Origin of the sequence: Bacillus sp. CGMCC 1.16541 (assembly GCF_003184905.1) — a bacterium.
Lineage (GTDB): Bacteria > Bacillota > Bacilli > Bacillales > Bacillaceae_H > Priestia.
In genome coordinates, this window is record NZ_QFRU01000005.1 from 1 (window position 1) to 57,671 (window position 57,671).

Below are 57,671 nucleotides of genomic sequence, written 5' to 3' on the forward strand. Positions count from 1 at the left end.
CATAATGGGGAATTTCATTTCGTTGAAATTGGGGAAATTTGAATCGTTGTTGACAGTAACCAATAAACATCTTAGATTCTACACCTTTTTAAGAAGACGGTTATACGCAGCATTCAATCTCTGAGGTGTATAATGAAAAAAAAGAATGAAAAACAAATCCAAAAAAATAGACTTACACAATTATTTAACATGAGAATTAAGTTAAATACCATCTTCTTTAACAGTGGACCTGCAAACTCTGAATACATTGAGTTATCAGAAACGTTAGAGTCAATGTTAGAAACATATACTGCCCTAAAAAATAAAAAGTCTCTTTGAATAACTCATTTATTCGAAGAGACTTTTTATTTTATATCACTGTCGACAGGGAGCAATATTTGATCCTTATAATAGTCAAAATAAACTTGCCCATGTGTACCATAGATGAAAAAACCCTTAACACCAATAGTGTCAAGGGTTCTAAGCATTAATACATACTCATGTATTGATCGCGTTCCCATGGGTGAACTTGTGTGCGGAACATATCCCACTCAATTTCTTTCGCTTCAACAAAGTGTTCAGCTAAGTGTTCACCTAATGCAGATACGATAACTTCGTCTGATTTGAAGTTTTCAAGCGCTTGAGCTAAAGTTGCTGGTAAGTCAACAATACCTTCTTTGATGCGCTCTTCTTTTGTCATAACATAGATGTTACGATCTACTGGTTTTGGAGCTTCAAGTTTGTTCTTAATTCCATCTAAGCCAGCTTTTAGTAATACAGCCATTGCTAAGTAAGGGTTAGCAGCTGGATCTACACTACGTACTTCAACACGTGTACCGATACCACGAGAAGCTGGAATACGAATTAATGGACTACGGTTGCGAGCAGACCATGCTACGTAACAAGGAGCTTCGTAACCAGGTACTAAACGCTTATACGAGTTTACAGTTGGGTTTGTTACAGCTGTAAAGTTAGGTGCATGCTTGATGATACCAGCAATAAACTGATGAGCTGTTTCACTTAATTCTAAGTGACCTGTTGTATCATAGAATGCATTTTCCCCATCTTTGAATAGAGAAACGTTACAGTGCATACCAGAACCGTTTACACCGAACAATGGTTTTGGCATAAATGTTGCATGAAGACCATGTTTACGTGCAATCGTTTTTACCACTAGTTTAAATGTTTGGATGTCATCACAAGCTTTTAATGCACCTGCATATTTAAAGTCAATTTCGTGTTGACCAGGAGCTACCTCATGGTGAGATGCTTCGATTTCAAAGCCCATTTCCTCTAGCTCTAATACAATGTCACGACGGCAGTTTTCGCCAAGATCTGTTGGTGCTAAGTCGAAATAGCCACCTTTATCGTTTAGCTCTAATGTCGGCTCACCTTTTTCATCTAATTTGAATAAGAAGAACTCCGGCTCAGGTCCAAGGTTGAAGTCAGAGAATCCTAATTCTTCCATTTCTTTCAAGATACGTTTTAGGTTGTTACGTGGATCTCCATCAAATGGCGTACCATCTGGATTGTAGATATCACAAATGAAACGTGCTACTTTCCCTTTTTCAGATGTCCATGGGAATACTACAAATGTATCTAAATCTGGATATAAGTACATATCAGATTCTTCGATACGTACAAATCCTTCAATTGAAGAACCGTCAAACATCATTTTGTTATCTAACGCTTTTTCTAATTGACTTACTGGGATTTCAACGTTTTTGATTGTTCCTAAAATATCAGTGAATTGTAAACGAATGTACTTCACGTTATCTTCTTGAACTTTTTTGAAAATATCTTCTTTTGTGTACTTTGCCATTATATAATCCTCCCCTAAAATTCGTAAAAAGTTTTATATGAGTATGTTTCATAAAACATACAAATATTTTAATTTTTAAGTATTAATGAAAGAACCGAGACATATCTCCTTGATTTAATGCAGCACGACTGAAACGACCGGCTTGCATTAGTTCTGTACGAAGTAACTTTCGAAGCTGTTCATCTGTTAATTCAGGCTTTTTCGCTTCCGCCACTTGTTCGTTTGGAGAATGTGTACCTTCTGCCTCTTTTACATGAAATAATTGTTTCACACCTGCTAAGTTTACTCCCTGTTCAATAAGTTCTCTTATTTCGAGTAATTTATCTACATCATTAAAAGAAAATAATCTTCTTTTACCTTCGGATCTAGCTGGTGTTACTAATCCATGTTCTTCGTAATAACGAATTTGGCGAGCCGACAACTCTGTTAATTGCATCACAATTCCAATTGGGAATAGTGGCGTATTTCTTCTAATGTTGTCACTCATCTCAGTTCCTCCTTTAATTGATTAATTACATTGTATGTCATGTTAGTTTATCTGTCAACCATATGTTAGAAAAACTAACATTAAAATTTTCAAGTGATAAATAGTAAAAATAAGGAGAGGAACTCCCCTCCTTATTTTACTGAGTGCAATAACCCTTTTTCCATTAACTGATCAAGAGCCATACAAATTGCTACTTTGACATGCGCATACGTTAAGCCACCTTGTACGTACGCAATATAAGGTGGACGTATCGGGCCATCTGCTGTTAACTCTAAACTCGCACCTTGAATGAACGTACCTGCAGCCATGATTACATCATCTTCATATCCTGGCATATATGCTGGGTATGGGGTAACATGAGCATTAACAGGAGAAGCATATTGAATAGCTTGGCAAAATGCTACCATCATTTCTCGGTTTTCTAATTGAACAGATTGAATAAGATCCGTACGCTTACTATCCCACTTTGGATTTGTATTTAATCCTAATTCTTCAAACATCGCAGATGAAAAAACAGCACCCTTTAAAGCTTGCCCGACTACATGAGGAGCTAAAAAGAAGCCTTGATACATTTCGTGAAGACTATATAATGTAGCGCCGGCTTCTGCTCCGATACCAGGTGTTGTCATACGATACGAACATGCTTCTACTAAATCTTTACGCCCAGCAATGTAGCCACCAATTTTAGCTAAACCACCACCAGGATTCTTAATTAGCGATCCCGCCATTAAGTCTGCACCAATGTGTGTAGGCTCAACGGTTTCAACAAATTCCCCATAACAGTTATCTACAAAAACGATGACACCCGGCTTTATGCTTTTAACAAATGCAATCATATCTTTAATTTCGTTTACTGTAAAAGAAGGGCGTGTTCCATATCCTTTTGATCGTTGAATTCCAATCATTTTCGTATGTTCATGAATAGACTGTCTAACTGCATCATAATCTAGTTGACCTGCTTTTAAATCAACTGCTTTATAGCTAATATTAAACTCTTTTAATGAACCTATTCCATCACCTCTGATACCTACAATTTCTTCTAACGTATCATATGGCTTTCCAGTGATGTAAAGAAGTTCATCTCCAGGACGTAAGACACCAAATAATGAAATTCCAATTGCATGCGTTCCAGAAATAATTTGTGGTCTAACAAGGCATGCTTCTGCTCCAAAGATATCAGCATATACTTTCTCTAACGTGTCACGCCCTATATCATCGTATCCGTATCCAGTAGATGGGATAAAGTGAACATCACTTACTTTATTTTCTCTAAAACTTTGTAACACGCGAAATTGATTGATTTCAATGATACGGTCGATTTCCTCATGAATTGGTTTAATTTGTTCTTCAACTTTACAAGCTAGATCACGAATTACTTCTCCATTTTTTAATTGCTCAAACATTACGCAAACTCCTCAACTTTCTTTGTCTTTACCTAGTTGTTGATAAAAAGGATGTTCTTTTTGAATATATCCTTTGCACTCATACAGTTCTAAATCTTCTCGAAACTCAATCGATTCAACAATAGACTCTCTTTTTAATGATGCTAACAATTTTCCTTTTGTTGGTGAGAGCAAAGTATGAAAGAATTCCATTTCTCTTTTAAAATCATTTTGCAGAATCGTTCCTAACTGCTGTAAATCAGATTCATTAAATGCACTAATACGTACAGATTTTAGGGTGCTTGGTACAAACTTTTCATGCTGGATATCTTTTTTGTTGTAAACAGTCAATATAGGAATGTTTGTCACATCTAACTCATCTAATAATTGATACACTGTTTTTTCATGATTATCATAATCAGCATTCCCTGAATCTACAACATGTAGAATAAAGTCCGCTTCCGTCACTTCTTCAAGAGTTGATCGGAATGCAGCTACTAGTGTGGTCGGTAAGTCTTGAATAAAACCGACTGTATCGGTTAAAAGTACAGTGAATCCAGATGGCAACACATATTGCCTAGTTGTTGGATCAAGGGTCGCAAAGAGTTGATTCTCTTCATAAATACTCGCTTCTGTTAAGCGATTGAAGAGCGTTGACTTACCAGCATTTGTATAGCCAACAATGGCCACTTGAACCACTTTATTACGCTTACGTCGCTCACGGTAACGCTCACGATGTCCGACTACGGTTTTCAATTGCTTTTTAATTTCATCAATGCGTCCACGAATATGTCGGCGATCACTCTCAAGCTTAGTCTCGCCGGGCCCTCTTGTTCCAATCCCTCCACCTAGTCGGGATAATGACGTCCCTTGACCAACAAGACGAGGCAACAAATAATTTAGCTGCGCTAACTCAACTTGTAGTTTCCCTTCTCGCGTTTGAGCGCGTTGCGCAAAAATATCTAAAATTAATTGTGTGCGGTCAATGATTCGTGCAGATAATTCACTCGATAAATTCCGAATTTGACTTGGAGATAATTCATCATTAAAGATAATGATGTCAGGCTCTAATTCTTCCTCTAAGTGAAGAAGTTCTTCCACTTTTCCTTTTCCTATATATGTAGCTGGATGAATACGGTCACGTTTTTGTGTCATTTTCATGACAACTACTCCGTTTGCCGTTTCTGTTAAAGACGCTAATTCATCTAATGAATAGTCAAATCGTTCGTCATCATCGTGTAACTGACAACCAACTAAGATGACTTTTTCTTTTTCATTTTTAATCTCTATGGTCAATTGAGCGTTCCTTCTTTCACTTATCAGTTGTCGTTTTTTATGTAGTAAATGTAACCTTTATGAAAAGTTATATTTATCATATCAAAAAAAGTATTTTTTCTCTATAACACCCTTTTGAATCATTGCATAAGCTTAATATAAAAAAACATGCATTTAACTTATAGAAAAGCATTGAAATTCCGCTCCATCCTGTATAAAATTTGAAATGCTTACAACTTAGAAGAGGGGACTACGTGTATGACATGGGATGTATTAAGTATAATTGGTACAGTGGCATTTGCGGTCAGTGGGGCGATTATTGCCATGGAAGAAGAGTATGATATTTTAGGGGTATACATACTTGGTATTGTCACAGCTTTCGGTGGTGGAGCCATTCGAAATTTATTAATTGGCGTACCGGTTTCAGCTTTATGGGAACAACAACTATTTTTTAATATCGCATTATTATCAATTACAGCTGTCTTTTTATTTCCAAATAACCTACTAAAGCATTGGCGTAAATGGGGGAACTTTTTTGACGCGATTGGATTAGCCGCATTTGCTATTCAAGGAGCGTTGTATGCGTCTCATATGAACCATACAATGAGCGCTATCATTGTTGCTGCTGTATTAACAGGAAGCGGTGGCGGAATCATTCGCGACCTTCTAGCTGGAAGAAAACCAACTGTTCTTCGAGAAGAAATTTATGCTGTATGGGCCATTATTGCAGGTGTCGCAATTGGATTAGGCATTACAAATACACCTTTTGAGCTATACACATTATTCGTTCTCTTAGTCGGACTACGTGTATGTTCATACATGTATAGATGGCGATTACCTATTCGATCTCTCGGGTTATCAAAATAAAAGCATGATTCTAGTTTCCTTTAACATACCTTATATAGTGGATTAACTTTAGATGAAGGAAGTGAGGAAGCTGGCTACAGTACAAAGAGTTGTCATTCCTGCTAACACACCTACACTCATTGTTACAGGAAATGGAAATCGTGTTTTTTTACAAGCTGGTGTGATATATATCGGAGCCTCAAATGTAGATACAACAAACGGAGTTTTTATTTCTGGTACTCGCGAACTCCTTGACCTAGGTCATATCGCAACAGGTGAAACTCTGTACGGCTATTCAGAGACTGACAATGTTGCACTTATTCTAACTTACTCAACCGTGTTTACGTAAAGGCTTTTCATCATCACTTTTATTGTATTTGTGATGATAGTTCGTAGAAAACACTTAAAATAAAGCTGCTAAAACGAACAAACCCCTTATCGATTCATCGACTTTTCTCGACGGATGGATAGGGGCTTCTTTGTTTAGCTGTTTTCACTTTTACACGCTATCTCTCTTATTTAAACTGAATATCTGCTGCTTTTAATGTTAGTAAATCATCTTTTGCGTAATTATCCTCTTCTAATAAACGCATCGCTTGTTTTCGAATAGAGAGCTCAATGACATTACGAACATACCTTCCGTTACTGAAATCTTTCGTATTTCCTCCATATTTAATATCCATGAAATGATCTTTTAGTCGATTGTATGCGTCTGTGCTTAATGTATATTGTCGTTCATCAAGCATACTCATTCCGATGTCCATCAATTCTTTTACTTCATAATCAGGAAAGTGCAAAACAAACGGAAATCGTGAGCGTAACCCTGGATTTAGTGATAAAAAGTTATCCATTTCCTTTGGATAACCTGCCAAAATTAAAATAAAATTCTCTCGTTGTGCTTCCATATGATTCACCAGGGTGTCAATCGCTTCTTTACCAAAATCCTTCTCTCCGCCTCTTGCTAATGAATAAGCTTCGTCAATAAACAAAATCCCACCGATTGCTTTTTTTATTAAATCTCGTGTTTTCTGGGCAGTGTGACCGATGTATTCACCTACTAAGTCTGCTCGTTCTGCTTCAATTAAATGTCCTTTCGTTAGAACATTCATATTTAAGAATAACTTTCCTAATAGTCTGGCTACAGTTGTTTTTCCTGTACCTGGATTTCCTTTAAACATCATATGGAGTGCTTGCTTTCCAGCTTTTAATCCAGCTTCTTCGCGCTTTTTATTAATGTATAACCACGCATAAATTTCTTTTACAATTTTCTTCAACTCACCCATACCTATTAAGTTTTCCATTTCTTTTTCGATGTCTTTTAAAGGCTCATGATTCACAATGATTTTCTTTTGTTTTGTAGGTTGCGGAATTGAAGTCGAGTACATATTCCCTTTTTTTGTTTCATTATTTAATATAATGTTAATCTGTCCATTGTTTTTTAATGTGATAGGCTGATCCAAGAGCGTTCACCTCTCATTTCATACTAGTATACGTCATAGGTGAATATGTGTGACAATCGCCCATTTTCATACAATTTTGCATATATCGACTTTTCATCTGTCTTCTTGTTGTCACATTTTGCGGTTACCCGAGAAATAAGGCTCCTCACTATTTAACCCATTACTATAGATGTATGTTTCAAATTAGGAAACAATGTTACAAAACAAATGAAAAATCCCGCACAACTGTACGGGATTTACGTTCTATTCTAATTCCACCGTAATATTTTTACTTGGAACAAAAGTGGAAATCGCATGCTTATAAATTAATTGCTGCTTACCTTCAGATTCTAGTAGTACTGTGAAGTTATCAAACCCTTTAATTAGCCCTCTTAATTGAAAACCATTTAATAAAAATACAGTTACAAAAACATTTTCTTTACGAAGTTGATTTAGGAATTGGTCTTGAATATTAATTGTCTGTTTCATTATTCGGCCTCCTCTTTTTCTCTACTCTTAGTTATTCGATTTTTCATTTGAGCTTTCCTGCAATATATGTAAAAATTTCAGCGAACATTTCGTGAAATTTGTCACCTGTGACGTCAAACCAATGAACAGGCATTTTATTACGGAACCATGTTAATTGACGCTTCGCGTAGCGCCTTGAATTTTGTTTAAGCTGTTCTACAGCTTCGTCAAGAGATACTTCTTCTTCAAGGTATGCATACAGTTCTTTATATCCAATCGCTTGAATGGATTGTGTATCACGAACTCCTTTGTGATATAACCCTTGAACTTCTTGTAACAACCCTTCATTCATCATCATATCCACACGCTGATTAATCCGTTGATACAAAGTCTCTCGATCCATTGTTAAACCAATCAATATGACATCATAGATTAATTCATGTGATTGTTCTTTTATATAATCACTGAACTTTTTGCCTGTTTCTTCATATACTTCTAACGCACGAATGACACGACGCTCGTTATTTTTGTGAATACTCTTAGCACTTTCAGGATCTACCTTTTGAAGTTTTTCATATAAAAAGTCAATGCCTTTGATATTTGCTAACTGCTCAAGCTCCCATTTTATAGCAGAATCCTTTTTGTCCTCAGCAAATTGATAATCATAAATCACCGACTGAATGTATAGGCCTGTTCCACCTACAATCATCGGCACTTTTCCTTTAGCATGAATTTGTGTGATTTTTTCTCTCACAAGTGTTTGAAACTCAGCGACTGAAAAAGATTCGGTTGGATCTTTAATATCGATTAAATGATGAGGAATACCCTCCATCTCTGTTTCTGTTATTTTCGCTGTGCCAATGTCCATTCCTTTATAAATTTGCATTGAATCACCAGAAATAATCTCTGCATTAAACGTTTTAGCTATTTCAATACTTAGCTTCGTTTTTCCAACGGCAGTAGGACCGATGAGCACAATGACTTTCTGCTTCTCTCCCAACATAACAACACTACTTTCATTTATGTACATTATTCACATCATCTTATCTTGTCCAATTTTGTATAAATTATTCATAAAACAATGCAAGTTTATTATAATAGATGATCGCTCTTATATCTAGTCATACATCCTGTCATATTTTCTAGATTGATTGATATAGTTTATAGACTGGAATGTTTTTCATTTGCAATTTAAAAGCTTTGTTGTATGATAGTAAAAATAAAGTGTATCGTGAAAGGGGGAGGTCGAAAAATGAAAAGATTAACTTTATTTCCAATGTATATGTTTATCTTTTTATTTACTTTTCAATTAACGATTTTTCATGCCCCTGTTCATGTTGTACTGGATGATCAACAAAGCTTTGTAGCAACTGATATCGCACATGAGTTGTTACTCTTAGATGGCGATGGGAACGATAAAAAAACAGCCATTACACTAGTTACACTCATGATTCTTTTACATGTAGCTATTAAGTTGGTACTAGTTCAACGCTCTCATGCTGTTTTTTTCAGGAAAATGATTATTCTTACACCTATCTTTTATCAATCTAATTATGTTGTTCGTTCTCGGTTATACTCATACATTTAAAAACCGAGGAGGAAATAATGATGATGTGGATGAGATTAGTAATGATGGGGATGTTCTCAGTAACAGCCTTCAGCTTATTTTTATATCAAGGAATTGAAATTTCTCATGCTTTTATAGATTTATTTAAAAAACAATAAGACTTACGAGAAACAGCGTTCAAAGAGCATGTTCTTTGAACGCTGTTTCTCTTTTTATGTCCTTAACCACTTTGATTTTTCATTGATTATTTAGAACATGGTTTAAACAGATATATTTTTATAAAAAATAAAAAACCGCCTTCATATTTATTCTAAAATAGAACAAAGTCCCCCCTTTCTATTGTTCTGACAGAACTTCATAGATTAGGGGGGACTTTTTACATCACTCGCTTAAACATCTTTTCCATCTCATACGTAGAATGATGAATGATAATGGGTCGTCCATGGGGACACGTGAAAGGATCTGTTGTATGACGCAGCGTTTCAAGTAACGTAAAAATTTCATCGTTACGCAAATGCTGATTTGCCTTAATAGATGCTTTACAACTCATCATGATTGCTGCTTCTTCTCTCAACTTTCCAATATTCACTTTCTTCATCGTCAACGCTTGTTCAATCATTTCTTCAATGATTTGCTTTTCTTCTCCTTTTGGAAACCATTGAGGGTGTGCACGCACAAGATACGTATTCTGTCCAAACGTTTCAAGAAAAACTCCGACATTTTCTAATTCACATTTATATTCTTCTAGTATCATCGCTTCATTCGCTGAATACTCAAGTGTAATGGGCATTAGCAACTCTTGAACTTCCGTGTCCACTTCACCTAACTTTTCACGGTAATACTCGTACTTAATGCGCTCTTGTGCAGCGTGTTGATCAATAATATACAAGCCTTTTTCATTTTGAGCGAGTATATATGTGCCATGCATTTGACCGATTGGATACAAAGGTGGAACTCTAGGTGTTTTTTCTTTATCTTTTATATCTGTTACCAATGGTGGTATAGTTTCTTCGTTATCGGTCACCTCAAGCTCTTCTCTATGTGCTTGAATAGAAGAAAGCACTGGTTCCCTCTCGAATACGAGGTCTTCTTTTGATTCAGCTTGAGCCTTTTCTTTATATTCATATTGTACAGGAGCATAATCGTTTTTCCTTGAATAGCCTTCTGCCGACACACCTACACCTTCTGTTGACTGTACTCCATGTGTAAATGTGAACGTTTGTTGTTCTTCTTCCGGCTTTATAAAACGAGGCTTCTGTGACACAACTACATCTGGAATAAGTTGTTGCTTTTTAAATGCCCCCTTTACCCCTTGTTCCACTAACTCATATAATTCTGCTTCTTTACTTAATCGAACCTCTAGTTTTGCAGGATGTACATTCACATCAATTAACAAAGGATCCATTCTTATATTTAAAAACACAATTGGATAGCGCCCAATAGGTAAAAGAGTATGATAACCTTGTTGAATTGCTTTTGTTAGTCCGTAATTTTTCACAAAACGACCATTGATAATGGTAGACATATAGTTTCGCGATGCTCTTGTTATCTCAGGTAAAGCAACGAATCCCTCTACTTCATAATCTAACGACTGAACAGAGATAGGAATCATTTTCTTTGCTACTCCGATTCCGTAGATAGCTGCTAATACTTGCCTCACATCTCCATTTCCATTCGTATACAGAAGTTGTCTACCTTGATGAGTTAATTTAAACGAGACAGTTGGGTGCGCCATAGCGAGACGATTGACAACGTCCGTTACATTTCCAAGCTCTGTGTTAACAGTTTTCATATACTTTAAACGAGCTGGTGTGTTAAAGAAGAGTCCTTGAACAACAATATCTGTCCCTTTGCGACTAGATGTTAATTCATGCTTAACAATCTGTCCACCACGTAAAACTAAGTGTGTACCCGCATCTTTTCCTGTACTGGTTTTTAACTCTAATTCAGAAACAGATGCAATACTCGGTAGTGCTTCTCCTCTAAACCCAAGTGTACGTATTCGAAACAAATCATTCTCTGTTTTAATTTTGCTTGTGGCGTGACGTCTAAATGCTGTTAAGCAATCTTCTTGTTCAATACCGTCACCATTATCTAGGATTCTTATTTTAGACAATCCAGCTTCTTCAAGGTCAATTTCAATAACTGTACTATTAGCATCAATCGCATTTTCAACCAGTTCTTTCACAACAGATGCAGGTCTTTCTACTACTTCGCCTGCTGCAATTTTATTTGAAAGCTCATCAGACAGTTGAACAATCTTGCCCATCTCTTCACCACCTACCTACTTTTTCTTTAACGACTTCTGCAATTGATACAAAGCATTCATCGCATCAAGTGGTGTCATCTCTAACACATCTAAGTCCCTCAATTGATTGAGTACCGCTTTTTCACTTTTTACTAAAGATGTCATTTGTTTTGCTTCTTTCTTTTGTTCTGCTTCAAAGAAAGAGAGCTGTGACGCTGTCGTTACGGTTTCAACTTCTTTTTGTTCCTCTTTCCCGACATTGTGATCCACTTTCATCGCTTCATCTTTGATGATATCTTTTTCTTTCGGTTGCTCAAATTCATTTAAAATAATGCGAGCACGTTCAATTAATGATTCAGGAAGTTCAGCTAATTCTGCGACATGAATTCCATAACTCTTATCAGCTGCTCCTTGTTTAATTTTGTGCAGGAAAACAACCTTTCCATTCTTTTCAATTGCACTAACATGAACATTCTTTAACATGGATAATTCTTTTTCAAGTACCGTTAACTCATGATAATGTGTTGAAAATAGAGTTTTGCACCCAATATGCTCATGAATGTATTCAATAATAGCTTGGGCCAGTGCCATTCCATCATATGTCGATGTACCACGACCAATTTCATCTAGCAAAATTAAACTCGATTGTGTTGCATTAGCAACAGCATTTTTCGTTTCTAACATTTCAACCATAAATGTACTTTGTCCAGAAATTAAATCGTCCGCTGCTCCAATACGAGTGAATACTTGATCAAATATCGGAAGTATTGCTCGATCTGCAGGAACAAAACAACCAATTTGTCCTAAAATAGCTGTTAAAGCAACTTGACGCATGTACGTACTTTTACCAGACATATTTGGACCCGTAATTAATAACATTTGACTATCATCGGACATCACACAATCATTCGGTACATATTCTTGAGCGTTCATCACTTTTTCTACAACAGGATGACGACCATTTTCAATGTTAATATCACGATTGGTTGAAAAAGTTGGTTTTGTATAGTGACGCTCTTCACTAATTTTAGCGAAACATTGCAACACATCTAATTCACTCACAACTTTTGCAAGAGCTTGTAGTCGTGGAATGTATGTTTTGACTTCATCACGAATTTGTAAAAACAAATCGTATTCTAATTGGACAATTTTCTCTTCGGCTTCTAAAATTAACGTTTCTTTTTCTTTTAACTCTGGCGTAATATAACGTTCCGCGTTCGTTAAGGTTTGCTTTCGCTCATACATCCCTTCAGGAAGTAAGTGTAGATTGGCTTTTGTCACCTCAATGTAATAACCAAAGACACGATTATAGCCAATTTTTAATGATTTAATTCCTGTTTTTTCTCGTTCTCTTTGCTCTAGCGCTGCAATCCATGACTTTCCGTTACGACTCGCATCACGGTATTGATCAAGCTGGTCATGATAACCATCTTTAATAATGTCACCTTCTTTTATCGATAACGGAGGATGATCTTTTAATCCTCTTTCTAATAGTTGCTCTAAACGTTCACAAGGGTCCATTCCTTCAACTAATTCCGTTGCATATGAATGATTTAAACGTAAAATAACTTGTTGAATCTCAGGTATTTTTTGCAACGATTTTTTTAATTGAATTAAATCACGTGCATTCACATTCCCAAACGCCACTCGTCCTGCTAATCTCTCTAAGTCATAAACGTCTGTTAAAAGCTCTCGAAGTTCTTCTCGTTCAAAAAATTGATTCATAAACGTCTCAACCATATTTAAACGGTTTTCAATTTCCTGTTGTTGAAGCAAAGGACGATCAATCCATGTTTTTAATAACCTACCACCCATTGCTGTCACTGTTTTATCCAACAACCATAGAAGAGAGCCCTTTTTGCCTTTCGTTCGAATTGTTTCTGTTAATTCAAGGTTTCTTTTTGAGAACAAATCGATTTTCATGTATTGATTAATTTGATAAAACTGAACAGATTGCAAATGCTCTAATGACCTTTTTTGTGTACGAATTAAATAATTGACTAATCTCGCAAATGTGGCCACTAGCTTTTGTTGTTGCAATTCTTCAACTAAATGTTCAAAGTTGGAGTCTAATGTCGCATTGTTTTCATATGAAACGGTAATGACTTTTCGCTCTTTTAACTGTTGTAAACGTTCCGCTGAAAATTCCGCATCCACCACAATCTCTTTTGCTTCTCGTATATAAAGTTCAGCTACGACATCTTCCCAAGACGTTGTAAGCAACGTGACGCTATTTTCACCTGTAGATAAATCTGAAAATGCAATTCCATACGTGCCATCTTCAAATACTGTAACTGAACTAATAAAGTTGTTCTCTTTTTCATGAAGACCTTTTTCATTCATTAATGTACCAGGTGAGATAACTTGTACGACTTCACGCTTTACTACACCTTTTGCTTGTCTAGGGTCCTCAACTTGTTCGCAAATTGCAACTTTGTATCCTTTTTCCACTAAACGCTCAATATATGTTGGAGCTGAATGGTACGGAACGCCACACATTGGAATACGTTCTGCTCCCCCACCATCACGACTCGTTAATGTAATCTCTAACTCTTGAGATGCTCGTGTTGCATCTTCAAAAAACATTTCGTAAAAATCCCCGAGACGAAAAAATAAAAAGGCATCTTCATACTCTGCCTTAATCGTTAAATACTGCTGTATCATTGGTGTATATGTAGCCATACTACTCCTCCATACTCTTTGTCTACTGTTTATTTATTATAGCATAGGTTGTTTTTAAACTTCATGCACAGAAAATGACAACATAAAAAAACTAGGAAGACATGCTTCCTAGTTTCTTACTCGTCATCACCTAAAATGAAATCTGGATTTAAATCTTCAAACTCATCGTCGTCTACATCTAAATCAAATTCATCTTCTTCGTTGCAGCCATCTGGATTAACCATTACACACACTTTTGTTTCTCCCACAATCTCGGCTAATAACTCTCTCTCTACTTGAATAATCGTTTTATTACCGTTCGGAGAAATCGTTGCTTCTAAACAATTCGGTTGTTGAAGTACGCGGACAATTACTTCAAAATCTTCCCCAATAGCATCTTCGTCTTTATAACGAAGTTTGATTACATCTTTGTATGACACCGTTTCTGTACAAACTTCTGTTTTTGTATTATCTTTATGAGAATACCAAACGTTAATGTCATATGTGCCATCAACTTCGACTGTATTACCTCGCTTTTGCGCATCATATTGATGATTAATAACCCAGCACCCTAAAATGCTTGTCGGACTATTAGGTGGAGCAATTGTGTGAGATGACTGTGTGAATTTACGCCCTTTTCCTACTATTGCTTTTGTAATAATCTCTCTAAACTGTTGTGACATATGAGCATACCCTCCTCAAACTATCTTCATTTAATCCTATGCAGGTTGTATCGCTTGTTTGCACATTATTTGAAAAACTTTATGAAAAAAACTCATAAAAACGCTATGTTTCATTGTATGCACATACGCCCATAAACGTGACAACTTTAGAAGAAAAATAAAAACTCCTAGAAGCCGTTAAGCATTCTAGGAGTTTTTATTAATGACAACTTGATCCAGCAGGACTATTTTTTACATAAGATCCTGTTTCACCGCGAAGAAGATCTCCTTCAGTCGCCGTAATGATTTGATCTGTTACATGTGTTGAAATCGTTGTGGAAACTAATTGAAGTAAACCATTCACATCAGCTTGAGATTCTTTGAACTGTTGAATAATTGGAAGCTCATCTAGTTCTTCTGTTAGCGCGTCAATTTTCGCTTCTACTTGTTTTAAAGCTTCTACTTTTCCATAGTGCTGAAAGTTTACAGCTTGCTTTTGTAGACTTTTAATACTCGCAATTTTCTCACGTACTTTTTGATTTTCATTCAATTGTGCTTCCGCACGTTTGAAAAAATCAACCTCTTCTGTTTCAGAAATCATCTTTGCTAATTGTCTTGCTTGTTCAATAATTTGCTCTTTTGTAAAGTTCCCCATTTTATCTCACCTCTGCCGCTTCTTCTACCATTTCCCCGTTTAATGTCCAAGTTTTTGCTTCTAATACTTTTACTTTCACAAGTTGTCCAATTACAGATTTTGGCGCTTTAAAGTTTACTAGTTTACTTTTACGCGTGTAACCTGCCAGCACGTCCGGATTATTCTTACTTTCCCCTTCAACTAACACTTCAACGATTTTTCCTTCGTATTCTTTTAATTTCTGTGCTGAAATTTCATTTACAAGCGCATTCAAACGTTGAAGACGATCTTTCTTCACTTCCATAGGTACATTATCTGTCATCTTCGCTGCGGGTGTCCCTTCACGAGGAGAATAAATAAATGTGTATGCACTATCGAATCCTACTTCACGATATAAAGACATCGTTTCTTCAAACTGCTCCTCTGTTTCATTTGGAAACCCAACAATAATATCTGTTGTTAACGAAACATTTGGAATGGCTTCTTTAATCTTTCCAACAAGCTCCATGTAGCGTTCACGGTCATATTTACGTGCCATAATTTTTAATACATCAGAACTTCCAGACTGCACTGGTAAATGAATATGATCAACAAGATTTCCACCTTTTGCAAGCACTTCAATTAAACGATCATCGAAATCACGTGGATGACTTGTCGTAAAACGAATACGAGCTACATCAATTTTACGGATTTCATCCATTAAATCACCTAAACCATACTCAATATCTTCAAAATCTTTCCCGTATGCGTTTACGTTTTGACCTAATAGTGTAATCTCTTTATATCCTTGTGCTGCTAAGTGACGTACTTCTTGAATGATATCCTCTGGACGACGGCTACGTTCTTTGCCACGCGTATAAGGAACGATACAGTACGTACAGAATTTATCACAGCCATACATAATGTTAACCCATGCTTTGATGTTACCTTTACGCACTTTTGGAAGGTTTTCAATAACATCTCCTTCTTTTGACCACACCTCAATAACCATCTCTTTTGACAGATACGCTTCGCTTAAAATGTGTGGAAGACGATGAATATTATGCGTTCCAAAAATCATGTCAACATGTTGATGCTTCTGCAAGATTTTATTAACAACTGATTCTTCTTGAGACATACAGCCACAAACACCAATCAATAGGTCTGGACGTTCACGCTTTAATGCTTTTAAATGTCCAAGTTCACCGAACACTTTATTTTCTGCGTTTTCACGAATTGCACACGTATTTAACAGGATTACATGCGCATCGTCCACCGTGTCTGTAATCTCATATCCAAGGCTTAAGAAAATTCCAGCCATTACTTCTGTGTCGTGTTCATTCATTTGACAGCCATACGTACGAATATAAAACTTACGGCCATTGCCCATACCTCTGAACTTTTCATCAATTTCAAAGTCTTTATGATATTTAACGTCTTCTTTCCCACGTTTTTTTGCATCCTTCAATGAAGGTGGCATATAAACAGTTTGGAAATATTTACTGTAATCCTTTTCGGATTTTTTGTCCGAAGGAGTTACTTGTGTGCTTTCTAGACGTTGATTTTCGTTCATTATGAATCTCCTTTCACATACTACAAAATAAAAACAATCACATTATGTAAGTATATAACTTTACCTCACTGAACACAATATATGAATCCTTTAGAGAGTGAAACATCTGTGACAACATACCTACTGTTTCCCTCTCTATTTCTTCATGATTTATTCTTTTAAAAGAACCATGACCGACCTTGTATCATGGCTCATGTTCTACATGTATTTAGTTTAGAATAGCAAGCTCCTTCCCTGCTTTTTCAAAAACTTGTAATGCTTGTTCTAATTCTTCTTTCGAGTGTTGTGCAGTTACAATCGTTCGAACACGAGCTTTTCCTTTTTCAACAGTCGGAAATGCGATACCTTGTGCAAACACACCATATTCTAACAACTTATCAGAGAATTGATGTGCAAGCGATTCATCTCCAACCATGACCGGCGTAATAGGTGTTTCACTTGTTCCTGTTTGAAAGCCAAGTTTGCGTAGCCCATCTTTAAAAAACGTCGTGTTAGCCCACAGCTTTTCAATGAGCTCTGGTTCTTCTAGCAATACGTCCACTGCTTCAATACAAGCTGCCGTTACAGCAGGGGGATGAGATGTACTAAATAAAAATGGTCGCCCTTTATGAATTAAATAATCAATTAATGTTTGCGTACTTGCAATATATCCGCCTAACACGCCAATGGCTTTACTTAATGTGCCAACTTGAATATGTACACGACCGTCTAAACCGAAGTGATTGACTGTCCCCCTTCCATTTTCTCCTAACACACCAGAAGCATGCGCATCATCAACCATCACAAGAGCATCATATTTTTCAGCAAGTTCTACAATTGTAGGCAACGGCGCGATGTTCCCATCCATTGAAAAAACACCATCTGTGACAATGACACGCTTACGATATTGTTTAGTTTCCTGCAATGCTTTTTCTAAATCGTTCATGTCGACATGTTTATAAACTTTACGAGCTGCTTTCGTTAAACGAATTCCATCAATAATAGAAGCATGATTTAACGCATCTGAAATAACAACATCTTTCTCTGTTAAAATAGACGAAAGCACACCTTGATTGGTTGTAAATCCTGATTGAAACACGAGTGCTGCCTCTGTATGCTTAAATTTTGCTAGTTTCTTCTCTAATTGATCGTGCATTGAAAAAGTTCCCGCAATTGTTCTCACTGATCCTGTACCCGCTCCGTACGTTTCGACAGCTTTTAAAGCTGCTTGTTTTAATCTTGGGTGTGTTGTTAATCCTAAATAATTGTTAGAGGATAGTTGAATGACTTCTTGGCCATTAATGATAACTTTCGATCCTTGTTCAGACTCAATTGAAACTAGTTGTCGAAATGTACCTTCCTTTTTCATCTGATCTAACTCTTCTTGTAAATACTCAAACCCTTTCATATAAACACGCTCCTTTTTTATTATTATGGATGCAGAACTACTTTCCCGCATTTCCCTTGCATCATAAGTTCAAATCCCGCTTCAAACTCTTCGAATGGTAACCGATGCGTAATAAGCGGTGCAACATCTATTTGATGAGAATGTAGTAAATTGGATACTTGTTGCCATGTTTGAAACATCTTTCTGCCAGTAATTCCTTGTACTGTAATTCCTTTAAACACAATGTCATTTGTTACATCTAACTGTACAGGCTTAACGGGTAAGCTAAGAATTGAAACTCTACCTCCATTTGTCACCATTTTAAATCCTTGATTCATTGCCACAGGATGACCTGACATCTCACATACAACATCTACACCGTGACCGTTTGTTATGTTAAGGGCTTCTTCTACAGGATTACCATTTCCTGCATGAATAACGTGTGTAGCTCCCATTTTCTTCGCGATACTTAAACGATAATCATTTAAATCAATAGCAAGAACGGCCGATGCTCCTACAGCTTTCGCTACACCTACAGCCATTAAACCAATTGGGCCACACCCCATTACTGCTACTGTCTTTCCAGCGATGTCCCCTGATAAAACAGTATGAACTGCATTTCCCATCGGCTCTTGAATAGAAGCAACGTGATAAGGCATTTTAGATGGGTTTTTCCATATATTCTTAGCTGGCATCGCTACATATTCCGCAAAACACCCTTGTGTATCTACACCAATAATTTGCGTTTTTTGACAAATGTGATATTGCCCCGTCAAACATTGGGGACAACTCCCACAAACAAGATGAGTTTCCGCTGATACAGAATCGCCAACTTGAATATTCATCACTTTTTCCCCTATTTCTACTATTTCACCCGCAAATTCATGCCCGAATACATACGGAGTCTTTATACGAGATGAAGCCCAATCATCCCATGTATAAATGTGAACGTCCGTTCCGCATATTGATGTAGCCTTCACTTTTATTAACACTTCATCTTCTTTAATAGTTGGTATTGGCACTTCTTCAAGTCTCGCACCAAATCCACGATGATGTTTAATGATCGCCTTCATCATTCCACTCACAACGAACACTCTCCCCTTTTATGAAAACGCTTTATATATTAATATACTAGCATTATTAAAAATTTCCGTAAATAGTTCAGTCCACGTTAAAAAGACAATCGTGTGCAATGAAAATAAAATCTAAACGTTTATTTACTTTTCATTTTATGTTCATAAAATGAGAATATTTTTAAAGAAAGAAACAAAAAACTCTGACCAAAGAATTGCCTAAATTCTTCAGTCAGAGTTATCTATTTTATTTAAGCTGTTGTCGTAATCTTTCTCATGATTTTAACTAAGTACGAATAGACAGTGCAGACAAATCTCTAAGCCACACTTTGCATCCTCTTAGGTGCAAAAATCGATTACATAAATTCAGCTACTAGTTTATTAAATTTCTCTTCATCCATATTTAAGTCAGCATGAGCTAGTGAGTCCTCTTTATAACCGTGAACGAGCTCTTGGTATGACTTTTGATCTTTATTATGATAAATCAATCCTGACACAAGGCCATTATGTTCCATTAATGTTTGCATCGCTTGTACGCGGTTATGAGGATCATATCCTTCAATTGTGCTTAATTTTGTTAAGTTTTCTTTAAACCAGTCGTACGTGTTTACTTTGTTATACGTAACACACGGACTAAATACGTTAATCAGTGAGAAACCTTTATGATTTATTCCTTGCTCAATTAAACTCGTTAGTTCCTTTAAGTCTGTCGAAAAGCTTTGTGCTACGAATGTTGCACCTGCTGTTAAAGCTAATTCCATAACTGATAAAGCCGATTCAACAGAACCTTGAGGCGTACTTTTTGTTTTAAAACCAACATCACTTCTTGGAGATGTTTGTCCTTTTGTCAGACCATAAATTTGGTTATCCATCACAATGTATGTGATATCAATGTTTCGACGAATCGAATGAACAGTGTGACCCATTCCGATAGCAAATCCGTCACCATCCCCACCTGAAGCAATGACTGTTAAATCACGATTAGCCATTTTTACTCCTTGCGCAATTGGGAGAGCACGTCCATGAATTCCATGGAATCCATATGAGTTAATATAACCTGAAATCCGACCTGAACAACCAATCCCTGAGACAACAGCTAAGTCATGTGGTTCTAATCCAATATTTGCTGCAGCACGCTGGATAGCTGCTTGCACAGAGAAATCACCACACCCTGGGCACCAGTTTGGTTTTACATTGTTACGAAAGTCTTTAAACGTCGCCATTTAAAACAACTCCTTGCTTCTTGAATAAACTTCTTGTGGCAGGAATGGGTTTCCATCATATTTAAGAATATTTGTTACTTTTTCAGCATTTCCTACGTTCATTTTCATAATGTTTGCAAGTTGTCCTGTTGCATTGTTTTCAACGACTACTACTTTTTTCGCTGCTTTCACAAGTGGTAACAGCTCTTTTGTTGGGAATGGATGAAGAAGTCGAACATGTGCATGATTTACTTTCAATCCATCACTTTCAAGTCGAGCCATCGCTTCATCAATGACACCTCGCGTTGAGTTAAAGCCTACAAATAGAATATCCGCTTCCTCATGTTTTACATTTTTATAAACTGGTGTAGGGAACTGGATATCTTCCGTTTTACGAAGGCGTTTATCCATTTGATCACGACGATTTTGCGCACTCTCTGACGGTTTACCTGTTTCGTCATGTTCCACACCCGTTACGTGATGAATACCATTTTTCATGCCAGGAATGACACGTGGTGATACACCATCTTCTGTAACTTCGTAACGCTTATAATACGCTTTGTTTTCTAGCTCTGGTAATTCTTCATTTAATTGAAGCTTGCCACGACGAATGTCAATTTTATGATAATCTAAAGGCTCAATAGTTTGCTTTCCGAGTGAAAGTTGTAAGTCTGTAATTAAAATAACTGGACATTGGTATTCTTCAGCCAAGTTAAATGCCTCAATCGTATCATAGAACGCTTCTTCTACTGTACTTGGTGCCATGACAATCTTAGGAATTTCACCGTGTGTACCATAAATCATCGCCATTAAATCTGATTGTTCTTGTTTAGTTGGTAACCCTGTACTTGGACCACCACGTTGTGTATCCACGATGACAACCGGCTGTTCTGTAATACCTGCTAATCCAATGGCTTCCATCATTAATGATAATCCTGGCCCTGCAGAAGCTGTTAATGAACGAACACCTGCATAGTTTGCACCAATAGCCATTGTACAAGCTGCAATTTCATCTTCTGTTTGGATAACTGTGCCTCCAAATTCCGGAAGCTTTTTAATTAAGTACTCCATGATTTCCGAAGCAGGAGTAATTGGATAAGCTGGCATAAAGCGTGCTCCTCCAGCAAGCGCTCCTAGAGCAATTGCATCGTTACCAATCATGAACATACGCTTCTTCCCGTCAGCAGGCTCAAGGTGCATCGTTTCTAATCCATCACCTAACTGTTCAGAAATATATTCAGCGCCGCGCTTTATCGCTTCCATATTCTTGTCAACGACTTGTTGTCCTTTTCGTCCGAAAATTTCTTGTACGACTTCTTGGAAAGCACTAATATCCATATGTAATACTGCACTAGATGCACCTACAGCGACCATGTTTTTCATTAAAGATGTGCCTAATTCCGTTGCAATCTCTGTAAATGGCACTGAATAAAGTGTCACTGTTTCACTTTCAGGAATAGTCGGATTAAATTTTGCATCAGCAATGACAATTCCACCATCTCGTAGTTCATGAAAATTAACATCAATTGTTTCTTGATCAAATGCCACTAAAATATCTAAGTCATCCGAAACAGAGCGAACTTCCGTTGTACTTACACGAATTTTGTTATTTGTATGCCCACCTTTAATCCTTGATGAGAAATGGCGATATCCATATAAATAATACCCTAAGCGATTTAAAGCTATGGAGAAAATCTCACCTGTACTTTCAATACCTTCTCCTTGCTGTCCACCAACTTTCCACGAAAGTTGTTTTGTCATGTATTACACCCCTTTAATTTACAATACATCGTATTGAAATAATATTTATAACTATAAATTGTAGCACTTTTTTTATGAAATAACTAGAATTAGAGGCTTATATCCAATAAAAAATATAGGAATTGTTATAAAAACGCTAACAGTCACACCATCATCGGTGCTGATGATAGTTCAAACTGCTGCTTAAACTTAATAACACTGTTTAGTTAGCCACTTAATTCGCCTTTCATTCTAGTCTCATCACCTTAAAATTGCAACCCTTTCTCTTTGCTTTATGGTAACCTTTTTGCAAAATTATCATAAAGAAAACCTTGTACTTGGGTAGCCGAATAATGTTTATCTAACTCATTAATTAATTGTTCATAGTTTCGATATGAGTGTAGTCCATATACCGTCTTATCAATTCCATCAAAATCCGACCCAAATCCCATATGACATTCTCCACCTAAAGCGCATATATATTCAATATGGTTCAATACATCTTTTAAACTAGCTTCACCCGTCACATTTAAAAACTCTGGTACAAACGTAATACCCATTACACCATTTTTTTTAATGATTGCTCGAATTTGATCATCATTTAAGTTTCGAGGGTTAGAACAGAGACGATACACATTAGAATGTGATGCAATCACGTAGTTTGCATGATCCATTACGTCCCAAAAACCTTTTACGGATAGATGAGAAACATCAGTCCAAACTTTTTCCTTATTATTTTCATTCACGACTTCTTTTCCGAATGAAGATAACCCTGCACCTCTTTCTTCTAATATGCCATCCGCAACGTCATTGCTATAGTTCCACGTTAAACCGATGGATTTTACACCTAACCGAAGCAACGTTTGTAGTCTTATAAGACTATGCCCAATTGCGTCACAACCTTCAAGAGTTAAGATTGCTCCTATTTCATCTTCTTTTAATTGATCAAGGTCTTTTTTAGACCGAACAAGTTTCATTTTAGGCTTTATTAAAACCTTCGTATAAAATAAGTGAATCATCTCTAACGCAACGTCAAACCGGTGTTCACAAGGTACACCTTCTGGAATGTAAATGGCAAATAGCTGTACTTTCGCACCTGTTTGCTTCATTTCTTTATACGTTACGTGCAAAGCTGGATCTTGATTAAATGAAAGGTATTTATTTAGCCACAACTTCATTAACACATCACAGTGTGCATCAAAAATAGCCAACAGTCGCTGCCCCTTTCTTCTCGATGAAATATAAAAATGACCTGCTGCCTTGTGACAACAGGTCAATTAATTTTATCTTGGTTCCACAATCAGTTTAATAGCTGTGCGCTCTTCGCCATCTATTTGAATGTCAGTAAAGGCTGGAATACAAATTAAATCAACACCACTTGGAGCAACGAATCCCCTGGCGATTGCTACTGCTTTCACTGCTTGATTTAGTGCACCTGCTCCAATTGCTTGGATTTCCGCAGCGCCTCTTTCTCGCAATACTCCGGCAAGGGCACCAGCAACTGAATTTGGATTAGATTTTGCTGAAACTTTTAATATTTCCATATCTAGCTCCTCCTTATTCTTTACAATGTATGTTGAGAGATCATTAGACCAATGACTTAAATAATTTCAATGTTACTATATTCACGATAATTAAAACGTATTCCTGCTTGTTTTACCTAATTTTTCAAAAAATTTAAATTAATTAGTTTTTTTAGTACTATCATGTCTTTGGTAATAGATTTGCAGAATATATAAAAAAGCCGTACACCTTTTATAAGGTATACGACTTTCTTCGTACTTTTTAATCAAATAGTGGATGATCATCATTTATTAATAAACGCTCAATCTTTGAAGCATGCCCCGTTTTAGGATTGACATCTACAATAACCGCACTCAACTGTGTACGGCCATCTTTTGGAATATCAAATCGAACAGGTAATGATGTCAAAAATCGTTTAATCACTACTTCACGATCCACACCTAAAATTCCATCATAAGGACCTGTCATCCCAACATCTGATATGTAAGCTGTTCCTTTTGGTAATATGCGGTTATCTGCTGTTTGAACGTGCGTATGCGTGCCCACAACCGCAGATACACGCCCATCCAGATACCAGCCCATTGCTTGCTTTTCACTCGTTGCTTCTGCGTGAAAATCAACGAAAATGATAGATGTTCTTTTTTTAGCTTCTTTAATTAATTCATCTGCTTTTTTAAACGGACAGTCAATCGGAGGAAGAAATGTACGACCTTGTAAATTAATGACCGCAATTTCTTGCCCATTGTATGAGAAAAATGTTAACCCTTTTCCTGGCGTTCCTTCAGGAAAATTCGCTGGTCGAACCATATTCTTCGCATCCTCAATAAAATCAAAAATATCTTTTTTATCCCATGCATGATTTCCTAATGTAACAACATTTGCTCCAGACTCTAAGAAGTTACGATATATTTTTTCATTAATTCCTTTTCCAGATGCTGCGTTTTCTCCGTTCACAACTGTAAGTGCGGGAGAATATTTCTTTTTTAATCGCGGTAAATATGATTGAATCATTTCTCTCCCTGGAGAGCCCACCACATCTCCTACAAACAAAATTCTCATTTACGTAAAACTCCTTCTATGTAAAAGTACTTGATGAAGCATTAGATCATTTATAAACCTGCTTCATTTAGCTTTCCCGATTAGCTCTCTAACTTCTCAATAAAATGAAACCAATCTCTACATTTTATCATAAAAAAATAAAGTGGTGTAACACCACTTTATTTTGCGTACTCGACTGCTCGTGTTTCACGAATAACCGTTACTTTAATATGCCCTGGGTAATCCAGTTCTTCTTCAATACGCTTTCGAATATCACGCGCTAATCGATGTGCTTCTAAATCATCAATGGTATCTGGTTTTACCATGATACGTACTTCGCGTCCAGCTTGAATCGCAAATGATTTCTCTACACCTTCATAAGACTCAGAAATCTCTTCAAGCTTTTCTAGACGACGAATATAATTTTCTAACGTTTCACTGCGCGCCCCTGGTCTTGCAGCTGACAATGCATCAGCAGCTGCCACAAGAACAGCAATAATTGATGTTGGTTCTGTATCACCATGATGAGAAGCAATTGCGTTGATAACAACTGGGTGTTCTTTATACTTTGTTGCTAATTCGACCCCAATTTCAACGTGACTTCCTTCCACTTCATGGTCAATCGCTTTCCCAATATCATGTAATAAGCCCGCACGCTTCGCTAATGTTTCATCTTCACCTAACTCAGCCGCCATTAAACCTGCTAAATGAGCCACTTCCATTGAGTGCTTCAATACATTTTGTCCGTAACTTGTTCTAAACTTTAAGCGTCCTAGAATCTTCATAAGATCTGGATGCAAGCCATGAACACCTACTTCAAATGTTGTTTGCTCACCCACTTCTCGAATATACTCATCTACTTCACGACGAGACTTTTCAACCATTTCTTCAATACGAGCCGGATGAATACGTCCGTCTTGCACAAGTTTATCAAGCGCAATTCTCGCTGTTTCACGGCGGATAGGATCGAAACCTGATAGGATTACTGCTTCTGGAGTATCATCAATAATTAAATCAATACCTGTTAATGTTTCTAATGTACGAATGTTTCGACCTTCACGACCGATAATGCGACCTTTCATTTCGTCATTTGGCAAATTAACAACAGAAACTGTTGTTTCTGCTACATGATCTGCTGCACAACGTTGAATGGCAAGTGAAAGGATTTCTTTCGCTTTTTTATCTGCCTCTTCTTTTGCACGATATTCAGCTTCTTTAATCATTACTGCGACATCATGAGAAAGATCATTTTCCATTTTGTCAAGAATAATCGCTTTCGCATCTTCACGTGTTAAACCTGAAATGCGTTCTAATTCTGTTTGCTGACTTCGCACCATTTCTTCCACTTTGCTTTCCATCTCTTCAATATGCTGTTGTCTAGAAGTAAGCGAATCTTCTTTCTTCTCCAATAACGTTTCACGTTTATCCAACGATTCGTCTTTTCGATCAAGATTCTCTTCTTTTTGCATTAATCGGTTTTCTTGTTTTTGTAACTCCACTCGACGATCACGAATTTCTTGTTCAGCCTCTGTACGAAGTTTATGAATTTCATCCTTCGCTTCTAATAAGGCTTCTTTTTTCAATGCATCCGCTTCACGATTCGCTTCATCAACAATCTGATCCGCAACTGTTTTAGCTCCTGCTATTTTAGCTTCTGCTATCGATTTACGAACAAAAAAGCCAACAACTGCACCGACGATTAGGCCAAGCAAAGCGGAGATGATTGAGATCGTGTTCATCAGGTCACCTCCCCTTGCTATAATTTTGTAAGTAATCAGTTTTCATGTCGGCATGTACATTGTTTCAAATTCCTCAATATACATACAAAGGCTTTTAAAGGCGTTAAAAATGTTTGAAAAAGGGAAAATATACATTCTAATTGTAAAGGTGGTAAATTTTATTGTCAAGCCTGTCTGCACGTCAAAGCATGAAAAATGTTAGTTTCATCCACTTCTCTAAATGAAAAAGGCATTGTTCATCATTCTAGTCTCTTCAAATTCCTTTTAAAAAGGGTTCCCACATCTAGTAGGAACCCTATCAAAAACTTATAAAAGTTCGTCTTGTTCTTCAGAAGCTGCCGCTAAGTCATCTAATCCATAATGTTGACGAATTTGCTCAGCAATCTCCTGGCGCAATTCAATGTTTTCTTTTAAGAATTGCTTCGCATTTTCGCGACCTTGACCTAAGCGCTCTTCATTATAAGAATACCAAGCACCGCTTTTTTGAACGATGTCTAGTTCAGAAGCGATATCAAGAATTTCACCTTCTTTAGAAATTCCTTCTCCATACATAATATCTACTTCAGCAGCACGAAACGGAGGAGCTACTTTGTTTTTCACTACTTTAATCTTTGTTTTATTTCCGACAATTTCGTTTCCTTGCTTTAATTGTTCAGCACGACGTACTTCTAAACGCACAGATGAATAGAACTTTAACGCTCGTCCACCTGGTGTCGTTTCAGGATTTCCAAACATCACTCCGACTTTTTCACGAATTTGGTTAATAAAAATAGCAATTGTTTTCGATTTATTAATTGCACCCGATAATTTACGAAGAGCTTGTGACATAAGACGCGCTTGTAAACCAACGTGAGAGTCACCCATCTCCCCTTCAATCTCTGCTTTAGGAACTAGTGCTGCTACAGAGTCAATAACAAGAATATCAACTGCTCCACTACGTACTAAGGCTTCTGCAATCTCTAATGCTTGCTCTCCTGTATCCGGTTGAGAAAGAAGTAACTCATCAATATTTACACCTAGTTTTTGAGCATAAACAGGATCTAACGCATGCTCCGCATCAATAAATGCAGCTTGGCCACCTTGCGCTTGTACTTCTGCAATAGCATGAAGTGCTACTGTAGTTTTACCTGAGCTCTCTGGTCCATAAGTTTCAATAATACGTCCACGTGGATAACCACCTACTCCTAAAGCGATATCAAGAGCTAAAGATCCACTAGGTACTGTTGAGATTTTTCGTTCTGTTTGTTCTCCTAGCTTCATAATGGAGCCTTTACCAAATTGCTTTTCGATTTGTTTTAAAGCCATATCAAGGGCTGCTTGACGATCGTTCACTTCATTTCCTCCTCTATAATAACAAAAAATTTATATAAAATTTAAAGATAAAAATGACATTTCATTAGCAACTTTCTATCTAATACTATACTAGTTTTTTGATCGTTTGCCAAGTAAAAAACGAATAAATGTTCGATTTTTTATATTTTCTATCCTATCTTGGAGAGAAGTATAATATGTACTGTATACATAGAAAAGCTCGTAAATCATACGCTACTTCTTGAATGATCTACGAGCTTTTCTTAGTCTCTTTCTTTTAATTGTTTTAATAAATAATGACAACCATAGTAAACAGAGCGCTGGCGAATTGCTTGACGACTACCAGAAAGTTGCAGATGATGAACTACCGTTTCTTTCCCTTCAATCGCAATACCAACAAACACCGTTCCTACTTCTTTACCTTCTTGCACTTTTGGACCTGCTACACCTGTAAAGCTAATTCCAATATCAGAACAACATTTAATCCTTATTTGTTCTGCCATTTCTTTCGCACATTGTACACTAATAGCTCCATGGTTATTTAACGTTTCGTTTAAAACACCTAGTGTATGTTGTTTCACATCATTATGATAACAAACGATGCTACCTTTTAACACCGCTCCAGCGCCAGATATGGATGTAAGTCTTTCACTAAACAGCCCACCTGTTAAACTCTCAGCTGATGCAATGGTTTTTTCTTCATTTATTAAATGTTTCATTAATTCCTCTGGAAGAGAGGTTTGGTTATAACCATAGAAGTACGGGCCTACCTTTTGTAGAATTTCAGTTTCTACATCATCGATTAGTTTCTTTGCCTGCTTAGAATCAGCATGCTTAGCGGTTAAGCGTAACGTTACTTCTCCATCGCCTGCTAAAGGAGCAATAGTAGGGTTAGACTGCTTCTCTAATAGGTCTTCAATTTCTGTTTCTAATTGTGACTCTCCAATTCCAAAGAAGCGCAGGACCCGAGATTCAATTCTCTCTTTTATCTCGAGTTTACTTAACAAATAATCTTTGGCATAATTTTCAAACATTGGATAAAGCTCTTTTGGAGGACCAGGAAATAACAGGTATTCGATACCGCTAACTTTAATGGCCATTCCTGGTGCCATCCCGTAATTATTATGTAAAATAGTTGACCCAGACATGACTAATGCTTGTTTCTTATTATTAGGAGTCATCACTCGATTTACTTTTTTAAAATATGATTCAATACTTTGAAGTGCTTCTTCGTCTGTAACAAGTGGTTTATCTAATACAGCAGAAATAGTTTCTTTTGTTAAGTCATCTTTTGTTGGTCCAAGTCCACCAGTAAAGATAATTAAATCTGCCCGTTTTTGAGCTGTATGAATTGTCTCTTTTAAGCGAGTAGCATTATCACCCACCACTGTATGATAATATACATTAATACCAATCTCAGCAAGTTGCTTGGATAAATATTGAGCATTTGTATTAGCAATTTGGCCCAAAAGTAATTCGGAGCCTACTCCTATAATTTCTGCGTTCATCTTATCATCCCCATGTTATTTCGAATTCAGAAAAGCTTGCTTGTTTTTGGCAAAATAATCCCATCCTGAAATGACTGTAAAGATAACAGCAATCCATAATGCAATATCTGCAAACGGAATTGAAATAAGTGCAAATGGAAGGTTATAAAGTAATAATGCTGAAATTGCGATAATTTGTGTCCAAGTTTTAATTTTCCCAAGCATATTCGCTGCCACTACTTCTCCTTCACCTGCAAGAACTAATCGCAACCCTGTTACAGCAAATTCACGACTAATGATAATAATAGCTGCCCAAGCTGATGCTGAGCCTAACTCCACTAATGCGATTAATGCTGCTGACACTAATAGTTTGTCTGCTAACGGATCTAGAAACTTACCTAAGTTTGTTACTAAATTATATTTACGTGCATAGTAACCATCTACCCAGTCCGTTGTTGAGGCAATAATGAATACTGCTGCTCCGATTAAGTGGGCAATAGGAACTGTTATATCACCAATCACTACTTCTCCCCATGGTAATTCAACTAACATTAAAATTAAAAAGACCGGAATTAAAAAAATCCTTGAAATGGTAATTTTATTTGGTAAATTCATTATGTATTCCTCCAATGATTAAAACAAATTGAAAGTGGAGCTGCCTTGTAAGTACATAAAGCTAGAAAAAGATGATGTTGTGGGCCGTGTCAAAAGGGATATATATCCCTTTTGACACGGCCCGCTCTTTCTATTTAGTATACACTTTATTCACATCTCTCATTATTATTGAGCACTTTCACCTTTATTATATTGAATGGTAACAACTTGACGTACTCGCTCACTTGGGTTAAATGGCAATTGAACGTCTTGTCCATTAATTTTCATCTGAACAGCTGGGGAAAAACCGATGTTTATACGCACTTCAGACTCTTGTGTTAAATCGAATTCTTTTGTTTCACCATTTTTTAAACTCGCGTTATAGAAAACGCCACCTTTACCATTCTTAATATCTAGCCATGTATCAGCATCTTTCGCTGATATCTGGAGCTTAAATTCTTCTACTCCAGATAGTTCATATGTTGCGTTTCGTCCGCTTTTTTGAACTTCTGTGTATGTTTGTTCTTCAGTCGATGGCTCTTCTTCTACAGGCTTCTCTTGTGGAGTAGCTGGTTCTTCTGTTTCAGCTGATTCTTTTTCTTTTTCTTCCTCTGCTAACGGTGAGTCAGTCGCTTCTTCAATTTCACTCTCTTCAGTTTGAGAAGCCTTACTATCAGCTGCATCGTCTGTTGCCTTGCTTTGAGCAAATATCCAAACAGTACTCGCAATGGCAATGACAACCACTACAATTAAAATAATTGGGAGAGCATCAAGTGCTTTTGATGCCTTCTCCGGAATTTCCTTGCGAGTGCGAACTCTAGATAATTGTTGTGGCAAATCGTCTGTTTGAGTAGTGGGAATCTCAGATTTATATTGTTCAAATATTTCATCTGGACTTAGCCCTACTGCTTCACAATATTGTTTAATAAAGGCACGTACGTAAAACTTACCGGGCATTAAATCATAGTTGCCTTCTTCAATGCCAACTAGATATCGTTTTTGAATTTTTGTTAACTTTTGTAAATCATCAAGAGTTAAATTCTTCTCTTCTCTGGCCGTTTTCAATCTATTTCCTAATTCTGTCAACCATAACACCTACCAATTTTACTAAAAATCAAACATTGAAAAGCCATTATCCGGGAACATCTGTGAACCTTCTACTTTGTCATATGTAATCTCTTCATCAGGCTCGTTACGTAATTCGATAATATACTCAAAATCATCTAAAGTATATTCTGTATTTTGAACAAAAACATCTGGATGTTCAACGATTTTAGTCGCTGGTACTCGCATAATTTCACGTACTAATTGCCAATGCTTTTCATTTGCTCTTCGTGTAGAAACGATACCGTCTATAATAAAGATATTATCCGTGTTATACTCTTCTTCGATTAATTGACTGCGAATGGTTTGCTTTAGTAATGTTGAAGAGACAAATAACCATCTCTTATTTGCACAAACACTTGCAGCAACAATTGATTCGGTTTTACCTACTCGAGGCATCCCACGAATTCCAATAAGTTTATGTCCATCTTGTTTAAACAACTCTGCCATGAAGTCCACAAGAAGACCTAGTTCATCACGAACAAACCGGAATGTTTTTCGATCATCAGCATCACGCTGTATATATCGACCATGTCGAACAGCTAAACGATCGCGTAACTTAGGTGGCCTAAATTTTGTAACAGCTATGTTATCCATTGTATTTAAAATGGATTCTAGCCTTTCAATTTGTTCATGAGAATCGCAGCGAACTAGTAACCCTCGCCTTTGATCATCCACACCATTTATAGTCACGATGTTAATTGAAAGCATTCCAAGTAATGAAGAAATATCACCTAATAAGCCTGGACGATTTTTTTGTATCTGATATTCTAAATACCACTCAATCTTCGCCACAAAACCCTCTCCCCATCTAATGGCATAAATATATATATTAAATATAAATGATTTGCTTTAATTTATAAACCCTAAAACAAGGCGACATCCTAAATGTTTTCATAAAAACGTTTTCATTACAATGTTTCAAACGATTTGTTTTAATTTTATCTATAAAGCGATGAGAGTATGTTGTAAGTAAGCGAGTAACCGAAAGGGGGAATTGAAGTTAAAGCTGGGCTCTAGAAAAGAATCAAAAACAAAAAGAGAGGTAAACCCCTCTTTTACTTTGCATTCCCATTATTTTGTACAAGCTTTACCATCATGTTCGCAATCGCATGTTGCTCTTCTGGCGAAGCTACACTCCAAAGATCTGCTAACACTTTCTCTTGCTCGTTTTTCGCTTCAACTTGATTTGCTAAATAGCCACCAATTTGATAAGCAAGACCTTGAATGACTTCATTGTTCATTCCTTCGTTTTGCGCGTGGTGTAAACGATCACCTAAAAAATTTTTCCAAGAATCCCAATTGTCTAATACTGACATGAAAGACCCTCCTTAAGGTTTATTCATATCATAGTTTGTACGTTAGATTGTATTTTATACGATATTTTTACGTGTACCACCCACCATTTACAGAGAGTACCTGCCCTGTAATATACGAAGACTTCTGTGATACTAGAAATGACACAGCTTGTGCCACCTCACTGGTCTTGCCTAATCTTCCTGCTGGAATCTCTTCTTTTAATAACGCAAGATCTTCATCTGTATAGTCACTTAACATATTGGTTTGAATAGCACCTGGTGCAACAGCATTCACACGAATGTTACTAAGTGCTACTTCCTTCGCAAGAGCTTTTACAAACGTATTTTGAGCTCCCTTAACCATTGAATAGAGCACCTCATAAGACGCCCCCATCAAACCCCAAATAGAAGAAATCATGACAACATTGCCTTCTTTTTTACGCACCATGTCAGGTAATAACGCTTTTGTTATTTTATAAGGAGCTGTTACATGAAGGCAAATCATCGCATCAATCTCTTTATTAGTATGATCCGTTACTAAACCTGTTAAGGCGTTTCCACTATTATGTATACAAACATCAATCGGTACACTTACTTGACTTAAAAAGCTGTCAATTCCTTCTTGAGTTGATAAGTCTGCTTGAACAAGTAAAATGGTACGAGTCATTTTTGTTAGTTCTTCCTTAAGTATACGCGCCGCTGTTTCATTTTGATGATAATGTAATAGTAACGAGTAGCCATCTTCAGCCAGCTGTTTAGCAATGGCTGTACCGATCCCTCCGCTTGCTCCTGTAATCAATGCGAATTTTTCCACATTCCTCTCTCCTTTTACCAATGCCCGCCCTAACAAAGAGGGTGAGACCTAATTCAATAAAACAGAAAAGTAAATTTACATACAACATCCCTTACCTGCCTATCCATTTTACGACTGGATTTTATCGGTAAGGGATGTTACAAGCTGAGACAATAGGGGTATTTCTCCCCTGTTGTCTCAGCCTTTTTACTTATCCTATCCTATCATTATCCTTCATTGTTTGGAACTACTTGACACACCGTAAAGTTTTCTTCGTTTACTAGTTCACTTACGACCTTTTTTATATCTTCTAGCTTTAATGCTTCAAGCGTTTCTACGACATTAAACATGTCCATATCGTTAAACGCGTACCTTGTGAATTGATTTGCAATAAACTCAGGGGAGTTCAAAGACCGTAAAAACGCCCCAATTTTCTTTTTACGAACACGATCTAATTCTTCTTCAGACATAGACACTGCTTTCATTTCCATTAACATCTTTTGTAATCGCTCTGCTAACTGATCGGGGTTTTCCGTATCTCCTCCAACGATGGCAAACCCAAACCCTTGCTCTTCTGTGTAATCATAAGAAAATGTCTCATCAATTAACCCTTCACTGTAAAGTTCCTCATAATAAGCAGAACTTTTACCGAATAGGTAATCAAGCATTACATTAATGGATAACTCATGCTTTAACATCTCTTCACCTGAACGCATTGGATGCTTTGCTTTTACTCCAACTAAACACTTCGATGATTGTACTGTCATCGGAAGAACTTGCTTTTTCTCTGCTACATGGTCAGGTTCTTCCTCAAAATGTCTTTTAATTTCAGATGCTTGTTCGTACTTTTTCTTTGCTTGATTATCACGAATCTGCTTCATCACTTTATCAGCATCAACTGGACCGACAACAAACAATAACATATTACTTGGATGATAAAACGTCTCATAACAAGTATATAGCAAATCTTTTGTAACTTTTGAAATGGAGTCAATCGTACCTGCAATGTCAATTTTAACTGGATGGTGATGATACATATTTTGAATAGTTCCAAAATAAAGACGCCAATCTGGATTATCATCATACATCGTAATTTCCTGACCAATGATTCCTTTTTCTTTTTCTACAGTCTTTTCGGAAAAATAGGGCTCTTGAACAAAGTCCACGAGTGTTTCTAGGTTCTGCTCAAAATTCGATGTGCAACTAAATAAGTAAGCGGTTCTTGTAAAAGACGTAAAAGCATTCGCAGACGCCCCTTGCTTACTAAACTGCTGAAACACATCGCCATCTTCTTTTTCAAATAACTTATGCTCTAAAAAATGTGCAATTCCATCAGGAACTTGAATCATTTCTTTTTCATTTAATGGTACAAATTGATTGTCAATTGAACCATACTTCGTTGTAAATGTAGCAAAAGACTTATTAAATTCTTTTTTTGGTAAGATATATACTTCTAACCCATTATCCATCTTTTCATGATACAGTTCTTCTTGTAACTGAGCGAATTCGATTTTTTCCATATTATTCACCGTCCATTCCTGTTAAAAAATAAATCGTATCCATCTGAATGTTTTCGGCTACTTTTACAATGTCTTGTGTAGAAACAGCATCAATTCCTTTTAAGTATTCATCAATCGTAATAGACGCGCCTGTAAGCTCATTGTGATAAAGCACCTCTACTAATCCTCTTGGTGTATCAATTGTTTCGAGCAATTGATTATGGATCACTGCTTTTGTTTGAGCAATTTCTTCGTCAGTAAACTCTCCGTCCCTCATCGCTTCCATCTGCTCTTTAATAATTGTAACAGCTTGGTCATAGTTTTTCGCATCGATACCTGACATCACCATTAATAATCCTTTATGACTTTCAACTCTTGACCCAACATAATAAGCTAAACTTGCTTTCTCACGTACATTCATAAATAATTTTGAATGTGAAAATGCACCAAATATTCCATTAAAGACTTGTAAAGCAAAGTAATGACGGTCTCCATACACAACATTTGTACGATAACCAATGTTTAACTTTCCTTGCTTTATATTTTGCTTCTCAACGACTTCGTTAACTTTTTCAGCAGTTTGTTTGGCTTCTGTACGATTTGTTCTTCTTACTGATCTGTCAGGTAGTGAAATAGATTCTTTCACTCCTTTTAAGACGTCTTCTGTTTGGATATCTCCAATCACATATAGATGAATAGAATCTTCTTTTAATACTTGTTGATAATATTCATATAAATTTTGCGCTGTAATGGATTCAATGTCATCAATTCGACCATTTACATGTAAAGAATAGGGTTCTTCTTTACACATTTCTTCCACAAGACGTAAGTTCGCATAACGCATTTTATCATCGAAAACAGCTTGAATACGTTGACGTAACGCTCTTTTTTCTTTTGATACAATATCATTTAAAAATGCCTCTCCCTCAACTGCTGGATGAAGCAAAATATCTCCTATTAAAGACAGAGCATGTTGTAGCAACGGCGTGTGATCTTTCAAATACTTTTCATTCGCAATATCAATTCGAATGGTAATATCATGATTGTCACCTTTTTTAGTTAAATCCACTTGTAGCGTTGCTCCGTATAAATCATCTAAGTGACTTCTTAGCTTTGTCGTCGTTGGCAATTTTTCCGTTGCGCTTTGTAATACGTATGGAAGCAATGCTCTTTTCGTAACGGTTTCTTCCTTTAAGGGTGAATTAAGCTTAAGAATAACAGTGTTTGTCTTATATTTTGATGTTTGAATGGTATGAACAGTCAGCCCTTGCAACTCATGCTTTTGTTCAGCTAATAACTTCATTCATAAACCTCCTTTTTAATGGTAAGCATCGATAACTAGCGTGTTGATTTTCTTCATTTATATTAGATACTTAATGAACAAAGAACTCCTCTAAAAGGATGTAGAGGACTTTTTGCTCAGTTTCCTCAAGTAATGCACATACATAAATGATGTTTCTATTTTTCATCTATCTGTTTATTTTTAGTCTTATCTTCACTATATCCAATTTGAGGGAATTTTTTCAAGTTACATCTTCTTTCGTTTTATCATTCATTTTTTAAAAATAAAAAAACTACTTCAGTCCCCTACAAAGTTTGTAGTGTGAAGTAGTTTTTTAAAATTAGCGTTTTCCTTTTTCGTATGGTGTTCCAAGTGCTTTTGGCGCTTCTGCACGTCCAACAAACCCAGTTAACGCTAAAATTGTTAATACGTATGGAGCAATCGTTAGAATCACTGTCGGAATATCTTGAATGACAGGAATTTGTGCTCCTGTAATACTCAATGATTGTGCTAATCCAAAGAATAACGCTGCTCCCATTGCTCCAATTGGATGCCATTTTCCAAAAATCATTGCCGCTAAAGCTAAAAATCCTTGTCCAGATATTGTTCCACCAGCGAAGTTCGTAGCGATTGACGTTGCGTAAACAGCTCCACCAATACCAGCAAACACCCCTGAAAGCATAACACCAATATAACGCATCTTTGTTACATTAATCCCCATCGTATCCGCTGCCATTGGATGTTCTCCAACAGAGCGAAGACGTAAGCCGAATGGTGTTTTATAAATGACATACCATACGATGAATGCTAACAGTATCGCAATATAGGATGTAGCAGGTACGCGTGAAAATAAAAGGTCGCCAATGAAAGGAATATCAGATAAAACAGGAACATCTATTTTATCAATACGAAATTGAATAAAATCCGTTTGACCTTTTCCGAAAATTTTCTTAATTAAAAAGATAGATAATCCAGCTGCTAAAAAGTTTAACGCAACTCCACTCACAACTTGATCTGCTTTTAACGTAATGCTTGCTACTGCATGAATGAGGGAGAACAACGCACACACAATGGCTGCTACACCAATTCCAATCCAAGGAGAAGCAGCACCAAGTGAGTCTTGCAACATTAAGGTTGTAAAAATACCTGTAAATGCACCAAACAACATTAATCCTTCTAATCCAATGTTTACTACACCAGATCGTTCACTAAACACTCCACCTAAAGCTGTAAAGATAAGAGGTGCGGCAGTATAGAGCGCTGCTGGAATAATGAGTACCAAAATGTCAAAAAAGCTCATTTATTTCCCCTCCTTGCTTAATCTCATCATAAACCAACGGATGATATAGCTTGATGCAACAAATAAAATAATTAAGGCTATGACGATTTCAATAAGTTCGGAAGGTACATCTGCCATAAAGTTCATTTGTGGGGCCGCTGTCTTCAAACCACCAAATAAAAAGGCAGCCAGTACAATTCCAATGGCACTATTTGCACCTAATAAGGCTACAGCGATTCCATCAAAACCTGTTCCTGTAAACGCTGAAAGTGTATTCATATACCCGAATGTACCTAGACCTTCCATCGCACCTGCAACACCAGCGAATGCACCTGAAATGGCCATAGATAAAATAATATTTCGTTCAACACTCATTCCTGCATAGTGAGAAGCATGTTGATTAAACCCTACTGCTTTTAATTCAAAGCCTTTTGTTGTTTTATTTAAAAGAAACCACATAACAATTGCTGCAATGAGGGCAATGATAATCCCATAATGAAGGCGAGAATTGTTTGTTAATGCCGCTAACATTGGTGAAGTTAATGACGCTGACTCATTGATATTATGTGATTTTTCATTTCCAGCATATAAAAACTCACGAATGATTGCGCTCGTTATATAAAGAGCAATATAGTTCATCATGATTGTGACAATCACTTCGTGAACTTTAAAACGCGCTTTTAGTAATCCTGGAATAAAGCCCCAAATCGCTCCAGCAAAACCTGCAACTAATACAGCGAGAGGAATATGAATCACTGTTGGTAACTCAAAAGCGTATCCTACCCAAACAGCCGATAACCAACCGACTAATAATTGGCCTTCTACTCCGATATTAAAAAGACCTGTTTTAAAAGCGAATGCTACAGCAATACCTGCTAAAATAAGCGGTGTCATTGCTCGAATGGTTTCTCCAATTGCTTTAGGACTACCTAACATGCCATTAAATAAAGCTTCGTACCCATAAACAGGATCGTAGCCTCCTAATAACATAATGATGGCACCAACTAATAAGCCTAACACAGCTGCAAACACAGGAATAATAATATTAATAGCACGTTCACTTTTTAGCCATTTACTCATGGAGTTTCACCGACTTTCTTTCGCTGTCCACCAGCCATTAATAGGCCTAACTCTTGTTCATTTGTTTGTTTTGGATCCACGATATCTACAATCTTACCTTCATAAATAACAGCAATTCGATCACTTAGGTTCATAACCTCGTCCAATTCTAAAGATACAAGTAACACTGCTTTTCCTTTGTCTCGTTCTTCTACTAGTTTACGATGAATAAACTCAATTGCCCCAACGTCTAAACCACGTGTTGGTTGAGCTGCAATTAACAAATTTGGACTACGATCTACTTCCCTCGCAATAATCGCTTTTTGCTGATTTCCCCCCGATAACGCACGTGCTGGAGTATACTCACTTGGTGTTCGCACATCGTATTCTTTTATGAGCGACTTTGCTTTTTCATAAATACTCTTATAGTTCAAAATACCCTTTTTTGATAAAGGTTGTTGATAATACGTTTGAAGCGCAATGTTTTCTCCAATTGTATAATCAAGAACAAGCCCATGTTTATGACGATCTTGAGGAATATGCCCAACACCTGATTCTGTAATTCTACGAGTCTTCATACCTATTAATTCTTTTTCTTTTAATCGAATAGATCCAGACTTTACTTTACGTAACCCAGTAATTGCTTCAATTAGTTCGCTTTGACCATTCCCATCTACACCTGCAATTCCTACAATTTCACCTGCACGAATAGACAGATTTAACTCGTTAACAGCTACTACTCCTCGACTATCTTCTACCACTAGATGTTCAATCTTTAACACATCATCAGTTGGCTTTGCTTCTTGTTTGTCTGTTTTAAAGTGTACTTCACGCCCCACCATTAACGATGCTAATTCATCTGGATTCGTCTCTGATACTTCTACTGTACCGATCCCAACACCTTTTCTAATAATTGTACAACGGTCACAAACAGCCATAATCTCTTTTAATTTGTGTGTAATTAAAATGATCGATTTTCCCTCATGAATCAATCGCTTCATAATCTCAATTAACTCTGTAATTTCTTGTGGTGTTAAAGCAGCGGTTGGTTCATCAAAGATGAGAATTTCAGCTCCTCGATAAAGAGTCTTCAAAATCTCAACGCGCTGTTGCATTCCAACCGAAATATCTTCAATTTTTGCATAAGGATCTACAGACAAACCATATTTTATCGATAAGTCTTCAATCGTTTTTGCTGCTTCTTGAATGTTAATTTTTCCTGTCTTGGTCGGTTCATTACCTAAGATAATGTTTTCTGTCACTGTAAAGTTTTGAACAAGCATGAAATGTTGATGAACCATTCCGATACCAAGATTGTTAGCGACATTTGGATCTGTAATCTTCACTACTTTTCCATTAACTTTAATTTCACCTTTTTCAGGCTGATAAAGACCAAACAACACGTTCATTAATGTTGATTTACCTGCTCCATTTTCCCCTAATAGTGCATGTATTTCTCCCTTTTTCACTTGGAGTGTAATATTATCATTTGCCACAATACCAGGAAATTCTTTACGAATTCCAAGCATTTCAATTACATAACTCACTACGCTCACTCCCTATTTGCATGCCATCATGTATATAGTGACTATTCACCTATATTTTCTGTTGCTTTGTTAGTAAAAAGGCTAGCCTACGACTAGCCTTTTCTTATCCATGTTAAGTCTTATTTTAATGTCGTTACAAACTGTTCAAATGCTTCATCAGTAGCTGGTACTTCGATTTCACCTTTTAGAATTTTTTGCTCAAATTCTTCAACTGTTTTTAATGCTTCTTCACTTACGTTTTCTGTTGTAGGTGCAATGCTAATTCCGTCTTCTTCAAGACCAAATACTACTTCTTCACCACCTGGGAAGTCACCTTCCATTGCGCGCTTCGACACTTCATAAACTGCTACATCTACACGTTTAACCATCGAAGTAAGTGTTACATTTTCTGGTAAACCTTCTTCGTGTTGGTCACGGTCTACACCGATAACCCATACATCTTCACCTTTTTTCTTACGGTTTTTCGCTTCAGTAAACACCCCTACACCTGTACCACCTGCTGCGTGATAAATAATATCTGCACCTTGACTATACATTGCAGATGCAATTGTTGTTCCTTTTGCAGAGTCATTAAAATCTTCTGCATATTGAACAACTACTTCTGCATCTGGATTCACCGATTTAACACCAGCTTTGAAACCATTTTCAAACTTTTTAATTAATGGAGATTCTACTCCACCAATAAATCCAATTTTATTAGACTTTGTATGTTTCGCAGCAATAACTCCGACTAAGAAAGAACCTTGTTCTTCTTTAAATAGAATACTAGCTACGTTATCTAATCCTTCTGCTTTTAAAGAATCATCCACTAATCCAAAGTTTACATCTGGATTTTGTCCTGCGACAATTTTCACGTCTTCTTTTAATAAGAATCCGATTCCGTATGTCACATTGAATCCTGCTTCAGCAAATGTTGATAAGTTACTTTGATACTCAGAAGCTTGATTTGATTGCGCGTATTTAAAACCTTTACCCTCTTCTAAGCCGTTCTCTTGACCAAACTTTGTTACACCTTCCCAAGCAGATTGGTTAAATGATTTGTCATCTATCCCACCTGTATCTGTAACCATTCCCACTTTAAAATCAACTTTTTTACCTTCGCTACTTCCACCTTCTGATGTAGTTGATTCACTAGAACCACACGCACTTAATAACGTTCCTGCTGCTAATACAAGTGATAATGCTAACCCTGCTTTACGTTTTTTCATTAGTAAGACCCCCTAGAATTGGTTAAAGTAAGTAAATCGACGATTAAAAAATTATTAAACTATGTTGGCACACACCTCCTTAAAAGTGCTTACAAAACCAATTAATAATATTCAAATAATTATTTGTAAAAAAATAAACCTACTTAGCAATATTCAGATATTTCTCTACAAAAAAATTATACTCTCTTTCTAAGAACGTGAAAGCTAAATTGATCTGCTTTAAAATAGTTTAGTGAATACAAAATTGGTTCATCATCTAAATCATAATGCATTTGTTTTAAGACTAGAAGAGCGGTTTCAGGCTCACATTGTAAAATGGGAGATATTTTCTCATGATAACCAACAGGTTCAATATGAGTCACGGCGTATGAAATATGTTTTCCTGCTTGTGATTCTAGGATTTCAAAGAGTGACTCTTGTTTGTACTCAAAATTTTTCGGTAAATACTTTTGAGGTACTTTGTCGATACAATAAACGACTGGGTCACTATTTGCGGTACGAACACGCTCCACAAGTAAAACGTCCTCATTTACTTCGCATTGAAAGCGTCGTGCATCTTCTTCTGTCGAGCCTTGGACCTGTGATGAAAGAAAGATTGTCCCAGGTTTCATCCCACCCTGCTTAATCATGTCCGTTATACTGCTTAATTGCTCAATACCTGACATAAATGTTGGCTTACTATTAACAAATGTCCCCACACCATGACGACGTATTACAATGTTCTCTTCTTCTAGAATTCGTAGTGCTTCACGCAATGTTGCTCGACTTACACCTAGTTGTTTTGATAAGTCAAATTCCGATGGAAGCTTCTCTTTTTCTTTGTATATTCCTTGATTAATATTCTGTTTAATTTCGTCAATTACTTGCAGATACAAGTGTCGACTATCTGTCTTGATAGACATACAGCTTCCCCCACAATCCTTCTTGGTCATCAGACCTCTGATGTTTGACTACATTTTCCGAAAATAATATATCACTTTTCGACAAATAAATAAATAGGTTATATTAATTTTATTTACAAAAGTTTAATATTTTATTAAAAATACTATTTTTTGAATTTTATCGTCCTATTCTTTCATTTTTTATAGTATGATGAAGTATTAAGAGACCATTATAAACAAACATTTAAAGAGTTTATCGCTCTATCATTCGTGTTTTATATTTATCATTCACTTTGAAAGAGTATTCATTTTTAATTAAAGCGACACAACCGAATATCTATAAAGTCTTAAAAAAAGGATAACACATTCAAATGTGCTATCCTTTTTCTTATTGGTCTAAGATCCTACATCTTCGCTTTGTTGTGAGACAAGTACAGCACGTGGTTTACTTCCTTCATAAGGACCAACCACTCCACGCTCTTCCATCGCATCAATTAAACGAGCTGCTCGATTATAACCAACACGGAATCTTCGTTGTAACATAGAGACAGAAGCAGTTTGCATCTCTGCAACTAGTTGTACCGCTTCATCGTATAATTCATCTTCAAAATTATCTTCTTTCTCTGGAGCATCTTGAGGAATCATTTCTTCCTGATATTGTGCTTTTTGCTGAGAAATTACAAAGTCTACAATTTCTTCGACCTCTTCGTCTGATAAGAATGCGCCTTGTACACGAACAGGCTTTGAAGCGCCTACAGGCATGAAAAGCATATCACCTCGACCTAGTAACTTTTCTGCTCCACCCATATCAAGGATTGTACGTGAATCCGTTTGAGACGATACACTAAAGGCAATTCGAGAAGGAATATTTGCTTTAATGACGCCAGTAATAACATCTACAGAAGGCCTTTGTGTCGCAATAATTAAGTGAATACCTGCAGCACGAGCCATTTGAGCTAAACGTGTAATGGAATCCTCTACATCCGATGAAGCAACCATCATTAAGTCTGCAAGCTCATCCACTATCACAACAATATACGGCAATGTCGGTTGTTTAGCTTCTTCATGTTCGTTTTCACGCTTAATGTACTCGTTATACCCTTCAATATTACGCGTCCCCGTATGAGAAAATAATTCATATCGACGCTCCATTTCACTTACTACTTTTTTCAAAGCTTGTGATGCCTTTTTAGGATCTGTCACAACAGGTGCCAGTAAGTGCGGAATACCGTTATACATATTTAACTCAACCATTTTTGGATCAATCATCATGAGCTTCACTTCATGAGGCTTGGCTCTCATAAGTAAACTAACGATAATTCCATTGACACACACACTTTTTCCACTACCCGTTGCTCCAGCAACAAGTAAATGGGGCATTTTATTGAGCTCAGCTAATACCGCTTCCCCCGAAATATCTCGCCCTAATCCAATTAAAAGCTTCGCATCTGGACGATTGTTTTCTTTTCCTTCAAGTACCTCTCGTAAAGATACCATCGCTACTTCTTCATTTGGAACTTCAATACCAACCGCTGATTTACCTGGTATTGGCGCTTCAATTCTTATATCTTTCGCAGCCAATGCTAATGCTAAATCATCACTTAAATTAACAATCTTACTTACTTTTACTCCTACATCTGGATACACTTCATATTTCGTTACAGCAGGACCTAAATGGACTTTGGCAACTTTTGCTTTTACACCAAAGCTTTGAAATGTTTTTTCTAACTTCTTTGCATTCGCATGAATATTTTTATGTTCTTTTAATTGATTATGCTTTTTAGGCGCTGCTAATAAGCGAATTGGTGGTAATTCGTATGATTTATTTTCTGCTTCTGAAAATGTAATAACAGGTGCAGGCGACTGCTCTTCTTTTTGAGTTTCTTTTTTCACCACTTGCTGTTGAATCGGTTTAGTTTGCACTGGCGATAAAGACTCTGGCTTTACACTTACCTGCTCTTGTGCTTCATCACTATAATTAAAATGTTCGATGATTGGCGGAACGGTTGATTCTTCTTGTTGTTCTTCCTGAACATCTGCGCTTGCCGCCTCTTCAAAGTCTACAGTTGATTCTGCTTGTCTAGATCGTGTTCTGACTCTCGTGCGCGGAGCAGCTTTTCTTTTTTGAACCCATTCTTTTAAATCTTCAATCCCCTCTTTCAATTCTGTCATAAAGAAAGACAAGATCGGTCGAATAATTTTCATCAAGGTTTCTTGCAATGAACGCCCAGTGATTAGAATAATTCCAACCATAATAAGAAGAGAAGCAATTAATTCTGTTCCTAGCCGATCAAATAAGAAGTAGCAAATGGCAAACATAATAGAGCCAATCATCCCACCACCTAAATCGCTAGTGGCTTGCCCTTTTGCTTCTAGCATAAATAAGTCCCATGTATTTAAAATAACAGATGGATGAGCAAAGTTCCCATCACGAGATAAATTTTGAAACAATGTGACATGACTAAACAATAGGATAGCTAACACGATAATATATGTACCAATCAGTTGTCTTGTTATAAATGGAGGCCATGTCCGCTTCCAAATGACATAAACAGATAAAATAAGTAGTCCTATTAATCCTAACATGTACCATTCACCTGCAAAAAGCCTTACAACTAATACAATGGCGCGTCCCACTGCACCTAATTCTGCCATCGCAATTAACGATAGCGCGAGAATGAAAAGACCAATTAATTCAAAACGTATAATCCTTTTCCATTCATCAATCTTCACTTGACTTCTTTTCTTTTTCTTCGCCATCGTTTCACTCCAATCAGTCCTTTTCAACTTGGCCAATCCCAACTATTTACAGAATGCTCAATCTCTTATGTAAACATTATCTAGCATAGTTCGAACAAAAAAGCAGCCAAAAAAAGGCTGCATGTCCATATTGCTACATTCATTATATCATAAACATATTTTACTTTTACAATGAAATTATAGAGATAAAATTTGCCCAGGGCCATATTCGCTGTTTAAATAGTCTTGCGGATCTGTACTAAGCATTCTTACAATTTGATATTGCCTTTGTGTATTCTCCATAACCAAAAAAGAAATACCATTATGTTCAATGGTTTGCAAGCTATCATATTCTGTCGATTCTGTCGGAAAAACAAATTCTTGAGGCATTGATGTATAAAGTATCATTGTAATAATTGGCTATCCTCCCGTGTAATTCCTTTATTTTCAATCAGTTCATTTAATTTTTTTATAGCTTGCCCTACTCCGCCCACTTCGTCAATTAATCCGTATTGCACTGCATCTGCTCCTACTACATTTGTACCGATATCTCTTGTTAAATTACCTTTAGAAAACATTAGTTCTTTAAATTTTTCCTCCGACACATTAGAGTGCTTGGTCACAAAGTTAATTACACGCTCTTGCATTTTATCTAAATACTCAAAGGTTTGCGGAACGCCAATAACTAACCCCGTTAGGCGAACCGGGTGAATTGTCATTGTTGCTGTTCCTGCAATAAATGAGTGAGTGGTTGAGACAGCAATTGGAACACCGATGGAGTGACCCCCTCCTAATACAATCGACACAGACGGCTTCGATAAAGAAGAAATCATTTCAGCAATTGCTAAACCTGCTTCCACATCTCCACCAACCGTATTTAGAATAATTAATAATCCTTCGATTTTTGGATTTTGCTCAATTGCGACAATTTGAGGAATCACATGTTCATATTTTGTTGTTTTGTTTTGTGGTGGTAATTGTACATGTCCCTCTACTTGTCCTACAATTGTTAAACAATGAATTTTCGAGTCTTGAGCAAGCTGCGGAACATTGGTTTGACCTAATTGCTGAATTTTATCTACTAAACCTTGTTTACCGTCTTCTTTTTTATCAGGTTGTTGTGGTGCTGTTTCTGAAGAATGAAGTTCATTTTCTTTAAACATTCTGTAACTCCTTTCAAACATTAATACTGTTATTATGAGCTTCATCCACTTTTTCATGCTTTCTTAACTACAAAAAAGAACAGACTCACTAAACAGAGAGAGTTACCTCACTGTTTACGCCTGTTCTTTTGACTTTGAGCGTTTTGCTTACACTTCCATGATAATTGGAAGAATCATTGGTCTACGTCTCGTTTTTTCAAATAAAAATTGGTTTAAGCTTTCACGCATATTTAACTTTAATGTTGACCATTCAATTGTTCGCTCTTGCATGCACTTTTGCAGAATTTGTTCAACAAGTGCGGTCGCGTCTTCAAGAAGCTTTTCTGATTCACGAACATATACAAAACCTCGAGAGATAATTTCTGGCCCTGCTGAAATCTTTTTATTTCCTTTATCAATTGTTACGACAACAATTAAAATACCATCTTGAGATAGTAAACGGCGGTCGCGAAGAACAATGTTACCTACATCTCCAACTCCTAATCCATCAATAAGAGTGTTACCTGACTGCACTCTGCCCCCCGATTGAGCTAAACCATCTTTTATTTCAATAACGTCTCCTTTTTCTAGAAGAAAAATATGGTCTTGTGGTATTCCTGACGCTTCCGCTAATTTCGCGTGAGCTTTTTGCATACGATATTCACCATGAATTGGTAACACATATGTAGGTTTCATTAAATTAATCATAAATTTTAATTCTTCTTGACTACCATGTCCTGATGTGTGAATCTGCTTTTGTCCATATACAACTGTTGCACCGATTCGACAGACTAAATCAATGGTTTTTGAAAACTTCGTCTCATGACCTGGTATTGGTGTTGCGGCAATTAAAACAGTATCATCTTCTTTAATACTTACAAGCTTATGTGCTTGTCTCGCCATTCTAGATAACGCAGCCATTGGCTCACCTTGATGACCTGTTGTTAAAATGGCTATCTTTTCGTCACTTTGACTGTTAATACCTTGAACAGAGATCAACGTATCTTCAGGTACATTAAGATATCCTAACTCAACTCCAAGTTCAATTACTTTCATCATCGTTCGACCAACAACGACTAATTTACGTTCATGCTCAAATGCTGCATTAATTACTTGTTGAATACGCGTGATATTTGAACCGTATGTTGCAACAATAATCCTTCCTTTTTCTTTTGCATCATAAAAGGCGTCGGAAATTTCTTGATTAATAACGGATTCAGAGACCGTATAACCAAGCCTTTCTGCATTTGTGCTGTCTGATAATAAACAAAGAACTCCTTGTTCTCCGATTGCAGCCATTTTACTAATCTCTGATGCATGAGGTCCACTGTAGGATTGATCAAACTTAAAGTCCCCTGTATGAACGACCGCACCTTGAGATGTTTGTAAGCATATACCCACTGAATCAGGAATACTATGCATGGTTCTAAAGAAAGTAATGATAGTCGTATCAAACGTTAAAACAGTATTAGAATCAATTATATGTAAAAGCTTGTATTTAGAACAACCATATTCTTTCATTTTTTCTCGCACAAGTGCAATTGTCAGCTTTGTACCGTATACAGGTACATCTAGCTTTCTTAAGATAAATGGTAATGCTCCTATTTGCTCTTCATGACCGTGTGTAAGTAAAATCGCTTTTACTCTTGCTTTATTATCTACTAAATACGAAATATCAGGAATAACCATATCAATTCCTAGCATCTCGTCTTCTGGAAACATTAACCCTGCATCTACTACATAGATGTCATCATTAATCTCGATGACATACATGTTTTTTCCAACCTCTCCAACTCCACCTAATGCAAAAATTTTAATATTTTCTGTCTTTTTCATAGCTACTAGTTTTCCTCCCACATAAACTTACAACCCGCTCAAAGTCACTTGCATTTATTATAACGTATGCAAGAAATGGAATACAAGAAATTTCAAAGCTATCACAATCTTCACTTAAATAAAAATCGCCTTTTTAAGTAAAGAGACAAAGGTTTCTTTACTTAAAAAAGGCGATTGTATTACTTATATCGTTTTTAGTACTTGAACTAACTCTGTTCGTTGTTCTTCTGTTAATGGAATAAGAGGAAGGCGTACAGATCCTACGTCTAGACCTTTCAATTGTAAAGCTGTCTTGACCGGCGTAGGGCTCGGAGCTGCAAATAAAGCATTCATAATCGGCAATAGCTTTTGGTGCAATGCTGCTGCCTCTTTTGTTTGACCACTTTCAAAAGCTCGAACCATTTGTTGCATTTCATTTCCTAGCACATGAGAAGCAACTGAGACAATTCCGTTGCCGCCAATTGCCAAGCTCGGCAATGTTAATCCGTCATCTCCACTATAAAGAGCAAAATCATCAGATGTACGTGAGATAATCTCTGTCATGCTATCTAGATCCCCACTTGCATCTTTGACCGCTACAACATTAGGAATTTGAGAGAGCTTCACAATAAGATCAACTGACATATTCACAACTGAACGACCAGGGATATTATATAACATAACAGGCAATTTTGTGCTTTCTGCAATAACTTTAAAATGCTGATACAATCCTTCTTGACTTGGTTTGTTGTAGTACGGAGCTACAAGCATCACAGCGTCTACACCAATCTCTTCTACTTTTTTAGTAAATTCAACAGAAGCATATGTGTTATTGCTTCCTGTTCCTGCGATAACAGGCACTCTTCCATCTACTACTTTTACTGTATGACGAAATAAAGCTAGTTTTTCTTCTAATGATAATGTTGGTGATTCACCTGTTGTCCCTGCTACCACTAATGAATCTGATCCGTTATCAATCAAATAGTTAATTAATTGTGTAGTTTTTTGAAAATCAATGTTCCCTTTGTGATCAAAAGGGGTAACCATAGCTGTTGAAACTTTTCCAAAATCCATCGTATGTTCACTCCTTGCTATTCAATTAACGCTCTATTTTTCCACTTTTGATAGTTCAAATGTGTTGTGAAGAGCATTAACAGCTTTCTTTAAGTCTTCTTCTTTTACTAATACCCAAATTGTAGTATGACTATCGGCTGATTGTAAAATTTGAATACCATCTACTGAAAGTGCTGTTACAATTTTAGCTGCCACTCCTGGTACCCCAGCAATTCCAGCTCCCACTGTAGAGACCTTCGCACAATGACGAGTAACAAACGGTTCATATCCCATGCTTTCTAATACTTCAATAGCACGATCAGTTGACTCATCTGTTACCGTGTAGACAACACCTTTTGGAGAAATGTTAATAAAGTCCACACTTATCTGAGCATTTGCCATTGCTTTAAAGACTTCAGACTGAATATCATAGTTGCCTTCTTTACTAAACACTTTAATTTGTGTCACATTTGACACATGAGCGATACCCGTCACTAACCGTTCTTGTACATCGCTACCTTTTTGTTGAGCATATCCGTGTGATGTAACGAGCGTTCCTTCTGTATCGGAATAAGTAGAACGAACACGAATTGGTACTTTTGCTTGCATCGCAATCTCTACTGCTCGTGGATGAATGACTTTCGCACCTTGATAAGCCATATTACAAATTTCATTATAAGTAACAACTGAAAGCGGCCTTGCATCCTCCACAATTCGAGGATCCGCAGTCATAACACCCTCTACATCCGTAAAAATATCAACAAAATCTGCACTTAACGCCGCACCTAAAGCAGAGGCAGAAGTGTCACTTCCACCTCTTCCTAGAGTTGTTACATCTCCATTCGCTGAAGCACCTTGAAAGCCTGCTACTACAACGACATCATGTTGCTCTAACTCTTCATAAATCCGATCACATTTCATGTCGATAATTTTTGCGTTTGTAAAATCACCGTTTGTTACAAATCCAGCTTGTGCGCCTGTTAAAGCTGTTGCTTTAATTTCATTTGAATTTAATAAGTTTGAAAAAACAACAGACGAGATTAACTCCCCACAAGACATTAACATGTCTAATTCACGCTTATTTAACGTTGCTTGACTTCCGTTTACTAAGGACAGTAAGGTATCTGTCGCATATGGTTCTCCTTTACGTCCCATAGCAGAGACAACAACGACTACCTTGTATCCTTCGCTTAATGCACATTTAATATGATGAACTGCACGTTCTCTACCAACTTCATCACGTACAGAAGTACCACCAAACTTTTGAACAATAATCTTCTTCATAAACACACCTCATTACTTCATTGAAGCAATCTTGTTGTAATTATTTCACAAGTCCTAACTTAATTAATGACTCTGCAATTTGAACAGAGTTCCATGCAGCACCTTTTAATAAGTTATCAGAAACAATCCACATATGGAACCCTTTATCATTATCCAAATCTTTACGGATACGTCCTACAAACACGTCTCTTTTCCCAACACAATCTGCTGGCATTGGATATACTTGATTTTCTGGGTCATCTTGTAGAACAATTCCAGGCGCTTCTGATAATAATTGCTTGACTTCTTGCACGGTAACACCGCTTTTTTCTACTTCAATATATACAGACTCAGAGTGTCCTGTTACAACTGGTAAACGAACGCACGTTGCTGCAACTTGAAGTTCAGGCATATGCATGATTTTCTTTGTTTCGTTGATCATTTTCATTTCTTCGAACGTAAATCCGTTTTCTTGAAACTTATCAATTTGCGGAATCGCATTAAATGCAATTTGATAATGCTTTTTATCACTACCTACCGGCAAAATTTCAGGTGTAAATTCTTTCTCATCTAAAATGGCTTGAGATTGTTCTTTTAGTTCATTAATTGCAGCTGCTCCAGCACCCGATACCGCTTGATACGTTGATACAAGTACTTTCTTTAAACCATATGACTGACGAAGTGGTTCAAGTGCTGCCACCATTTGAATCGTAGAACAATTAGGATTTGCGATAATTCCATTGTGTGCTTTGATGTCCTCTTCGTTAACTTCAGGTACAACTAATGGTACATTTTCGTCCATACGGTATGCACTTGTGTTGTCAACTACGACTGCACCACGCTTTACTGCTTCAGGCGCTAATGCTTTTGAAATACTACCACCAGCACTAAATAAAGCAATATCTACTCCTTCAAAACTATCAGGCGTTGCTTCTTGAATCACAATTTCTTCTCCATTAAATTGAAGTACCTTCCCAGCTGAACGAGCTGATGATAATAATGTTAATTTCCCTACAGGAAATTGACGCTCTTCTAACGTTTTTAACATTTGTTGACCTACTGCACCCGTTGCTCCTACTACTGCTACATGTAATCCATTTGCCATTTTAAAATCCCCTCCAACAAGTTTCAACTATTATCATGTTTTACACTTCAATATCTTTTAGAAAAAACATCATTGTTTCTGTCGTTTATTGCTATATAACGAATAGTGAAATATGTTTAACTTTCACTTCGCGAGCATGATACATAGAACTTCTTACCTCCACAAATCATGAATAGCTTTTATTTTAACATATCATTGCGTTAAAGAAGAGAAGATTTTATAAAATCTTCTCTTCTTTTATTCTATCAAGAACTGTTAACTTTCGCTATCACGGAATTTCTCAATAATAACTGGTTGTAGTTGTTTCCCTTCTAATGCTGCATAGACTGTATCTGTTAATAGATTCATTCTCGCAACCATTGAGTTTGGCTTTTTCACTGGATCATCTTGACCATATGGAATAAAATAAAAATTCTTAGTTGACATTAAACGCATTAAATTAATTCCATTTAATCCTAGCGCATCATTTGTGGAGATACCTAATACAACAGGTTTGTGATTGCGTAAGGTTGCCTTTGCCGCCATTAGAATAGGTGATTCTGTTAACGCGTTTGCTAATTTACTCATTGAATTTCCTGTGCAAGGTGCAATAACCATACAATCTAAAGGAATTTTAGGTCCTAGTGGCTCTGCTTTAACAATTGAATTAATAACAGCATTTCCTGTTATTTCTTCAATTCTTTTAATCCAGTCTGCACCATCTCCAAAACGAGTATCTGTTGATTGTACCGTATAAGAAACCACTGGGAGTACTTCTGCTCCTAAGTTAACAAGCTTTTCAATTTCAGGCATCACTTCATTGTACGTACAATGAGAACCTGTTAATCCAAAGCCAATACGTTTTCCTTTTAGTGACATTATTTTTTCTCCTTTCGTTGAGCAAGATCGTCAGATAATAATTTTGTTAATACATTCGCAACAATCTGACCTGCTGTCTTTGGGGCCACAATTCCAGGTAATCCAGGAGCTAGAATTGCTTTAATTCCCCTTTTCTCTGCATACCGAAAATCTGTTCCACCTGGCTTTGAGGCTAAATCAATAATTAAGCAGTGAGACGGCACTTTCGAAAGGACATTAGCAGATAAAATTGGATAAGGGATTGTATTAATACAAATATCAACATCTGAAACCTCTTCTGCTAAATTTGATAAGTGAAAAGGCTTCAGACCCATTTCTGAAATACGAGCAAGGTGTTCAGATTTCCTCGCACCTACTTTTACTTTTCCACCTAGAGCAGCGAATGACCTAGCAACGCTCATCCCCACTCTCCCTAAACCTAATACAGCAATTCTAGACCCGTGTATGGTGAAATCTGTATGCTGAATAACCAGCATAATTGTTCCCTCAACGGTTGGAATAGAGTTATAAATGGCAATATCATCACGTTCAAATAGTTGTACTAGCTTCCGCTTTGTTGATTTCGTTAACTGATTAAGATAATCATTACTAATACCAGAATAAATTGTACAGTGACTAGGTGTTTGTTTGACTACTTCTTCTTTTAAGTACACTTTTTCGTTTGAAAAAATCGTGTCAACTTGCCCTTCGTGATTAGTACCAGCAACTGGAAGGATAATCGCGTCTACATCTTTAAAGCTAAGTTCATCAATATGATATTTAGTGGCACCTGTAAATCCATGATCAAGTTGATCAAATCCAATTAATGAAATTTTAGCATCGAGTTCAATGAGTTTGCGTATCACTTCAAGCTGTCTGGCATCACCACCAATTACAGCGATGTGCAAATCCGTCAACATGTTGCTCCTTCACCTTCTTTAGTGTTGTATGGATATAGTTCGTTTTCTAAGAGATATTCAAAGGCATTTCATCACTCTTTTTCATGCCCAATTACTTTTGTCTTCAACATACTATGTCGTGACATCTGAATCGGTGAATGAGAAAAGCTGCCTAGATCGCAAACGTTCTTTGCAGTCTAAGCAGCTTTTGGATTCTTGACTTTATAAAGATGAAAAAAGATTTCTGTGTCTACCTTTCCAACGTTATTTACACCCACTTTGGTGCTAACATCACGATTAACTTTCACTTCCTTCTTTATCTGTTTCATAATTTGCAATATCAATAATAATCATATCAGCCCCAATTTTTTTTATGTGTTGCCAAGGAACACGGATATCTTGACCTTGTCGCTTTAATCCAAACCATTTAATACTCGGAATAATGAGGGCATTAATTTGTCCTGTTTGTTCATTGATTTCAAGATCCGTTTGCCCTAAAACGCCAAGTCGTTCAGCTCGCTTTATATCAACAATTTCTTTCCCACTTAATTCACTTAATCTCATCATTCTCACTCCTTTAAGATTTCCTTTATTCTATTGTATCGATCATGTCCTATAAAAAATGACAACACAAATAAAAAAACACAAGGGAATGTAACCCTTGTGTTTTTTTATTTGTGTTGTTTATTGCAACTTTTTAGGAAGTTCACCTGATGGACTAATAAGTGAAAGTGCAAAGTCTTTTGTAAAAATATCTCGAGCTAACGTATCGACACTATTTTTTGTAACGTTATTAACTAGTTCAATGATTTCATCTAGTGTACGATGTTTCCCTAACATTAGCTCATTTTTCCCGTTACGACTCATTCGACTATTGGTACTTTCTAAGCTAAGCATGAGGTTACCTTTTAATTGCTCTTTGCTATTTTCAAGTTCTTTTTCAGTAATACCTTTATCTTTTAACTGAGATAAGGTTTCTTGAATTGTATCGTAAAGAACATCTAGTTGATTGCTACCTGTACCACCGTAAATTGTCACGAGTCCGCTGTCTCGGTAAGAAGAATGATAGGAGAAAATTGAATAAGCTAACCCTTTTTGTTCACGTACATCTTGGAACAAACGGCTACTCATGCTTCCTCCTAAAATATTATTAAGAACAATCAAGCTATACACATCTTTATTACCGATTTCTAACCCTTTAAACCCTAAACATAGGTGGGCTTGCTCTGTATCTTTTTTACGTGCTAAATGATTCGTATGAAATGCTGGTTGCTTATATTGCTGTGTAGAATGAGAAGATGTATATGTACCGAAATAGTTCTCTACTTCTTTGACAAATGACTCATCAATATTTCCTGCTACTGAAATAACCACATTTTCTGGAATATATGTTTCATCCATATATATTCTTAACGAATCACCATTAAATGCCTTTAATGTTTCTTCTGTACCTAAGATTGGATAACCCAATGCATGATCACCATACACTGCTTTTCCTAATAAATCGTGAACGATATCATCAGGCGTATCCTCATACATCTTAATTTCTTCATATACTACATTTTTTTCACGCTTTAATTCAGTCTCATCAAACTCTGAATGAAAGAACATATCCGCTAATACATCTAATGCTTGATTGGCATGTTCATCTAATACTTTTGCATAGTAGCACGTGTATTCTTTTGATGTAAAAGCATTTACTTGTCCGCCTATACGATCAAAGCTTTCAGCAATTTCTCTGGCTGATCTCGTTTTTGTTCCTTTAAAAAACATGTGCTCTAAAAAGTGGGAGATCCCATTTCTTTCAAATGATTCATTACGTGATCCTGTGCCAATCCAAACACCAATGGCAACAGATCGGACCGTTGGAATATTTTCTAATACAATTCTTACACCGTTTTGACATGTATATCGTTTGATCAAACTAGTGCCACCCTTTCTTCATCCATCCTTTTTAACAATTATTAGCATATTTCCACAGACAGTATATCAATAGAAGCTAACATTGCAAAGTACCTTACATGTTTATTTAATCATTCTTTCTTCATCCAGCAAAGTAGTTAGATCACTTATCTCTAATTGCTCGTCTTTTATATTTTGAATTAATCGGTCTAGTGACTTGGCAGTTGAATCTGTTGGATGCATTAAAATAATTGCACCTGGGTGAACTTTTTTCATCACACGTTGAATTAACACATCTGGCTGAGGCTTTTGCCAATCAATTGTATCAACACTCCACATAATTGTTCTCATATTTAATTCAGAAGCAATCTCAACCGTTTCTTGACGATAACTTCCACTAGGAGGTGCAAACCATTTGTTTTCTTTACCTGTCACGGATTTCATGACATCGTTTGTATTAACTAACTCTTCTCGTGATCGATCATTTGTTAACCTAGCCATATCTGGATGGGAGTAAGAATGATTTCCTAGCTCATGCCCTGCATCTAAAATAACTTTGGTCATATCTGGGTTATTTTTCACCCAACGTCCTTCTAAAAAAAACGTCGCTTTTACATGATGCTTTTTCAACGTGTCAAGCATTGATGGGATATACTCGTTACCCCATGCTACATTAATAATAAATGAAACCATCGGCTTGTCTTCATGTCCACGATAAATTGGTTGTGCTGGTAGGTCAGATAAGTGTACATTTGGCTTTACTTGTTTGTAGATTAATTTATCTTCTGTAAATACACCATCTTTTTTCATACTTTTATACGATGCATCTACATCGACTTTTAAACCATTATATCCCGGAACAAGTTTCCATACTTTATCTACTCTAGCATCTTGCGGCTTTATTTCGTACTGTTTTGCTTTTGCTTGAATGTCCATATAAAGTGCATCTTTTTGTTTACTGACAGTCATTGTGTCTGCTTTTAATCCTTCTACAAATGAAGTCGTGTAAGGATTTTGAACAGATTGATATGTAATCGTTAGTAAAAATACAAACGGAACAACTTTTATAAGCATTCTTTTCACTTATTCTTCCCCCCCTATCATCAAAAATATGTATGAAAGGGACAAGGTAGAACAAGTTGAACAAAAGAAGGTGACTCAAAAGAACGAAAATCAGCCCTTTTGAGTCACCTCATAAAATGCCTTTTGTGAAAATAAAAGGTTTATTATTATTTTTGTACTTCTTTTTGTTCTTGCTCTTTTTGCTCTTTTAAAATTGCTTTTCGTGATAAGTTTACGCGACCTTGCTTGTCGACTTCCATTACTTTAACTAGAATTTCATCGCCAATTGCTACAACGTCTTCTACTTTTCCGATGCGTTCTTCTGCTAGTTCAGAAATGTGAACAAGACCATCTTTACCACTGAACAGTTCAACAAACGCACCAAACTTTTCAATACGTTTTACTTTACCTAGATACATTTGACCTACTTCAACTTCACGAACGATATCTTCGATGATTTTTTTCGCTTTTTCATTCATCTCTTGATTCGTTGAAGAGATAAAAACTGTTCCATCTTGCTCAATATCAATCTTAACGCCCGTTTCTTCGATAATCTTATTGATTTGCTTACCACTTGGTCCAATAACATCACGGATCTTATCTGGGTTAATACTCATCATTAGAATTTTTGGTGCATATTCTGATAACTGAGTACGAGGCTCTGCGATAACAGACATCATATGTTCTAAAATATGCATACGACCTGCTTTGGCTTGCTGAAGTGCCTCTTCTAAGATTTCACGAGACAACCCTTCAATCTTAATGTCCATTTGAAGTGCTGTTACACCTTTTGAAGTACCAGCTACTTTAAAGTCCATATCTCCTAAGTGATCTTCCATCCCTTGAATATCTGTTAAAATCGAGTAGTGCTCACCTGACTTAATAAGTCCCATTGCAATTCCCGCTACCGGTGCTTTAATTGGTACACCTGCATCCATCATTGCTAATGTGCTAGCACAAATACTTGCTTGAGATGTAGAACCGTTTGATTCTAACACTTCAGATACTAGACGAACAGTATACGGGAAATCTTTTTCAGATGGAATAACCGGCTCAAGCGCTCGCTCTCCTAGTGCACCATGTCCAATTTCACGGCGACCTGGTCCACGCATTGGCCCTGTTTCTCCCACACTAAATTGTGGGAAGTTATAATGATGCATAAAACGTTTTGACTCTTCAATGCCTAATCCATCTAAGATTTGAACATCTCCAAGTGCGCCTAACGTACAAATGCTTAACGCTTGTGTTTGACCACGTGTGAATAAACCAGATCCATGTGTACGTGGTAATAGTCCAGTTTCGGAAGCAAGTGGACGAATTTCGTCAATGCGTCGACCATCTGGGCGTACCTTTTCTTCTGTAATTAGACGACGTACTTCACTTTTCACAAGCTTTGATAACGTTTCTTTTACTTGCTTCAGAACGTCTTCTTCTACTTCTTGTTCTTCAAACTTAGCTACAACAGCATCTTTTACTTCTTTAATTGCTTCTTCACGAGCATGTTTCTCTTGCACTTGAACAGCACGATTCATGTCAGTTTCAGCTATTTCACGCACTTGCTTTTCAATATCTGCGTCTACTTGATAAAGTTTTACTTCCATCTTCTCAACGCCCATTTGAGCCACAATTTCTTCTTGGAAGGCAATTAACTTTTTAATTTCTTCATGTCCAAACATGATCGCTTCTAACATAACTTCTTCTGGTACTTCATCAGCGCCAGCTTCAACCATGTTAATCGCGTCTTTTGTACCCGCTACTGTTAAGTGAATATCGCTTTTTTCAAGTTGTTCAACCGATGGGTTAATAAC

The 57,671-nt window shown here is 36.7% G+C and carries 50 protein-coding genes (1 of these 50 running past the window's edge); 3 read left to right on the top strand and 47 right to left on the bottom strand.

The genetic code is table 11. The annotated features are described in order from the left end of the window. Positions 1 to 466 precede the first annotated feature (466 nt). The 4 genes from glnA to hflX all read right to left on the bottom strand — a co-directional run bounded on the left by glnA (position 467) and on the right by hflX (position 4,966). Positions 467 to 1,801, bottom strand: coding sequence for a type I glutamate--ammonia ligase (gene glnA / locus DIS06_RS08025; RefSeq protein ID WP_110112742.1), 1,335 nt, complete (start codon positions 1,799 to 1,801; stop codon positions 467 to 469). An 82-nt stretch (positions 1,802 to 1,883) separates the two neighbouring features. Beyond that, complete coding sequence (locus tag DIS06_RS08030; RefSeq protein WP_110112743.1) at positions 1,884 to 2,288, bottom strand: MerR family transcriptional regulator; 405 nt, start codon at positions 2,286 to 2,288, stop codon at positions 1,884 to 1,886. Positions 2,289 to 2,419: 131 nt separating this feature from the next. Continuing rightward, the gene (locus DIS06_RS08035) at positions 2,420 to 3,691 is read right to left on the bottom strand and encodes a methionine gamma-lyase family protein (protein ID WP_110112744.1); all 1,272 of its coding nucleotides are present in this window, start codon (positions 3,689 to 3,691) and stop codon (positions 2,420 to 2,422) included. Between the two features lie 12 nt (positions 3,692 to 3,703). Next, positions 3,704 to 4,966 (bottom strand): GTPase HflX, encoded by a 1,263-nt coding sequence (gene hflX, locus DIS06_RS08040; RefSeq protein ID WP_110112745.1) that lies wholly within the window; start codon positions 4,964 to 4,966, stop codon positions 3,704 to 3,706. Positions 4,967 to 5,203: 237 nt separating this feature from the next. Here hflX and DIS06_RS08045 point away from each other — a divergent pair, with 237 nt between their 5' ends. Beyond that, on the top strand, positions 5,204 to 5,812 hold the full coding sequence (locus tag DIS06_RS08045; protein WP_110112746.1) for a trimeric intracellular cation channel family protein: 609 nt from the start codon (positions 5,204 to 5,206) through the stop codon (positions 5,810 to 5,812). A 52-nt stretch (positions 5,813 to 5,864) separates the two neighbouring features. After that, positions 5,865 to 6,140 carry a hypothetical protein gene (locus tag DIS06_RS08050; protein WP_110112747.1) on the top strand — a complete coding sequence of 92 codons (276 nt, stop codon included), beginning with the start codon at positions 5,865 to 5,867 and terminating at the stop codon, positions 6,138 to 6,140. A 166-nt stretch (positions 6,141 to 6,306) separates the two neighbouring features. On the opposite strand, the gene spoVK is transcribed toward DIS06_RS08050, so the two are convergent. From spoVK to miaA, 3 genes are all read right to left on the bottom strand, one after another. Then, positions 6,307 to 7,251 carry a stage V sporulation protein K gene (gene spoVK / locus DIS06_RS08055; protein ID WP_110112748.1) on the bottom strand — a complete coding sequence of 315 codons (945 nt, stop codon included), beginning with the start codon at positions 7,249 to 7,251 and terminating at the stop codon, positions 6,307 to 6,309. 243 nt (positions 7,252 to 7,494) lie between these two features. Continuing rightward, on the bottom strand, positions 7,495 to 7,719 hold the full coding sequence (gene hfq, locus DIS06_RS08060) for an RNA chaperone Hfq (RefSeq protein WP_110112749.1): 225 nt from the start codon (positions 7,717 to 7,719) through the stop codon (positions 7,495 to 7,497). A gap of 43 nt (positions 7,720 to 7,762) precedes the next feature. Further along, positions 7,763 to 8,701, bottom strand: coding sequence for a tRNA (adenosine(37)-N6)-dimethylallyltransferase MiaA (gene miaA / locus DIS06_RS08065; protein WP_110113022.1), 939 nt, complete (start codon positions 8,699 to 8,701; stop codon positions 7,763 to 7,765). A gap of 249 nt (positions 8,702 to 8,950) precedes the next feature. Here miaA and DIS06_RS08070 point away from each other — a divergent pair, with 249 nt between their 5' ends. Continuing rightward, positions 8,951 to 9,286 carry a hypothetical protein gene (locus DIS06_RS08070; RefSeq protein ID WP_110112750.1) on the top strand — a complete coding sequence of 112 codons (336 nt, stop codon included), beginning with the start codon at positions 8,951 to 8,953 and terminating at the stop codon, positions 9,284 to 9,286. A gap of 355 nt (positions 9,287 to 9,641) precedes the next feature. On the opposite strand, the gene mutL is transcribed toward DIS06_RS08070, so the two are convergent. The 40 genes from mutL to pnp form a co-directional block, all read right to left on the bottom strand. Next, on the bottom strand, positions 9,642 to 11,534 hold the full coding sequence (gene mutL / locus DIS06_RS08075; protein WP_110112751.1) for a DNA mismatch repair endonuclease MutL: 1,893 nt from the start codon (positions 11,532 to 11,534) through the stop codon (positions 9,642 to 9,644). Positions 11,535 to 11,549: 15 nt separating this feature from the next. Continuing rightward, positions 11,550 to 14,195, bottom strand: a complete 2,646-nt coding sequence (mutS, locus tag DIS06_RS08080) for a DNA mismatch repair protein MutS (RefSeq protein WP_110112752.1) — start codon at positions 14,193 to 14,195, stop codon at positions 11,550 to 11,552. Positions 14,196 to 14,311: 116 nt separating this feature from the next. Then, positions 14,312 to 14,857, bottom strand: a complete 546-nt coding sequence (locus DIS06_RS08085) for an outer spore coat protein CotE (RefSeq protein ID WP_110112753.1) — start codon at positions 14,855 to 14,857, stop codon at positions 14,312 to 14,314. 199 nt (positions 14,858 to 15,056) lie between these two features. Next, positions 15,057 to 15,491, bottom strand: coding sequence for a YlbF/YmcA family competence regulator (locus DIS06_RS08090; protein ID WP_110112754.1), 435 nt, complete (start codon positions 15,489 to 15,491; stop codon positions 15,057 to 15,059). 1 nt (position 15,492) lies between these two features. Further along, positions 15,493 to 17,022 carry a tRNA (N6-isopentenyl adenosine(37)-C2)-methylthiotransferase MiaB gene (miaB, locus tag DIS06_RS08095; protein WP_110112755.1) on the bottom strand — a complete coding sequence of 510 codons (1,530 nt, stop codon included), beginning with the start codon at positions 17,020 to 17,022 and terminating at the stop codon, positions 15,493 to 15,495. 208 nt (positions 17,023 to 17,230) lie between these two features. Then, positions 17,231 to 18,409, bottom strand: coding sequence for a glycine C-acetyltransferase (locus DIS06_RS08100; protein WP_110112756.1), 1,179 nt, complete (start codon positions 18,407 to 18,409; stop codon positions 17,231 to 17,233). A 23-nt stretch (positions 18,410 to 18,432) separates the two neighbouring features. Then, a complete protein-coding gene (tdh, locus tag DIS06_RS08105) occupies positions 18,433 to 19,464 on the bottom strand; it encodes an L-threonine 3-dehydrogenase (protein WP_481746852.1) in 1,032 nt (343 codons plus the stop codon). A gap of 353 nt (positions 19,465 to 19,817) precedes the next feature. Continuing rightward, complete coding sequence (locus DIS06_RS08110; protein WP_110112757.1) at positions 19,818 to 20,684, bottom strand: 2-oxoacid:ferredoxin oxidoreductase subunit beta; 867 nt, start codon at positions 20,682 to 20,684, stop codon at positions 19,818 to 19,820. Further along, the gene (locus DIS06_RS08115) at positions 20,685 to 22,424 is read right to left on the bottom strand and encodes a 2-oxoacid:acceptor oxidoreductase subunit alpha (RefSeq protein WP_110112758.1); all 1,740 of its coding nucleotides are present in this window, start codon (positions 22,422 to 22,424) and stop codon (positions 20,685 to 20,687) included. It lies immediately after the preceding gene. A gap of 272 nt (positions 22,425 to 22,696) precedes the next feature. Next, the gene (locus DIS06_RS08120; protein WP_110112759.1) at positions 22,697 to 23,614 is read right to left on the bottom strand and encodes a dipeptidase; all 918 of its coding nucleotides are present in this window, start codon (positions 23,612 to 23,614) and stop codon (positions 22,697 to 22,699) included. A gap of 72 nt (positions 23,615 to 23,686) precedes the next feature. Next, positions 23,687 to 23,947, bottom strand: a complete 261-nt coding sequence (spoVS, locus tag DIS06_RS08125; RefSeq protein ID WP_003181955.1) for a stage V sporulation protein SpoVS — start codon at positions 23,945 to 23,947, stop codon at positions 23,687 to 23,689. Between the two features lie 241 nt (positions 23,948 to 24,188). After that, positions 24,189 to 24,986, bottom strand: a complete 798-nt coding sequence (locus tag DIS06_RS08130; protein WP_110112760.1) for a TIGR00282 family metallophosphoesterase — start codon at positions 24,984 to 24,986, stop codon at positions 24,189 to 24,191. A gap of 158 nt (positions 24,987 to 25,144) precedes the next feature. Beyond that, complete coding sequence (rny, locus tag DIS06_RS08135; protein ID WP_110112761.1) at positions 25,145 to 26,704, bottom strand: ribonuclease Y; 1,560 nt, start codon at positions 26,702 to 26,704, stop codon at positions 25,145 to 25,147. Positions 26,705 to 27,010: 306 nt separating this feature from the next. Continuing rightward, entirely contained in the window at positions 27,011 to 28,036 is a 1,026-nt protein-coding gene (gene recA, locus DIS06_RS08140; protein ID WP_110112762.1) for a recombinase RecA, read from the bottom strand. Positions 28,037 to 28,278: 242 nt separating this feature from the next. Then, positions 28,279 to 29,523 (bottom strand): competence/damage-inducible protein A, encoded by a 1,245-nt coding sequence (locus DIS06_RS08145; RefSeq protein ID WP_110112763.1) that lies wholly within the window; start codon positions 29,521 to 29,523, stop codon positions 28,279 to 28,281. Between the two features lie 15 nt (positions 29,524 to 29,538). Continuing rightward, positions 29,539 to 30,117: a CDP-diacylglycerol--glycerol-3-phosphate 3-phosphatidyltransferase gene (gene pgsA, locus DIS06_RS08150; RefSeq protein WP_110112764.1), complete on the bottom strand. Its 579-nt coding sequence runs from the start codon at positions 30,115 to 30,117 to the stop codon at positions 29,539 to 29,541. A gap of 165 nt (positions 30,118 to 30,282) precedes the next feature. Beyond that, the gene (locus DIS06_RS08155; protein ID WP_239421958.1) at positions 30,283 to 31,191 is read right to left on the bottom strand and encodes a helix-turn-helix domain-containing protein; all 909 of its coding nucleotides are present in this window, start codon (positions 31,189 to 31,191) and stop codon (positions 30,283 to 30,285) included. A 12-nt stretch (positions 31,192 to 31,203) separates the two neighbouring features. Then, a complete protein-coding gene (locus DIS06_RS08160; protein ID WP_110112766.1) occupies positions 31,204 to 31,995 on the bottom strand; it encodes a DUF3388 domain-containing protein in 792 nt (263 codons plus the stop codon). 263 nt (positions 31,996 to 32,258) lie between these two features. Further along, on the bottom strand, positions 32,259 to 32,519 hold the full coding sequence (locus tag DIS06_RS08165; protein ID WP_110112767.1) for a DUF3243 domain-containing protein: 261 nt from the start codon (positions 32,517 to 32,519) through the stop codon (positions 32,259 to 32,261). 67 nt (positions 32,520 to 32,586) lie between these two features. After that, positions 32,587 to 33,312 (bottom strand): elongation factor P 5-aminopentanone reductase, encoded by a 726-nt coding sequence (gene ymfI / locus DIS06_RS08170; protein ID WP_110112768.1) that lies wholly within the window; start codon positions 33,310 to 33,312, stop codon positions 32,587 to 32,589. Between the two features lie 206 nt (positions 33,313 to 33,518). Then, entirely contained in the window at positions 33,519 to 34,811 is a 1,293-nt protein-coding gene (gene yfmH, locus DIS06_RS08175) for an EF-P 5-aminopentanol modification-associated protein YfmH (RefSeq protein ID WP_110112769.1), read from the bottom strand. A 1-nt stretch (position 34,812) separates the two neighbouring features. After that, positions 34,813 to 36,093, bottom strand: coding sequence for an EF-P 5-aminopentanol modification-associated protein YfmF (gene yfmF / locus DIS06_RS08180; protein ID WP_110112770.1), 1,281 nt, complete (start codon positions 36,091 to 36,093; stop codon positions 34,813 to 34,815). Positions 36,094 to 36,412: 319 nt separating this feature from the next. Then, on the bottom strand, positions 36,413 to 37,372 hold the full coding sequence (locus DIS06_RS08185; RefSeq protein ID WP_110112771.1) for an ABC transporter permease: 960 nt from the start codon (positions 37,370 to 37,372) through the stop codon (positions 36,413 to 36,415). Then, positions 37,373 to 38,431 (bottom strand): ABC transporter permease, encoded by a 1,059-nt coding sequence (locus DIS06_RS08190; RefSeq protein WP_110112772.1) that lies wholly within the window; start codon positions 38,429 to 38,431, stop codon positions 37,373 to 37,375. It abuts the gene before it with no gap. Continuing rightward, positions 38,428 to 39,957 (bottom strand): ABC transporter ATP-binding protein, encoded by a 1,530-nt coding sequence (locus DIS06_RS08195; protein ID WP_110112773.1) that lies wholly within the window; start codon positions 39,955 to 39,957, stop codon positions 38,428 to 38,430. The genes DIS06_RS08190 and DIS06_RS08195 overlap by 4 nt, the downstream gene beginning before the upstream one ends. A gap of 119 nt (positions 39,958 to 40,076) precedes the next feature. Continuing rightward, positions 40,077 to 41,165, bottom strand: coding sequence for a BMP family lipoprotein (locus DIS06_RS08200; RefSeq protein ID WP_110112774.1), 1,089 nt, complete (start codon positions 41,163 to 41,165; stop codon positions 40,077 to 40,079). Between the two features lie 176 nt (positions 41,166 to 41,341). Next, a complete protein-coding gene (locus DIS06_RS08205) occupies positions 41,342 to 42,067 on the bottom strand; it encodes a GntR family transcriptional regulator (RefSeq protein ID WP_110112775.1) in 726 nt (241 codons plus the stop codon). A gap of 375 nt (positions 42,068 to 42,442) precedes the next feature. Beyond that, a complete protein-coding gene (locus DIS06_RS08210) occupies positions 42,443 to 44,806 on the bottom strand; it encodes a DNA translocase FtsK (RefSeq protein ID WP_110112776.1) in 2,364 nt (787 codons plus the stop codon). 177 nt (positions 44,807 to 44,983) lie between these two features. Continuing rightward, positions 44,984 to 45,193: a YlzJ-like family protein gene (locus tag DIS06_RS08215; RefSeq protein WP_110112777.1), complete on the bottom strand. Its 210-nt coding sequence runs from the start codon at positions 45,191 to 45,193 to the stop codon at positions 44,984 to 44,986. Then, positions 45,190 to 45,948 carry a ClpP family protease gene (locus DIS06_RS08220; protein WP_110112778.1) on the bottom strand — a complete coding sequence of 253 codons (759 nt, stop codon included), beginning with the start codon at positions 45,946 to 45,948 and terminating at the stop codon, positions 45,190 to 45,192. Before DIS06_RS08220 ends, DIS06_RS08215 begins: the two co-directional genes overlap by 4 nt. A gap of 147 nt (positions 45,949 to 46,095) precedes the next feature. After that, a complete protein-coding gene (locus DIS06_RS08225; protein WP_110112779.1) occupies positions 46,096 to 47,763 on the bottom strand; it encodes a ribonuclease J in 1,668 nt (555 codons plus the stop codon). Positions 47,764 to 47,946: 183 nt separating this feature from the next. Continuing rightward, positions 47,947 to 48,816, bottom strand: a complete 870-nt coding sequence (gene dapA, locus DIS06_RS08230) for a 4-hydroxy-tetrahydrodipicolinate synthase (RefSeq protein WP_110112780.1) — start codon at positions 48,814 to 48,816, stop codon at positions 47,947 to 47,949. A gap of 33 nt (positions 48,817 to 48,849) precedes the next feature. Continuing rightward, a complete protein-coding gene (dapG, locus tag DIS06_RS08235; protein WP_110112781.1) occupies positions 48,850 to 50,079 on the bottom strand; it encodes an aspartate kinase in 1,230 nt (409 codons plus the stop codon). 40 nt (positions 50,080 to 50,119) lie between these two features. Continuing rightward, a complete protein-coding gene (gene asd / locus DIS06_RS08240) occupies positions 50,120 to 51,163 on the bottom strand; it encodes an aspartate-semialdehyde dehydrogenase (protein WP_110112782.1) in 1,044 nt (347 codons plus the stop codon). Positions 51,164 to 51,418: 255 nt separating this feature from the next. Continuing rightward, on the bottom strand, positions 51,419 to 52,021 hold the full coding sequence (locus DIS06_RS08245; RefSeq protein WP_110112783.1) for a dipicolinate synthase subunit B: 603 nt from the start codon (positions 52,019 to 52,021) through the stop codon (positions 51,419 to 51,421). After that, positions 52,021 to 52,920 carry a dipicolinic acid synthetase subunit A gene (gene dpaA, locus DIS06_RS08250; RefSeq protein ID WP_110112784.1) on the bottom strand — a complete coding sequence of 300 codons (900 nt, stop codon included), beginning with the start codon at positions 52,918 to 52,920 and terminating at the stop codon, positions 52,021 to 52,023. Before dpaA ends, DIS06_RS08245 begins: the two co-directional genes overlap by 1 nt. 276 nt (positions 52,921 to 53,196) lie before the next feature. After that, positions 53,197 to 53,463 (bottom strand): YlmC/YmxH family sporulation protein, encoded by a 267-nt coding sequence (locus tag DIS06_RS08255; protein WP_110112785.1) that lies wholly within the window; start codon positions 53,461 to 53,463, stop codon positions 53,197 to 53,199. 120 nt (positions 53,464 to 53,583) lie between these two features. Further along, positions 53,584 to 54,822, bottom strand: a complete 1,239-nt coding sequence (locus DIS06_RS08260; RefSeq protein WP_110112786.1) for a M16 family metallopeptidase — start codon at positions 54,820 to 54,822, stop codon at positions 53,584 to 53,586. A 102-nt stretch (positions 54,823 to 54,924) separates the two neighbouring features. Further along, on the bottom strand, positions 54,925 to 55,884 hold the full coding sequence (locus DIS06_RS08265; protein ID WP_204166773.1) for a polysaccharide deacetylase family protein: 960 nt from the start codon (positions 55,882 to 55,884) through the stop codon (positions 54,925 to 54,927). A gap of 146 nt (positions 55,885 to 56,030) precedes the next feature. After that, positions 56,031 to 57,671 carry the 3' portion of a polyribonucleotide nucleotidyltransferase gene (gene pnp / locus DIS06_RS08270; protein WP_110112787.1) on the bottom strand. The gene runs 483 nt beyond the window's last position, so only the last 1,641 of its 2,124 coding nucleotides appear in the window; its start codon lies off the right edge, out of view; it ends in the stop codon at positions 56,031 to 56,033.

Bases quoted from the DNA above. Each gene is read 5' to 3' on its own strand.
- DIS06_RS08205 (WP_110112775.1), bottom strand. From the start codon at position 42,067: ATGTCTATCAAGACAGATAGTCGACACTTGTATCTGCAAGTAATTGAC.
- DIS06_RS08070 (WP_110112750.1), top strand. From the start codon at position 8,951: ATGAAAAGATTAACTTTATTTCCAATGTATATGTTTATCTTTTTATTT.
- DIS06_RS08085 (WP_110112753.1), bottom strand. From the start codon at position 14,857: ATGTCACAACAGTTTAGAGAGATTATTACAAAAGCAATAGTAGGAAAA.
- DIS06_RS08255 (WP_110112785.1), bottom strand. From the start codon at position 53,463: ATGAGATTAAGTGAATTAAGTGGGAAAGAAATTGTTGATATAAAGCGA.
- DIS06_RS08090 (WP_110112754.1), bottom strand. From the start codon at position 15,491: ATGGGGAACTTTACAAAAGAGCAAATTATTGAACAAGCAAGACAATTA.
- dapG (WP_110112781.1), bottom strand. From the start codon at position 50,079: ATGAAGAAGATTATTGTTCAAAAGTTTGGTGGTACTTCTGTACGTGAT.
- DIS06_RS08145 (WP_110112763.1), bottom strand. From the start codon at position 29,523: ATGAACGCAGAAATTATAGGAGTAGGCTCCGAATTACTTTTGGGCCAA.
- miaB (WP_110112755.1), bottom strand. From the start codon at position 17,022: ATGAACGAAAATCAACGTCTAGAAAGCACACAAGTAACTCCTTCGGAC.
- dapA (WP_110112780.1), bottom strand. From the start codon at position 48,816: ATGGATTTTGGAAAAGTTTCAACAGCTATGGTTACCCCTTTTGATCAC.
- DIS06_RS08215 (WP_110112777.1), bottom strand. From the start codon at position 45,193: ATGATACTTTATACATCAATGCCTCAAGAATTTGTTTTTCCGACAGAA.
- mutS (WP_110112752.1), bottom strand. From the start codon at position 14,195: ATGGCTACATATACACCAATGATACAGCAGTATTTAACGATTAAGGCA.
- dpaA (WP_110112784.1), bottom strand. From the start codon at position 52,920: ATGTTGACGGATTTGCACATCGCTGTAATTGGTGGTGATGCCAGACAG.
- DIS06_RS08165 (WP_110112767.1), bottom strand. From the start codon at position 32,519: ATGTCAGTATTAGACAATTGGGATTCTTGGAAAAATTTTTTAGGTGAT.
- DIS06_RS08050 (WP_110112747.1), top strand. From the start codon at position 5,865: ATGAAGGAAGTGAGGAAGCTGGCTACAGTACAAAGAGTTGTCATTCCT.
- DIS06_RS08200 (WP_110112774.1), bottom strand. From the start codon at position 41,165: ATGAAAAAACGTAAAGCAGGGTTAGCATTATCACTTGTATTAGCAGCA.
- asd (WP_110112782.1), bottom strand. From the start codon at position 51,163: ATGGCAAATGGATTACATGTAGCAGTAGTAGGAGCAACGGGTGCAGTA.
- glnA (WP_110112742.1), bottom strand. From the start codon at position 1,801: ATGGCAAAGTACACAAAAGAAGATATTTTCAAAAAAGTTCAAGAAGAT.
- DIS06_RS08210 (WP_110112776.1), bottom strand. From the start codon at position 44,806: ATGGCGAAGAAAAAGAAAAGAAGTCAAGTGAAGATTGATGAATGGAAA.
- miaA (WP_110113022.1), bottom strand. From the start codon at position 8,701: ATGTTGGGAGAGAAGCAGAAAGTCATTGTGCTCATCGGTCCTACTGCC.
- yfmH (WP_110112769.1), bottom strand. From the start codon at position 34,811: ATGGAAAAAATCGAATTCGCTCAGTTACAAGAAGAACTGTATCATGAA.
- mutL (WP_110112751.1), bottom strand. From the start codon at position 11,534: ATGGGCAAGATTGTTCAACTGTCTGATGAGCTTTCAAATAAAATTGCA.
- DIS06_RS08100 (WP_110112756.1), bottom strand. From the start codon at position 18,409: ATGAAAGGGTTTGAGTATTTACAAGAAGAGTTAGATCAGATGAAAAAG.
- rny (WP_110112761.1), bottom strand. From the start codon at position 26,704: ATGAACACGATCTCAATCATCTCCGCTTTGCTTGGCCTAATCGTCGGT.
- DIS06_RS08035 (WP_110112744.1), bottom strand. From the start codon at position 3,691: ATGTTTGAGCAATTAAAAAATGGAGAAGTAATTCGTGATCTAGCTTGT.
- DIS06_RS08245 (WP_110112783.1), bottom strand. From the start codon at position 52,021: ATGTCACTAAAAGGAAAACGTATTGGCTTTGGATTAACAGGTTCTCAT.
- DIS06_RS08225 (WP_110112779.1), bottom strand. From the start codon at position 47,763: ATGAAAAAGACAGAAAATATTAAAATTTTTGCATTAGGTGGAGTTGGA.
- yfmF (WP_110112770.1), bottom strand. From the start codon at position 36,093: ATGAAGTTATTAGCTGAACAAAAGCATGAGTTGCAAGGGCTGACTGTT.
- DIS06_RS08185 (WP_110112771.1), bottom strand. From the start codon at position 37,372: ATGAGCTTTTTTGACATTTTGGTACTCATTATTCCAGCAGCGCTCTAT.
- spoVS (WP_003181955.1), bottom strand. From the start codon at position 23,947: ATGGAAATATTAAAAGTTTCAGCAAAATCTAATCCAAATTCAGTTGCT.
- tdh (WP_481746852.1), bottom strand. From the start codon at position 19,464: ATGATGAAGGCGATCATTAAACATCATCGTGGATTTGGTGCGAGACTT.
- hfq (WP_110112749.1), bottom strand. From the start codon at position 7,719: ATGAAACAGACAATTAATATTCAAGACCAATTCCTAAATCAACTTCGT.
- DIS06_RS08220 (WP_110112778.1), bottom strand. From the start codon at position 45,948: ATGTTTAAAGAAAATGAACTTCATTCTTCAGAAACAGCACCACAACAA.
- DIS06_RS08030 (WP_110112743.1), bottom strand. From the start codon at position 2,288: ATGAGTGACAACATTAGAAGAAATACGCCACTATTCCCAATTGGAATT.
- DIS06_RS08045 (WP_110112746.1), top strand. From the start codon at position 5,204: ATGACATGGGATGTATTAAGTATAATTGGTACAGTGGCATTTGCGGTC.
- DIS06_RS08190 (WP_110112772.1), bottom strand. From the start codon at position 38,431: ATGAGTAAATGGCTAAAAAGTGAACGTGCTATTAATATTATTATTCCT.
- DIS06_RS08115 (WP_110112758.1), bottom strand. From the start codon at position 22,424: ATGACAAAACAACTTTCGTGGAAAGTTGGTGGACAGCAAGGAGAAGGT.
- DIS06_RS08110 (WP_110112757.1), bottom strand. From the start codon at position 20,684: ATGGCGACGTTTAAAGACTTTCGTAACAATGTAAAACCAAACTGGTGC.
- pgsA (WP_110112764.1), bottom strand. From the start codon at position 30,117: ATGAATTTACCAAATAAAATTACCATTTCAAGGATTTTTTTAATTCCG.
- DIS06_RS08130 (WP_110112760.1), bottom strand. From the start codon at position 24,986: ATGAGAATTTTGTTTGTAGGAGATGTGGTGGGCTCTCCAGGGAGAGAA.